The sequence below is a fragment of the Succinivibrio faecicola genome, assembly GCF_019448115.1.
Taxonomy (GTDB): domain Bacteria; phylum Pseudomonadota; class Gammaproteobacteria; order Enterobacterales; family Succinivibrionaceae; genus Succinivibrio; species Succinivibrio faecicola.
This window is the reverse complement of record NZ_JAGFNY010000004.1, coordinates 1-57,671: the sequence shown is the minus strand read 5'-3', so window position 1 is coordinate 57,671 and position 57,671 is coordinate 1. Positions and strand designations below refer to the sequence as shown.

The window sequence follows — 57,671 nt, the reverse complement described above, 5'->3', positions numbered from 1 at the left end:
CAGCTTGATGATTCAATAAGCTATGAGAATGTTTATGGTAACGAGATTGATCCTCTTACTGCTGCTATTGCCAGAATCAACTATGCTTTAAAATACGGTATAAGCGACAGAGAAATCCTAAAAGAGCATATAACAAATTATGATTTTCTCTTTGAAAAGACAGATAAGAAATTTGATTACATCATATCTAATCCACCTTGGGGATATCTGTTTAGTGAAAATCAAAAGCAAAAACTCAAAAATATATTTTTGTCTGCAAAGACAAAGAATATTGAGTCATATGACGTCTTTCTTGAAAAGGCTATTTCAAGCCTCAAAGATGACGGTGCTTTAAGCTTTGTTCTTGCAGAGGCTATTTTAAACGTTGCAACTCATAAAGCAATCCGACAGATAATCATAGATTCAGGATCAATTGACTATCTTGAATATCTTGCAAATGCATTTGATAATGTTCAGTGTCCTGCTGTTGTTATGCAGATTAGAAAAACTAACAGAAAACTTGATACTTCAGGTATGGTTGTCCGTTTGTCTCAAAAAGAAGAACCTTTTGTCATAAATACAAGTCGAGTTGTAAGCTCTGAATTCTTTTCATTTAACATTACTGATGAAGAATATGAGCTTATTAATAAACTAGAAAAATCTGACAACCGATATCTAAAAGACAATGCAGATTTTGCTTTAGGAATTGTTACAGGAAATAATGAGAAATATATTTCCTATTACAAGTTTGATGATAATGAAATGGTTTTAAGAGGTTCTGATATTTTCAAATACAGCGTAGCTAAAACTGAAAACTACATTACCTTTAAGCCAGAGCAATTCCAGCAGGTTGCAAAAACTGAGTTTTATAGAGCTAAAGAAAAGCTTCTGTACAGATTTATCTGCTCACAGCTTGTATTTGCCTATGACAATAAGCAAACCCTTTCATTAAACAGCTGTAATATTCTTATACCAAAGATCCCTGATCTGAGTATCAAGTACATAATGGCTATCCTTAATTCATCAATAATGCAGTTTTACTATCAGCTGAAGTTCAACTCTGTAAAGGTATTAAGAAACCACTTAGAGCAACTGCCTATTGTTTATTGTGACGATAAGACTCAAAAGACAATTGAAGATCTGACAGATAAGATAATTTCATCAGAATCAAATGATGAAAAACAAAAGACTTATGAAAAGATTAATGAAATTGTTGCTTCTTTATATGGTCTAACAGACAAAGAATTTGAGCTTGTTAAGAATAAGGCAATATCAAAAGTTCTTTTTTAAGCATTATCAGCAGTTAACTAAACTGCTGATATCTTAAGTCTTAATGAAGAGTATTCTGAATTTTTGCACTCTCTTGTCACAAACAGATCACCTAATCCTAAAATAATATCTTTATTGTTAACAGATCTAATCAAAGGATAAATGTCTCTATTCCAAACAGGAATACAAAACTCACCAAAAAGCTTTCCTATATCTCTTGAATGAGCTCTTTTCTCTGGATGAACAACGATTGATTTTGAGTAATTAAAATCTAGAACCACACTAGCAGATGTTATTTTTTCATTACTCATATCAACGTAAAGTTCATATGTATAGTCACCAAGCTTTATCTTTTCGCCAAGGGATAGAACATATTCTCCCTTTTGTGGCTTTTGTGTGTTTTTAACTACATAAAGCTTTTTCTTATATCTTTTTAAGAACAGATCATCTTCAAGTTTAACTAAAGCCAACTGATCGTTAGATATTCTGCAAAGATTTATAGCTTCAAGAACTGTATTTAGCTCAGGTGGCATTAAAGTATATTCGCTGATGAAAAGGCGCATAACATAAGTAATTAAAGATTCATCATCAAGATTTAATGTTGAAAAATCCAATGAGGCACTCTTTTCATCATATAGTGGCTTGAATATACTTGATGCATATCTTGCAGCAAGATCGTGCTCATATGCACACAGTTTCTGAGAACGTAAAATTGCATTATCAATTCCAGAAAAACGCTCCCTTAGTAAAGGTAAAACCTTAAGACGCATAAAGTTTCTTTCAAACTTCATATATGTATTTGAAATATCAAATACATAGTCAAAGCCAAGAGCATTGATAATTTCAATGATCTCATCCTTTGTTAAATGAAGAAGTGGTCTTACAATTGTTCCTCTTGAATCCCTTATGCAGTAGCGCATTCCTGATAAACCGTATGGACCAGAGCCTCTTTTTAAAGCTAAAAGAAAATTCTCTACCTGATCATCTGACTGATGGCCAAGCATGAGAATACCATCTTTAGATTCTTTTAATAAAGCTGAGTATCTTTCCTTTCTTGAGCTGTCCTCAGGAGAAACACCATTTCCATATACAATATGAAGTTTTGGTGTTGAAATCTCTATATCAAGTTTTTCACAAAGCAAAGTACAGTGATCAAACCAGATAGGATCATCTGCATCCAATCCATGCACACAATGAACTGCTTTAACAGAGAAATTTTTGTTGAGTTTTCTGATATGATGAGCTAATAAAAGAACTAAGGTGGAGTCTGCTCCACCTGAGAGGCCAACAACTAATTTTGTTGGACTGAAAGTATTTAAGAATTTAAAGGCCATTTCATCAAGAATGGCCTTTGCTTTTGAGATTAACAATATCCGTACTTCATTAAACGAGTGTATCGCTGCTCAATAAGTCTATCTGATGACAGTGTTGATAACTCGGCGATATCATCAAGTAGTCTCTTCTTTAAGTTCTCAGCCATCTCATCATAGTTTCTGTGTGCACCACCTAATGGCTCGGTTACAACATTATCGATTAGACCAAGATCTTTAATTCTGTTAGCAGTAATATTCATAGCTTCAGCAGCTAAAGGAGCCTTTTCAGCTGACTTCCAAAGAATTGAAGCACAACCTTCTGGTGAAATTACTGAATATGTTGAGTACTCAAGCATATTAACTCTATCACCAACACCGATAGCTAATGCACCACCAGAACCACCTTCGCCGATAACGGTACAGATTACTGGTACCTTTAAATCAGACATCAGTTTTAAGCTCTCAGCAATTGCGCCTGCCTGAGAACGCTCTTCAGCACCAACGCCAGGATATGCGCCTGGAGTATCAATAAAGGTAATTACTGGGATATTGAATCTTTCAGCAAGTTTCATCAGACGCATTGCTTTTCTGTAGCCTTCAGGACGTGGCATACCGAAATTACGCATTGTGCGGGCTTTAATATCTCTACCCTTCTGATGACCGATTACCATAACAGGACGACCATCTAAACGAGCTAAACCGCCGATAATAGCCTTATCATCAGCAAAAGCTCTGTCACCGGCCAACTCATGGAAATCAGTGAAAATACGGCTTACATAGTCTAATGTGTAAGGACGCATTGGATGACGTGACAGCTGTGAAATCTGCCAGTCAGTTAAAGATGAAAAGATCTTCTTTGTTAATTCAAGATTCTTTTTCTCGAGCTGATTTAATTCTGCAGTCAGATCAACACTTGAATTTGAATCTGCACTCAGACGCTTTAACTCTTCAATATGAGCTAACAAGTCTGCAATTGGTTGTTCAAAATCTAAATAATTAATGTTCATCATGTCGATTCAGCCTCATTGATCTGATATAAGTGGTGTGAATTTTACTACATTTTGACTATTGAAAAAAGTGCTTTATATAATTTGTCAGATATCACACCATCTTCGTATTGCTTCAACGAAAAAGTTTATAAAACAGTATGATCAGAAGAACTCATCAGTATCTTCTTGATTGGACTATAACTCTTTCTGTAAAAGTCTAGAATTGGAAGTGTTTTTAGTAATTCTAAGTGTCTAGCTGTTGGATACCCTTTGTGTTTAGCAAATTCATATTCTGGGTATTTTCTGTCAAGTTCATACATCTGTCTGTCGCGCTCTACCTTAGCAAGAATAGAAGCTGCAGCGATCTCTGCTACTCTAGCATCACCTTTTACAACAGCTTCCATTTTAATTGGAAGATCTTTTGGTGTCTTGTTTCCATCAACAAGCATAAGATGACAGTTACGATTCATATTTAAATATGCCCGTTTCATTGCTTCTAAGGACGCATTTAAAATATTTAGAGAATCGATTTCCTGAGGAGTACAGATTCCGATGCCGTAAGCTAGAGCTTTTTCCTTTATAACAGGCTCTAACAAATCACGTTTCTTTTCAGACAGTTTTTTAGAATCGTTCAATCCTTCTATTGGATTATTTCTATCGAGAATAACACAGGCAGCAACAACATTTCCCATAAGAGGACCCCTACCAGCCTCATCAACACCACAAATGCAGTAGTGATTAGGATCTATAGGGTATTCAAACGGAGGTAACTCTTTTTTCATGGTTGTTTTTTGTCAGCTTGTTGTTTTGAAGCATCTTGATTTACCTGAAGCTGTTTTTCCAAAAGCTCTTTTTCAGCCTGTTTTTTAGCATGATTCGAGATGACCTTGAATACTGCATCACAGGCAAGTTCATCTGAATTACAGCGCATGCACTGATGAATATCAGTAAACTGTTTTTTCATCAAAAGATTATCAGAGTTCAGAAGATTTACCATCTCATCAGACAGATTCTTTGATGTACATTTTTCCTGAATAAACTCTTTTACAACTCTGTTTTTAGCAATCAGATTAGGTAGAGAATATGTATCAATCTTTAGTAATCTTCTGGCTATCAAAGCTGATATAGCACTTACCTTGTATGCAACAGCAAAAGGAGTTTTTAAAAGCATTGTCTCAAGTGCGATTGTTCCACAGGTTAATAAAGCAGCATCTGCAGAAGCAATAACATCCTGAGTATTTCCGACAAAAACTGTTAAAGAAAGATCTGGAGCAACTTCAAGCCATAAATCTTTGACAAGTTCTGCTGTCTTGTATGAAGGTACAGTACATATGAATACTGTATTTGGCAATTTTTTCTTAACCAATCTAACAGTATGAGCATAGATTGGAAGCATTTTTGTAATGATACCTTTTCTTGAACCAGGAAGAATAGCCATAACCTTATCTTTAACAGGTTCAACTGAGCTTTTTTCAAGACTGATTCTTTCTCTAGCATTCTGCTGAGATACATGAAGAGGGATCATATTGGCAAGAGTATGACCTACATATGTACAGCTCATCTGATGTTTTGCATAAAACTCAGGTTCAAATGGCAACAGAGCTAAAATCTCATCACATGCAGCTTTTATCTTGGTGATTCGGCCTTCTCGCCAAGCCCAAACAGATGGGCTTACGTAGTGAACAGTAGGTATTTCCTCATTCTTAACCTTCTGTTCTACGTAAAGATTGAAGTCTGGAAGATCGATGCCAATATATACGCAAGGTTTTGCTTCGAGGATGTTCTTTACAAGACGAGTCCTGATTTTAAGTATCTTTGGTAACTTTAATAGAACTTCAGTGATTCCCATTACTGCAAGATCATCCATATTGGCACAAGAATGCAACCCCTGATGAATCATCTTAGGTCCACCAATGCCAATAAACTCAGCTAATGGATCACGTCTTTTTATAGCCATCATAAGGCCTGCACCTAAGGTGTCGCCTGATGGCTCTCCTGCAACTAATGCGTATAAATGAGGATTGGCAGACAATGGCATTAACGAACAATACCTCTTCCATTTGCCTTTAAGAAATCTACTAAAGGCTGAACTTCACTATGCTCTAAAGCTAGTTTTTCAATTTCAACAATAGCTTCATCAATGGTTAAATGCTTCTTATATAAGAATACATAAGCATTGAAGATTGCACTGATTGCCTCTTTAGAAAAACCTCTTCTCTGGAGCCCCACCTTATTGATGCCGAAAGGTTTTGCATAGTGGCCTGCTGCCATAACATATGGAGGAACATCCATATTAAGAGCAGCCATACCGCCTACCATTGCATGGCATCCTACTCTACCAAACTGATGAATTGCAGCTAAGCCGCCGAATACAACGTAATCGTCAATGGTAACATGACCTGCTAAAGTTGCATTATTTGAAAAAATACAGTGATTTCCAATAATACAGTCATGAGCTACATGAGTATTAACCATGAATAGGTTGTTTGAACCTACGGTTGTTGTGCCATTTCCCTGTACTGTTCCACGGTGCATTGTACAATGCTCACGAATAACATTGTTATCACCGATGGTTAATGTTGTAGGCTCACCAGCATACTTTAAATCCTGGCAACCTTCACCTATAGAGCAGAACTGATAAAAATGGTTGTTCTTACCGATAGTGGTAGGTCCTCTAACTATACAAAATGGCTCAAATATACAATCATCACCAATTGTTACCTTTCCTTCAATGATTACATTTTCACGGATGGTAACATTCTTGCCAAGCACAACCTCTGGACCAATGATTGCACTAGGACTGATATTTCCTGTCGCTTGAGTCAATTTATCCACCTTGAATAATTAGTGCTTTGCGCACATTAAGTCAGCCTGACAAACAACTTTGCCGTCTACACTTGCAACACCTCTGAAAGATGCGATGCCACGCTTTTCCTTGAAGTATTCAACATCTAAAACTAACTGGTCGCCAGGTACTACAGGACGCTTGAAACGAGCATTATCAATAGCAGCAAAATAATATAACTCGCCTGGATTTGGTTTACCAACCATAGTAAATGCAAGAATACCTGTTGCCTGAGCCATTGCCTCTAGGATAAGAACACCAGGAAGAATTGGCTTACCTGGGAAGTGCCCCTGGAAGAATGGTTCGTTGAAAGTAACATTCTTGATTGCACGTAATGTTTTGTGTTCCTCGGTAATTGAATAATCAAGGACACGATCAATCATTAAAAATGGATATCTGTGTGGCAACAGATCCATAATTTTTTCAACGTCTAATGTATGGGTGGTATCTACGGTATCAGTCATCGTTCACCTCTTAGTTGTTAATATTTTCTGAAAGCTTTTGAACCTGCTTTTCAAGTTCTGAAATCTTATGATACATCTCATTGATGTGCAATGTTCTTGCAGCGGTAATACGCCATTCCTTGTTAGTCTGTGCTGGAATACCTGATGAATAAACTCCTGGTTTATCAATAGATCTCATAACCATACACATTCCGCTAACAGTTACACCATCACAAATTGAGATATGTCCGTTGAATACGGATGTTCCGCCAATAATACAGTATTTACCAATTGTAACTGAGCCTGCGAAGGTTGTACCACCTGCAACAGCTGTACCATAACCAATATGAACATTATGTGCAATCTGACATAAATTGTCGATTATCACATTATCCTCAATTACTGTATCGTCGATTGCACCTCTATCAATACAAGTACATGCGCCGATTTCAACTCTGTTTCCAATTACAACTCGTCCAGTCTGTGGGATCTTGATCCACTCACCGCGCTCATTGGCATAACCAAAGCCGTCACCGCCTATTACGGTTCCAGACTGGATTAAGCATTTTTCGCCAATAACGCAATCATGATAAACACTAACATTTGGATATAACCTTGTACCGGCGCCTATCTTTGCATTAGGTCCAACAACAACATTTGCACCTAACTGAACATTATCACCAATTACAGAGCCTTTCTGAACATAGACATTAGGACCTAACGATACATTCTTTCCAATAACTGCACCATCTTCAACGACTGCTGAAGAATGAACATCACAAGCTATCTGAGGTGTTGTATCAAGTAACTGAGCTACTCTTGCAAATCCAACATATGGATCCTGCATTACCAATGCCTGAGTTTTTACATGCTCGACATCAGATTCCTTAACTATCACTGCTCCTGCCTTAGATAGAGATAAAACCTCACGATACTTTGGATCAGTCAAGAAGCTTATCTGATTTGACTTGGCTGTCTTGAGGTTTGCAACTGATACAATATCAATTGAACCGTCACCTACAAGCTTTGCGCCTAGTTTTTCAGCAATATCCTTTAATAGCATATTATCCTCGGCTATTGATTATTTCTTGTTAACTTCCTTTGAGCTCTTTAATTTAGAAGCACGTGCAATAACATCCTCTGAAATATCAACTGCAGGGGTTGCAAAAACAACAGTCTCACCACGTACAACTAAATCAATACCACGCTCTTTAGCGATTCTGTCGATAGCAGTCTGAACTAATCTACCTAACTTAACTTCGATCTCACGCTCTTTTTTCTGAGAATCTTCCTGTAAAGCCTGTGATTTTAATTCAAAATCAGCTTTCATCTGAGCAAGCTTTCTATTAATCTCGGTTACACGCTCACCCTTTGCAGTCTGTAACTCTTTCTCAAGTTTCTGACCTTCTTCCTGAATCTTTCTTAATTCTTCAGAACGTGGTCCAAATTCTTTCTGAAGTGCAATTGTTGCCTCTTTTGCCTGAGGTAACTCTGACATGATTAAACGAATATTTACAACTGCAACGCTAATCTTTGAAGCTGAAGACTGAGCCTTTGCTGCTTCTGCCTTTACTTCTTCGCATAATGCTGCATTTGAAAGAACGGCTAATGATAATGCTGATGCTAATGCTATTTTTTTTAACATTTATATACTCCTTAATTAAAAACTGCCACCAATATTGAAGCTAAACTGCTGTGTATTATCGCCATCGTACTTCTTAACTGCCTTTGCAACAGTGAATGAAAGAGGACCCATTGGGGACATCCATGTCACTGAAACACCTACTGATGTTCTATATTTGCCAGGATCTGAGTAATCCTTTGAATAACTACCAGATCTAGTATCCCATAGAGCACCAGCATCGAAGAATACAGATGTTCTAACACTACCCTTATAAGCTTCAGGAAGAAGTGGAGTTGGGACAATCACTTCAGCAGTGGTTGCCCAGAAAGCGTTACCACCTACTGAATCGCCAGACTCATAATAACCACTTCCATCTGGTGTAATATAAAGTGCCTTAGGGCCGACAGAACTCTTCTTAAAGCCTCTTAACCACTCTGAACCACCTAATGAGAAGTTATCAAAGAATGGTAGTCCTTCCTTTATTCCATTCTTCTCACGATAACCATTACCATAACCTACGCGACCTCTAAATGAAAGTACGTACTGATGATATGTATCGAGTGGATAGAAATGATAGGACTCAGCAGTTGCCTTATAATAATGCATATCTGAATTTGGTGTTGTTGCCATCAAAGACAGAATCTGCTTGTTACCATCTGTTGGGAAAACTCCTCTATTAAGTGTATTGTGAGTTAAATCAACACTTGCCTTATAGTTGGTAAAACTTGCAGATCTGTCTGAAATCTTACCGTACAGTGAGAAGAATCGATCTGACTGCTCAAATCTTGTTCCCCTGTTCTGAATTTTTGTCTTCTCAACACCAAGATTGTAATTAAGATACCATGTTTCAGCTAATGGATAACCAAGATTCATGTAAGCAGCTATAGTCTTGTTCTTGTAGTTTACAGCATCAGTGTCATCATCACCATCATACTTGTCAAGGAAAACTCGTCCACCTAAACTTACATTGTCAACTGTAAAGTAAGGATTGGTATAACCTACCTCAACATGCTTTGTATAGTCATTTTCATATGCACTGATATGACCGTGATTACCTGTACCGAACAGATTATTCTGAGAAATATTAGCCTGAATTGTCAGACCTGAATCAGTACCAATACCAACGCCACCTGCAATAGTTCCTGTAGGTTTTTCCTTTACGACGGTTGTCATATTTACAGTATCATCACCTGAACCTACATTTTCAGTATTGACTGCAACTGTCTCAAAGTAGCCAAGTCTGTTTAATCTTGCTTCAGATAACTCTACAGCCTCGGTTGATAACCATGAGCCATCCATCTGTCTCAACTCACGTCTGATTACAGTATCATCTGTTATATCGTTGCCTGTAATCATTACCTGTGAAACATGAACTCTCTTACCAGGGATAACATTAAACTGCAGTGAGACAGTCTTGTCTTTTTCGTTATATACAGGATAGGCTTTAACTTGTGAATTAGCATAACCATACTTACCTAATACAGAAGATAGTCTCTTCTCATTAGCAGTAATTCTTCTTTGGTTATAAATCTCGCCTTCTTCAATACTGATTGCATCTTTTAGCTCTTTTGCATACTTTAAGGTATCACCTCTTACGTCTGTAGAGCTAATTGTGTACTGATCACCTTCTTCAATATTGATTGTCAGGAAGATGCCCTTTCTATCAGGAGTCAGTTCAACAGCTGTTGATACAATCTTGAAGTTAACATAACCTCTATCCATATAGAATGAACGTAAAGCCTCAAGATCAGCTCTTAATTTCTGGCCATTGAAGCGCTGATTTGATAGGAAGTTCCACCATGGCACATCATCGCGTAATTCCATCTGAGCTAATAAAACTTCTTCATCGAATTTTGTATTACCAACAATATTAATCTGTTGAATTTCGGCAGCCTTACCTTCGGTAATTTCAATCTTGATATCAGCTCTGTTTCTTGGCAGCTTTGTAATAACAGTTTTCACTTTGGCCTGATACATACCAGAAGAATGGTAGAAATCTTCAAGTGATTTTTGAATCTGATTTAATGACTGTGTATTTAAAGCTTCACCAGATCTTACACCCTGCTGATTGATTATCTTTTCAAGATCTTCTTTCTTGATATTGCTGTTTCCAGAAAAGTCAATCGCACCGATTGTTGGTCTTTCCTTAACATTAACAATAAAGGTATTTCCATTTCTCGACAGCTTTACTTCATCAAAATCACCTGTTGCATATAACTGCTGCATTGCAAGTGCAATGTTTTCCTTTGTCATAAGGTCACCGTGACCGAATGGTAGTGCCAGCAGCACTGCACCCTTAGATACACGGTTTATACCCTGTACCTGAATCTCCTTGATTACATCGTCGTTTGTTGCAGCACTCAATCCTGCAGGCATGACAACTGCCATGACAGCCAGTGATAGGGTTGCTAGTTTTAGGTAATTTTTACGTCCCATTTTTATGCCTAAAATTGTAATTATTAAAAACCTTTTATATCATTGAATAATGCAAAAACTGTCAGCAATAACAGCAATAGCGCACCAATCGAAGTCAGCATCATCTGAATTCTTGGTCCAGGCTCTTTTTTGAATATTGCCTCATATGCAAGAAATACAAGATGACCACCGTCTAAAACAGGAACCGGTAATAAGTTCAGAATACCCAAGTTTACACTAATAGCACCAAGAAAACTCAAAAACATAATAAGACCGAAGCTTGCGCTTTCCTGAGCACCTTTAGCAATTGCTATAGGGCCTGATACATTGTCTGCAGATATGCTTCCTGTTATAAGTTTTCCTGCTGATACGATTATTACCCTGGCCATTGATACAGAATCACCAATAGCCTTTACGAATCCGTCAACTAGACCATAATATACTTTCTTTGTTAAACCTTCAATTTTTTCGACTTTTGCAGAGATTCCGACAAATGGTCTGTATTTATCAGTTCCCCTTATCTGCTTTTTCTCTGGAATCAAGCTGGTCTGATATATTTTTGAATCTCTTTGAACAACAAGAGTCAGCTCATCGAAAGAAGAATTTGCAATAGCATCACTGACTCTGTACCAGGTATCAGTACTGATGCCATTTACACTTAAAATTGTGTCACCGCTTTTAATAGATGCTCTCTGAGCTGGAGATCCTTCAATAACCTTATCAACAACGTTTAGAGCTTTTCCAAAACAAGGGCGAAGACCATTTTTCTCAAGTGGAGACTCGTTTCTCATGAGAACAGAATCTTCAAGAGACATAGAGATGGTTCTCTTTTCACCTTTACCTAAATCTGAACGAACAATAACATCAAACTTTCCAGATGATCCAATTTTCTCAACAAAAGAAATCATTACATCTGACCATGATTCAGTATTATTGCCGTTTACAGATACAATTTTATCAAAAGTTTTAAAACCTGAAAGCTCTGCTTTAGAGCCTGGAACTACATCTCCAACAATTGGAAGTGAATAGGAAATACCACTCATGTTTACAATAGTAAACAGAATGACAGAAAGAACTATATTAAAGAATGGACCTGCTGCAACAATAACAGCTCTTTTTGCAACGCTTTGAGCTTTAAAAGCTGTTTTACTTAGTAATGCTTTGTCATCACTTGAGGCATCTTCACCCTCCATCTTGACATATCCGCCAAGAGGAATAGCACTTATGGCATATTCACAACCGTCTTTACCTGTTCTTTTAACAAGAATGGGACCAAAACCGATTGAGAATCTCAATACCCTCACGCCACAGGCTCTAGCTGCAATGAAATGTCCTAGTTCATGAATAGAAACTAGAATTCCTAAAGCAAGAAGGAAATAGAAAATACCACCAAAAACGTTAACCATTAAGCTTTCCTATATAGTCAATAGCTCTCTTTCTTGCAGATTCATCAATTGATAATACTTCATCGATGCTATTTGGCTCTTTGCATGTATTAGAACAAAGAACTGTATCAACAACGCAGGAAATATCAGTAAATTTAATCTTAGACTCAAGAAAACTTGCTACAGCAACTTCATTTGCAGCATTTAATGCCGTTGTTGCACTCTGACCTGACTTACTTGCCTGCATTGCAAGCTTCAAGCATGGATAACGGGAAAAATCTGGCTCCATAAAAGTCAGAGAAGATAGCTTTGTAAAATCTAGTCTGTTCACTCCGCTTGAAATTCGCTCTGGGAAACCTAAAGCAACTGCAATAGGAGTTCTCATATCAGGATTGCCAAGTTGAGCCATTACAGCACCATCCTCATATGAAACCATTGAATGAATAACACTCTGAGGATGAATTACAACCTGTATATCACCATCATCTGCATTAAATAAATATCTTGCTTCAATAAATTCAAGACCTTTATTCATCATTGTTGCAGAATCAACAGAAATTTTTGGTCCCATAGACCAAACAGGATGAGCTATAGCAGTTTTTGCATCCACAAATTCTAGATCCTTAATTGGAGTATCTCTAAAAGGACCGCCAGAGCCTGTTAATAAGATCTTGTCTACATGTGCACTTTTCAAATTGCAAAAGCCAAGATTTTCCTGAACTTCAAAAGGAAGACTTTGGAAAATAGCTGAATGTTCGCTATCAACAGGAAGAACCCTTGCACCATATTTTTTTGCAGTCTCAAAAAAGATAGTACCAGACATCACAAGAGCTTCTTTGTTTGCAAGAGCAATAATACAGCCAGTTTTTGCAGCTGCTATAAGAGGCCTTAAACCTGCAGCGCCTACAATAGCACCGACTACAATATCGGCACTACCGTCACCAGCAAGAGTCTCAACACCGTCGTCACCAAAAAGGACTTCGCATGGAAGTTGTAACTCCTTAACCCTCTTTAGTACTTCTATTGCAGCTTTTTCAGAGCTCATTGCAACAACTTTAGGTTTGAATTCTCTTATACTATCAATCATTGCATCAATAGAAGTTGATGCCACAAGACCATATACGCTGAATAAATCAGGATGTCTTCTGATTACATCAAGAGTTGACTTACCTATAGAGCCTGTTGCACCAAGAACTGTTACGTATCTCATTAGAACAGAACTCCAGAGAAAATATAAAGACTTGTTAAAAATACAGGTATAGCTGCTAACTGAGAATCTATTCTGTCAAGCATTCCACCGTGTCCTGGGAAAATGGTTCCAGAATCTTTTATGTTAGCAAGACGCTTTAGCATGCTCTCTACAAGGTCGCCGATAACAGAGAAAACAATTGTCAGGATGCTTGCAGCATATAAAGCACCTTCATTTATTGCATATTGACCAAACCAGCCTAATTCTATAAAGATATAAAGACCGATGAGTGCTGTAACAATACCACCAATTAGACCTTCAAGAGTCTTTTTTGGACTTACGTTTGGTAACATTTTATGCTTACCAAAGAATCTTCCTGCAAAGTAGGCACCAGAATCAGCGCACCATACTAAAGCCATTACGCTTAAGACTAAAAAGCCACCAGCTTTAGGATCTGAACCATACTCACTGGCTCTTAATATCAAAAGTCCAATAATAAACGGAACCATCATCAAAAGAGCAATGATGGTATTAAAAACAATGTTCTTATGCCATGCTGTATTGTTTGGATACTTTAAAAGCAGTGGGATTGAACCTACCCAAACAATAAGACCTGCAGCTACGACATACTGAGCAAGTGGAGGAACACCAATGCCGATGAATGAGCCTGGTTCAACTAGAGCAAAGATAAGACTTAAGACTATAACAGCTACTGCTAAAAATGGTATTCTACTCTTATATCCTAATAGAGGTCCCATTTCATATGCACCAACAGCATAAATAAACAAAGCACCGATAGCAAAGATTTCAAAATTTGCAAAAAAAAGCCATGCTAAAGTGGCGCCAATTAATACAACTGCGGTTATAATTCTAGTTAGCATTATTTGTATCCTTAAGTTTTACCTGTTCGGAAGTCTGACCAAATCTTCTTTCTCGAGTATTATAGAATTCAACTGCTTTTATAAGCTCATTTTCATCAAAATCAGGCCATAATACATCTGTAAAATATAATTCAGCATATGCTGCCTGCCAAAGAAGAAAATTACTAATGCGTTTTTCGCCGCCTGTTCTGATCATTAAATCGACATTCTGAACTGTGCTCAGTCTTTGACTGAGTAAATCCTCATTAAGTTCATTTATATTAATCTTGGATTGAGCAATATCTGATACAAGAGATTTTGCTGCCTGTAAAATGTCCCATCTGCCACCATAATTTGCGGCGATATTCAATGTCATGACATTGCAGTCTTTTGTGAGTTCTTCAAGTTTTTGAATCTGGTTTTGAAGAATTGATGGAAAACGAGAAAGATCCCCTAGGATCTTTGTTTTTATTCCGTTTTCTAGCAAGGATTTGCTTTCTTTTTTAATTGCTTCAACAAACAAAGCCATTAAAGCATTAACCTCAATAGCAGGCCTTTTCCAGTTTTCACTTGAAAAAGCAAATAAGGTTAATTCTTTAACGCCTAATGCAACAGATTGTTTTATGACTCTTCTAACAGACTTTGCGCCTTCTTTGTGTCCAAAGACTCGCTGTTTACCACGAAGTTGAGCCCATCTGCCATTACCATCCATGATAACAGCTAAATGACGAGGAGCCTTCAAGCTCCCCGGAGAATTAGATGATATCTGCATAAAGTTAATTAAATTTCCATTAACTCTTTTTGTTTTGCAGCTAATAAATCATCTGCCTTTTTAATTGAAGAATCAGTAGCCTTCTGAATCTTTTCTTCTGCAGAACGCTGCTCATCCTCAGATATTTCCTTATTCTTCTGAAGATCTTTAATTTCAGCATTTGCATCACGGCGAACATTACGGATTTCAACCTTAGTCTGCTCTACTTCGCCCTTAACGATCTTAACAAGATCCTTTCTGCGCTCTTCTGTTAATGGAGGAAGAGGTACACGAATTTCTGTACCAGCAACAACTGGGTTTAAACCTAAATCTGACTGCTGAATAGCCTTTTCTACAGCCTTAATTGCATTTCTGTCGAAAACAGTAATCTTTAAGGTACGAGCATCTTCAACGTTGATCTGTGCAACCTGACGAAGAGGTGACATGCTGCCATAGTAATCAACCATAATGCCATCTAAAAGACCTGGCTGTGCACGACCAGTACGGATTTTGCTAAGACGAATATCTAATGAGTCTAAAGCTTTCTGCATACGGTCTTGAGCTTTCTGCTGGACATCGTTTAACATTTTCGGGGCTCCTTATTAACTTACGAGTGTACCTTCTGATTCGCCTTTTGCAGCTCTCATGAAAGCACCGTCTTTACCCATAGAAAATACTCTGATTGGCATGTGATGGTCTCTTGCTAAAGCAAAAGCTGTTAAATCCATCACTTCTAACTGCTTTTCTATAACTTCATCAAAGCTAAGAGTATCATATTTTTGAGCACTCTTGTCTTTAAATGGATCTGCAGTGTAAACGCCATCAACTTTTGTAGCTTTGAGAACCTCAGAGCACTGAAGTTCAACTGCTCTTAATACGGCAGCTGTATCAGTTGTGAAGAAAGGATTTCCTGTGCCTCCTGCGACAATCAGTGAAGATCCTGAATCTAAAATCTCACGGCCTAGTGTTGCTGAATACTGAGTTGAAATGGATGGAACTCCATAAGCACTCATAAGCACACACTTACCACCTTGAGCTTTTAATTCCTCACGCATTGCAAGACCGTTCATTATGGTTGCAAGCATACCCATCTGGTCACCGGTAACTCTGTCAAAGCCAGCTTTCTGTAAAGCTGCACCTCTAAAAATATTACCGCCACCGATAACTAGAACTGTTTGAACTCCTTCGTTCTGAACAGCTCTGATTGCCTTTGCTGTATTAGACAGAACAGATGGATCAATACCAAAACCATTGTCACCGCTTAAAGCTTCGCCAGAAATTTTAAGCAGAATTCTTCTTGTTTTGCATTTTAGCTCTGAGGACATGTTCATCTCCGCAAATTATTTCTGTGCGGCAGCTACTTGAGCCTGAACTTCAGCAGCGAAGTCAACAACAGCCTTCTCAATACCTTCACCTACTTCGTAGCGGATGAATGATACTGCGTCAGCATTGTGCTCCTTTAACATCTGACCTACAGAAATCTCTGGGTTCTTAACGAATGGCTGACCAGTTAAAGAAACTTCACCAGTGAACTTCTTCATACGGCCTTCAACCATCTTCTCAGCAATAGCCTGTGGCTTGCCTGACTTCATAGCGATTTCGATCTGAACCTGACGCTCGTGCTCAACAACTTCTGCTGATACGTCTTCTGGCTTTACGAAATCTGGCTTTGAAGCACAGATGTGCATTGCAACATCCTTAGCTACTGACTCATCGCCACCCTTGATAACAGCAGCAACACCAATGCGCTTGTTTGAGTGAACGTATAAACCTAAAGTCTCACCTTCCTTAGCTTCAACTAAAGCAACACGGCGTAACTGTAAGTTCTCACCAATCTTTGCAACAAGAGCTGTTAAAGCATCAGCAACAGTCTGACCATCTAACTGAGCAGCCTTTAAAGCCTCAACGTCAGAAATGCTTGATGCTAAAGCTAAATCAGCAACTTTCTGAGCATATGTTACGAACTCAGCGTTCTTAGCACAGAAGTCAGTCTCTGAGTTAACTTCTACTAAAGCAATCTTGTTAGCATTGCTTGCAACAGCAATGATGCCTTCAGCAGCTGTACGACCTGCCTTCTTAGCAGCCTTAGCAGCACCACTCTTACGCATTGCGTCGATAGCAGCCTGCATATTACCATCAGCAGCAACTAAAGCCTTTTTGCAGTCCATCATGCCTGCGCCAGTTGCATCACGTAATTCTTTAACCATAGCAGCGGTTACGGTAGCCATGTTTATATCCTCTTAATTTGTAAAAGGCCGGAATATACCGGCCTTTAATGTTTATAAAGATCTTTTACAAAAAAGCTGGCAAATTTATTTGCTTTGGCAAATATTATTCAGCCTTTGACTCTTCAGCCTTAGCTTCAGCAGCTAATGCTTCCTTGTCCTGACGAACTGCATCTGCGCGAGCAGCGTTGATTGTCTCAACAGCGCCCTTTAAATATAAATCAACAGCACGGATAGCATCATCGTTGCCAGGAATTACGTAGTCAACACCATCTGGGTTGGTATTGGTATCAACGACAGCAACAACAGGAATACCTAAGTTGTTAGCTTCCTTAATAGCAATGTGCTCAACTTCAGCGTCGATTACGAATAATACATCTGGTAGACCGCCCATGTCCTTGATACCGCCTAATGAACGGTTTAACTTCTCAAGCTCACGGGTACGTAATAAAGCTTCTTTCTTGGTTAACTTCTCTAAAGTACCATCCTGAGTCTGGGTCTCAAGCTCCTTTAAACGCTTGATTGACTGACGAACAGTCTTCCAGTTTGTTAACATACCACCTAACCAGCGGTGATCAACATAGTACTGGCCACACTCAGCAGCAGCTGAACCAACTCTATCGCTTGCAGCACGCTTAGTTCCAACGAATAGAACCTTACCCTTATGAGCAACAGTGTTGCTTAAGAAGTTTAATGCAGACTCATAGCACTCAACGGTCTTCTCTAGGTTGATAATATGAATACCGTTACGTGCACCGAAGATGTACTGTTTCATCTTAGGATTCCAGTAACGTGTCTGATGACCGAAGTGAACACCTGCCTGAAGCATGTCGCGCATAGTGATTGATGACATATTGAATTTCCTCAAAATTTAGGGTTAAGCCTCCACTGTTCTCCTCTGTTAACCAAAATGGCACCCAACACAAGGATTGGCTGAACAGTGTGCGTTTTCTTAAAAAATACAGATTGTATCGGTAGTTAACAGATACAATACCCCTTTATCCACATAAAAAGGCAAGATATTTTATCACGTTTCAAAAGGATTTATAAAATTTTCTAAAAAAAATATTCATCTTTTATTTCATCAGTTTTCTTCAATGCTGAATCTCTGCATTCAACACTAAAATCAGAACATTATTGCTCACTATTTTATAAAAAATAGCTCAAAAAAATATATAATCTTTGATAGTTGATAAATAAGGAATTAGCAAATGGATATTACATTAAAATCACCAAGTGAAATTGAAAAAATGAGAGTCGTTGGTGCTGCAACAGCCAGGGTACTTGAGATGATTGAACCTTACATAGTACCAGGCGTAACCACTGATGAATTAGATAAGATCATGAATGATTACATTGAGCAAAAAGAAAATGCAATCAGTGCTGATCTTGGCTATCAGGGTTATCCAAAGGCTACCTGCATTAGCATCAACGAGGTTGTCTGCCACGGTATTCCAGGGCCACACAAACTGCACAAGGGTGATATCGTTAATATCGATGTTACCGTATTAAAGGATAAATATCACGGCGACAGCTCAAGAATGTTCATTGTAGGTGAGACATCACCTCGTAATCAGCAGCTTTGTAAATGCGCTCAAGAAGCCATGTATGAAGCTATAAAAACAGTTCGTCCTGGTTCTAATCTAACAGAAATAGGTGCCGCTATCCAGAAAGTAGCTGATAAAGCAGGTTTCTCTATTGTTCGTGACTACTGCGGTCATGGTATCGGAAAAGGATTCCATGAGGAGCCATCTGTTCTTCATTACAAGAACAACTTCAACTGTATCCTTGAAGAGGGAATGTGCTTTACCATTGAACCTATGATTAACGCAGGAACCTATAAATGCAAGGTTAACAAAAAAGATGGATGGACTGTTACAACAGCAGACAAACAGCCATCAGCTCAGTATGAGCACACACTTTTAGTTATACCAAACGGTGTTGAAGTTCTAACTTTAAGAAAGGACGAAGACTTCCCAAGAATCATTGTCCATTAGGAATAATTTATGTTTGAGACAATCAGCGTTCCAAGAAAAGTTATAGAAACAAATGTTAATGATGCATTCCCTTTTGTTTCTAAAATTTCTGATGTTTCCGATATCAAGCAATACAGAGAACGTATAAGTGAGTATAAAGATTACAGAATACAATGCTTTGATAAAGGATTCAGAGTATCTGATCTGCTGAACTCTCAAACAAAAAGTCTAGATGATTTTTTGGCAAAGATTTTTGAAAAATATATCGCTCGTTTCAATTATATTGCTCTTGTCGCTGTTGGCGGATACGGAAGAAGGGAACAATTTCTTGAATCCGATATTGACCTTTTAATCGTCTCTGAACTTGATCCAATACCTGCTGAAGCAAAAGAGGCAATTGAATCATTCATTTCTTTTTTATGGGACTTAAAACTCGATCTTGGTACTTCTGTCAGAACCATTAAAGAGACCATTCTTGCATCAAGAGATGACATCACAATCATTACCAATCTTATTGAAACTCACTTTATTGCTGGAAATCAGACTTTATATGAAAATCTTATTCACAGCATTACAGAAGATGATTTTTGGGATGATGAAAAGTACTTTGATGCAAAAATAAAAGAGCAAAACGAAAGATATCATGCATTCAGAGATACCATCTACTCGTTAGAGCCTGATATTAAAAATAATCCTGGCGGTCTTAGGGATCTGCATATTATGCAGTGGCTTGCCCTTAAAATTTACCATTTAGGCAAATATGACAATCTGCATACCATAGGCCTTTTAACAAAAGAAGAATATGAAGAATATCTTGCATGCCGTGATTTTCTCTGGGACGTAAGATATGCTATTCACTGCAATTCAAATTCGAATATCCTTAGATTGGATTTTCAAAAATCCATTGCAAAAACGTTAGGCTATGGTGAAGAAGGAAATGCACCTGTCGAAGCTATGATGCGTGATTTGTACAGAATCTTCCATAGAGTTCTTGAACTGAACAATATGGTTCTGCAGCAGGTATCCATTGATATAAAAGGATATGTTGGTGACGAATTCTCAGAGCCTGTCTTTTTGAACAACGCATTTGTTCAAAGGGGGCAGTATATTGATGTAATCGATCATGAAATCTTCAAAAACGATCCTGAGAAAATGCTTGATCTTTTCCTGGCTATAGAAAGCCATCCTGAGATCAACAAGATCCATGTTAATTGCTTGAGAGCACTTAGAGAAGGAAGAAGAGAATTAAAGGATCATCTGATTACTATTCCTCAGTGCAGAAAGAAATTTAAACAGATCCTAACTAGCACAGACAGTCTTCCTTTGGTACTAAGGCTTATGCATGAAACCCATGTTCTGTCTAGCTATATGCCACAGTGGGGAAGAATTGAAGGTCTTGCACAGTTTGACAGATTCCATCTGTTCAGCGTTGATGAGCACACAATAAGAGTTCTTTCAAATCTAAATGAACTTGCAATAAAAAGAGAGCCCATTTATCAGCTTTTTAGAAATGTAAGAAGAAAAATTGCAGATCCAGAAATACTGTTCTGTGCCGCTTTATTGCATGACATTGCAAAAGGTAGAGGTGGCAATCATGCTGCTAAGGGTGCAAAAGAAGCAGAATCATTCTGTATTCTGCACGGATTTAATGAATATCAGACTAACCTCATTTCATGGCTAGTCGGTGCTCATCTGATGTTCAACACTACTGCAACTAGAAGAGATACCACTGATCTTGAAGTTATAAACAGTTTTGCAGATTTCGTTCAGGATGAAGAACATCTCAACCATCTGTACTGCCTGACTGTAGCTGATATATCAGCCACAAATGACAATGTTTGGAATTCATGGCAGGACAATATTTTCAGACAGCTTTATCAGGCAACAAAACTTGCTGTAACACAAAGTGAAGCAGATCTTGTTAAGAGCATGCATCTTCAAGCTAACGAAAAGAGAGAAAGAGCAATTGAAATAACGAAGGACTGCAAAAAAGACGATCTGCTTCGCTATATGAGACAGTTCCCTAATGACTATTTCATTCATTATTCTGTTGAAGATATATCCTGGCATGCAAGAAATATCCTTAGATACAGAAAAAATGATGAACCACTGATCCTATTTTCGCAGACTCCTAACGTAGGTACTGAATTATTGTTCTATTACAAGAGCACCTCCCCATCAATGTTCACAAACCTAGTAATTACAATGGCTGTGAAGCAAATGAACGTTTTTAGTGCACAAATATTTTTGACGCACGATTTTCATGCATTATGCACAATTATGTTCCAAAACAAAAAAGGACAACCTCTTGATCATGACCGACTAAACGGGCTAAGAAAGGCTATTCTGGCAGGTCTAAAAGAAGACAGCCAAGTGCTTAATTTATCTACAATTAATCACAAAATTTTCGAGGTTCCAACCACCATTTCTTACCTTGATTCTAAGTCAGAAAAACAGACAAAACTAGAAATATCTACGCTTGACAGACAGGGACTGTTAGCTAAAATCGGCATAACACTTGGTAATTTAGGATGTCTAATCAGAGCCGCTAGAATTACAACAACTGGCGAAAGAGCTGATGACTATTTTGCAATTACTGACAGTAATGGTCTTCCTTTAGATGCAAACAGAAAAGAAGAGTTAAGTGTTGCTCTGAAGAAGGCTCTAGATGAGTAAAAGTTATGATCCGCCTAGGAGTATTTTAAATGTCTGTTCAGAATTTACAGGGTATTATTGAGAACGCTTTTGAGAACCGTGCAAATATCAATTCAAAAACTGCTTCTGCTGAATTAAGAGATGCAATCAATCAGGTTATCGATGCACTTGATAGAGGTGAAATCAGAGTAGCAGAAAAAGTTAATGGTGACTGGGTTACAAACCAGTGGATTAAAAAAGCTGTTCTATTATCATTCAGAATTGAAGATAATTTCCTGACAGAAGTTCCAGGTGGTGCATTCTACGATAAGGTTCCATTAAAGTTTAATGGCTATACAGCTGAAAGATTTGCAAAGGAAGGCATCCGTGCAGTTCCAGGTTGCGTTGTAAGACGCGGTGCATTCCTCGAAAAAGACACTATTCTTCTTCCATCATTTGTTAACATTGGTGCACATGTTGGTTCTGGCACCATGGTAGATACATGGGCTACAGTAGGTTCTTGCGCTCAGGTTGGTAAGAATGTACATATTGCAGGCGGTGCAGGTATTGGTGGTGTTCTAGAGCCCGTTCAGGCAGGTCCTACCATCATTGAGGATAACTGCTTTATCGGTGCACGTTCAGAAGTTGTTGAAGGTGTTATCGTAGGCGAAGGCTCTGTTATTTCAATGGGCGTTTTCCTTGGCAAATCAACAAGAATCTATGATAGAACAACTGGTGAAATCAGCTATGGCAGAATTCCTCCTCATTCAGTTGTTGTTGCAGGTAACCTTCCATCAAAGGATGGCAAGTATTCACTTTATGCTGCAATTATCGTTAAGAAGGTTGATGAAAAGACCTTATCAAAGGTTGGCCTAAATGATCTTCTTCGTCAGGCTCAAGAAGAAGTTTCTCACATGTAATAATATGTAACAACAGATTTTTAAAGGAGGCTAACGCCTCCTTTTTTCATATACGTGCATTCAGATTCTGTTATCTTTATTATCACATAGGTACTATTATGTCCTCATCGATATCATCGTCGCTATTGTAGATATCATCTGGCTGGCCATCATTATCGTCATACTTATCCTGCTCAATGGTCATCTTTTCGTCTGTACCTTCTTTTTGCATATTCTGTGAAATATCTGGTAATTCTTCTCTTGAATATGCAAAATTCAGCATAGCATTAGTCTGAACAATTGAAGCAAGAGACTTGATAAAATCAGCTCTCCACAATGGAATAGTGTTTGAGCTAACCAGATCGTCAAGATAAAGTTCTAGTGCATGATAATACTCAAGGTAAAGGTTATTCAGTTCATTCAGACTGTTAGCATCATCTGCACTTACGTTACTGATTGAATCTAATCTGTAATTGAATTCTTTTGTATATGTAGAATAATATTTATTTGACTCATAACTGCAAATGTCAGAATCTCTACTTGATAGACATTCTCTGATCTGGAAATAATCACCAAATCCATATTCCCTAAACAAAGAGAGTATTATAAGTGTAAGATTTGCTCTTTTGTTCTCTCCAATTGCATCATCTAACGAATCATTGTAGAAAGGAGAGCTCATCCAAGCCTTTGCATAATTGTCCCATTTTATTTCGAGATCTTTGTACAAAGATGTGTTGTAAGGAGAGGTTCTCATTATATCTGCTACTGATTTTACACAATCAGATGATGCATAGAAGAACTGCTCTCCATTTGAACCTTCAAATAACGAACACTGCTTTTCAAGGTTTTCGTCAGTTATAGTCTTTCCATTAGTTCCATGTCTGAACATATTTTTTGAATAGAATTTTACTCCATTAGGTCTTCCTGCAAGATTCCATATTCTCATTAGCATGGACTTGTAGATAATCGGTCTTACTGCCTGTGCGTGATGAATATTAGGCAGCATCTGAGTTAACTGACGATAAAAATCAGACCATAATTTCAAAGTCTTTGTGACTGAGTTTTTTGATTTTATTGAAGAATTCATCCTTCTGTACAGAACAGATGAATACTTTAAAAGCTCCATCTCATATCTGTTGTCTATATCGTATACTAATGTAGTCGGATCACCTTTGTGATTATTTATTGCATAGAAACTGTTAGGAAATTCCCTGATATGTCTGTTTCCGACTAATGAATACAATAGAAGATACCAGTCATTGAGCTCATATCGGTTCATATCTTCTGCAACTACAGGAGAGAGAGCAACGGTCTCCTTCCAGCTTTGTTCATATTTCTTATATGCAGAATTTGGACTGTTAAATAGTTGATATACGAAAGATAAAGGACCTACACCTTCATTGTTATAGAATCTGTCTAACTTTGCTTTACATTTTTTTGTCAGATTGAATCTATATACATCAGGTCTTGTCTGCTTGGTACACAAATCATCTATTTGTTCATACTCTAGACTATTGAAAGAATTTACTGGCCATAGAATTGATGATAGAAGAGATTTATTACATGAAAATCCGTTATTAAGACATAAAGCAGTACATTGAGATGAAACATTCTTTAATGCAAGCTCTGCACCTTTCATGCTTACATCTAGTATTTTTGGCAATCCAAGATATTCAGCATCTTCTGAATTAAATTCTAACTGAAGTTTTGCACTATATGGAATTGCAAGAAGAAGACTTTCATCCACCTGAAAATCAATGCTATTTCCAGAAACCTCAGCATACTGCTCTACCTCAGAATCATCTGTATATACCTTAACTTTGATAACAGAATCAGATAGAACTTTTTTTGGAAGTAGTAATGTAAAACGATAATTATCAATTGATTTTTTACTGCACAAAACTACCTGAAGCTGTGTATTTTCCTTAGTATTTACAAAAGCAGAAATTTCAGTCGATCCGTTCTTATATGTAAGCTCTCCTGCTTCCCATATATTCGACAGACAGGCTGATGATTTAATGAATACGAAAAGTAAAAGAAACCTGAAAACAAGCTTCATTTTTATTATCCCGGTAGTATCTTACGCATGCTTAGTATATTACCAATTTACTATGATGATTATATTATGAAAAAAATTTTTTATTTTGCTTCTTTATGACACATCTAACGTTATGAAATAAGTTATTTGTCTTGCTTTGTGGGGGGTATGGAGTTAAAACTCTTTGCAAAAGTAATAATATAAATTATTGGATATGTGTACTTATATACCTTTGAGCTATTGTATTGTGTGTACACAAATAGACAAAAGGGACTGAAGAATCAGTCCCCTTTGCAATTTAGCTCTTAATTAGCCACCAAAGTTATCGAAGAGGATGTTCTCATCTTCAACACCTAATGAGTGGAGCATATCAACAGCTGACTTAGACATCATTGGAGGACCACACATGTAGTACTCAACGTCTTCTGGGTTCTTGTGGTCACGCAGATACTGCTCGTAAAGAACATTTGCGATGAAACCAGTTAAACCAGTCCAGTTATCTTCAGGCTGTGGATCAGATAATGCTAAGTGCCATGAGAAGTTTGGATGCTCCTTAGCTAACTGATCGAACTCATCGGCATAGAATACTTCTGCTAATGAACGTGCACCGTACCAGAAAGAAATCTTGCGCTTTGAATCAAGTCTCTTTAACTGATCGAAGATGTGTGAACGCATTGGAGCCATACCAGCACCACCACCAATGAATACCATTTCATTGTCGGTATCGCGAGCGAAGAACTCGCCGAATGGACCTGAAATAGTTACCTTATCACCAGGCTTTAAGCTCCAAATATATGAAGACATGATTCCTGGAGGAGCTGATGGATTACCGAATGGAGGTGTAGCAATACGTACATTCAGCATGATTAAGCCCTTTTCACCAGGGTAGTTAGCCATGGAGTATGCTCTGATGGTTGGAGTATCAACCTTTGATACTAACTTGTCAAAGCCAAAGTGCTTGAATGCGCCCTGATACTGTGGCTCGATATCGAAGTCTGCATACTTAACAGTATGTGCAGGAGCTTCAATCTGAATATAACCACCAGCGCGGAATGGAACTTCCTCGCCCTCAGGAATGCGTAAACGTAACTCTTTAATGAATGTAGCAACGTTGTGGTTAGAAATAACCTCACATTCCCACTTCTTAACACCGAATACCTCTGGAGGTAATTCGATTTCACAGTCATTCTTAACAGTTACCTGACAAGCTAATCTCCATCCTTCTCTGATTTCACGCTTTGAGAAGTGTGAATATTCGATAGGTAGAACGTTACCGCCGCCCTGAGTAACCTTAACTTTACACTGACCGCAAGCACCACGACCACCGCAAGCTGATGATACGAAAATACCCTTCTCAGATAAATCGTTTAACAGCTTACCGCCAGCTGGGCACTTCATTGCCTTTTCTGGATCACCGTTAACGCCGATAGTAATATCACCAGACTGTACAAGGAACTTTCTTGCAACAAGAATAAGTGCTACTAGTACTACGACGATAGCAACGAACATTAAAACACCAGATACAATAGTAAACATGTATCCCCCTTATAACTGAATACCAGAGAAGGACATGAAGGCAACTGCCATCAGACCTGCTGTGATAAAGGTTAAAGGTAAACCACGGAGACCTGCAGGTGCACTAGCATACTTTAACTTCTCGTTAATAGCTGCTAAGAGTACTAAAGCAAGTGCCCATGATGAGCCAGAGCCTAATGCATATACTACAGACTCACTGAAGGTATACTCACGCTGTACCATAAATGAAACACCTGCGAAGATAACGCAGTTTACGGTAATAAGTGGTAAGAAAATACCAAGAGCTGCATACAGTGAAGGTACATACTTATCAAGGAAGATCTCAAGGATCTGAACTAAAGCTGCAATAACACCGATATAGGTGATGAAGCTTAGGAATGATAAGTCTAAACCAACAACTAAAGCATCAGGCTTTAAAATATAGGTATTGATTAAGTTGTTAACAGGAACTGCTAATAACTGAACCATGATAACTGCTGCGCCTAAACCTGCAGAGGTTGTAACCTTCTTAGAAACAGCTAAGAAAGTACACATACCTAAGAAGAAGGCTAAAGCCATGTTCTCAATGAAAACACTCTTAATAAAGAGGGATAAATAATGCTCTAACATTATTAATAATCCTCCCTGTGGGTATCGTACTCAAGAGGTTCCTGTAAATCCTTACGGAAGGTTTTAACAACCCAAATCAGTAAGCCTACTAGGAAGAATGCACATGGTGGCATTACTAATAAGCCACATGGTACATACCAGCCACCGTTGTTTACAGTCTCGAATACAGTCATGCCGAACCATGAACCTGAACCGAAGATCTCACGGATAGATGCTACAACGCAAAGAACAAGCATATAGCCTAAACCGTTGCCTAAACCATCAAGGAATGAAGCAAGTGGTTTTGACTTTAATGCAAAGCCTTCAGTTCTACCCATAACGATACAGTTAGTAATAATAAGACCAACATACACTGATAACTGCTTTGACAGATCATAGGCAAATGCCTTTAAAACCTGGTCAACTAAGATTACTAGTGATGCAATAACTGTCATCTGAGCAATAATACGTACAGAGTTAGGGATTAAGCTACGTACTGTTGAAATTGCAAGGTTTGCAATAGAACATACGAAGATAACTGACAGACCCATAACAAATGCAGTCTTCATGCTTGAAGTAACAGCTAAGGAAGAACAGATACCTAATACCTGAATCATTACAGGGTTATTTGCAATGATAGGTGTCAGGAAAGTTTCCTTTAAGCTAGGACCCTTGTTACTCATTTACAATGATCTCCCCTTTGCTTAAATTCTCTAAGAATGGTCTGTAAGCATCACCTAACCAGTACTTAGCAGTGTTATCAACACCAACTGAAGTTAAGGTTGCACCAGACAGAGCATCGATATCGAAATCATGCTCAGAAGCATTCTTCTTGATACAGAACTTATAGTCGCCGTTCTCGTCGGTAAGTTTCTTGTTAACCCATAGAGCCTGCCAGCGAGGATTGTCGATTTCGCCACCTAAACCTGGAGTTTCACCGTGTGAGTAGAAGGTAACACCTAAAATGGTATTAGCATCTAAAGGTGATAAAGCAACGTAACCGAAAACAGTTGACCATAATGCCTGACCGTAGAAAGGAAGAATTACACGTACTACTTTGCCGTTGTCATCTTTTGCAAAATATACAGGCATGTACTTAGAACGTGAAATAATTTTTGCTACGTCACGGGCCTTCTCAATCTTAACTGATGAAGCAGGCTTTTTAGCTAATGATGCAAAGTTGTAGCCTTCAATTTCATTTGCAGGAACAGCATCATCTGCAAGACGGCCGGTTGCTACATCGATAAGATGTGACTCAATATGTGCTTTAAAGGTCTTTGATACTGAATCATTAACTTCAAAACCAGAAACCTTAAGAATGTTTACCTGACGGTCATTCTCAACAGCAGCCTTCTTGAATGGATCAAGAGCAACTACAGCTGATGAAACAAGCACTGAGCATACTAAACAGAAGGTAACAATAATAATTAATGTACCTAATGCGGAATCTTTATTAAGCTTGGACACGAGCAAGTCTCCTCTTAATATTGCGCTTAGCAGCTAGGTAGTCGAATAAAGGAGCCCAGCAGTTAGCGAACAGAATTGCCAACATCATGCCTTCTGGATATGCAGGATTTACAGTACGAATCATGATTACCATGATACCGATTAAGATACCAAATGCCCACTTACCTTTTGATGTAAATGAACTTGATACAGGATCGGTTGCCATAAAGACAGCACCAAAAGCAAAACCACCTAGTACTGCGTGCCACTCAAATGGCATTGAGAACATTGGATTTGTTGCTGAACCGATATAATTGAATAAGGTAGCAGTTAAGAATGCACCGATAAGGATACCTAACATGATACGAAGTGATGCAACACCTGTTAACAGGATGATAGCAGCACCAACTAAAATCATAGCTGTTGAACCTTCACCGATTGAACCTGGGATGTTACCTAAGAAAGCATCCATCCAGTTAATCTGGTGACCTAATGCATCCTTAAGACCGTCTGCACCTTCTGCAGCCCACTGTGCAAGTGGAGTTGCGCCTGAGTAACCGTCTACTGGAACCCAGCACTGAGTACCTGAAATTGAAGCAGGATATGCAAAGAATAAGAATGCACGACCGCATAATGCAGGGTTTACGAAGTTTCTGCCTGTACCACCGAATACTTCCTTACCGATTACAACACCGAAGCTGATACCTAAAGCAGCCTGCCATAATGGCATGGTTGGAGGCACAATCAGTGCAAATAGGATAGAAGTTACGAAGAAACCTTCGTTGATTTCGTGGTGACGAAGTAAGCAGAATAAAACTTCCCAGAAAGCACCAACAGCAAATACTACGATGTAAATAGGCAAGAAATAAACTGCACCTAATAACATCTTTGAGTATACGCTAGCATCAGCACTTAATGAACCGCCAAGTAACTGTGCTAAAGCATAGTGCCAGTCAGCTGAAAGAAGGCTGTAATACTCAGAAACGATTTCCTGAGAATTTGGCAGTGAAGCAATAGAAGTTACAATCTGATTACCTACGTTATACCAGCCCCAGAACATTGCAGGGAACACAGCAGCCCAAACGATGATCATGATACGCTTTAAATCAACGAAATCACGAACATGAGTTCTGCCGGTTGTTACACGTCCTGAACTGTATAAAAATGTAAATGTACCCTCATATAAAGGATAGAACCAATGTAGTAGTCCGCCTTTAGTGAAGAGTAAGGAGAATTTCTTCATTACGTCTAGTAACACTTATTAACCCTCCACCTCAATCTTAGTTAAGCTTCTGCGTAATAATGGACCGAAGTCATTCTTACCTGGGCAAACATAAGTTGCAAGTGCAATATCATCTTCAGAAAGCTCAAGGATACCTAATAACTTAGCCTGATCAACATCATTGATGTCAATAGCACGAAGTAACATTGTAGCCTCAACCTCATATGGAGCTAATACCTTGTCATAGCAACCGATTGGCAGAATGGCACGAGGACCACCATTTAATGCGGTGTTGAAGGTATATTTAGATGGTCTTAAGAAGTTTGCAAGGAATGCTCTGGTTGCTGAATGACGGTGTAAACCTAAGCCCATCCAGTTTCCTAAGAAGAATTCGTTACAGTTACCTTCCTCAAGCAATGCAACTGCCTGGTGATAACGGCCAAGGTATGCAAATACACCAGTAGCGATGTTACCATTTAGAACAGTACCAGAAATAACACGTACACCCTGTGAAGACTTCACAATCTCGTTTGCAGTTAATTCTGCAACGCTTGCGCCTAATAATGTCTTTACAAGACGTGGTTTCTTTGCATTTGGACCTGCAATTGAAATAACGCGCTCATTGAATAGCTCGCCTTCAACAAACAGATGACCGATAGCAATAACATCCTGATAACCGATGTGCCATACAGTCTTGTTCTCAGAAACTGGATCAAGATGATGGATATGAACACCAGCTAAACCTGCAGGATGGTGACCCTTGAATGACTCGTAACGGATGTTGTCAGCTGTTACAAGTGGTACGTCATAGTCGCCCTTACATACATAAACCTGTACACCGATGCGGCTTAAAACCTTAACACCGTTTGCAAAAGCTTCTGCCTGAGCTGAGATAACTACCTTAGGATCAGCAGCTAAAGGATTTGTATCAATAGCAGTAATGAAAATTGAGTGAGGAAGAGAACCGATTGCAGGCACCTTGTCAAATGGACGGGTACGTAATGCAGTCCACATACCAGATGCAACCAATTCATCAACTACTTCCTTTGATGAAAGACTTAATAGTCTGTCTGTTGAAGTCTTTTTGAATTCAACACTTTCACCGTTAGGATCTACTTCAATTACTAAAGACTGGAAGCAACGTCTCTCACCTCTATTGATAGCTACTACAGTACCAGCAGCAGGGGCAGTGAAACATGTTCCAGGATTTTTCTTATCTTCAAAGAGAACCTGACCTTTCTTGACTTTCTGGCCAGCTTCAACAGCCATTGATGGACGAAGACCAACGTAGTCTGTACCTAATAAAGCTACATGACTTACTGCAGGGCTTTCACTCACCGACTGTTCAGGCTTGCCGCCAATTGGCAGATCCAATCCTTTTTTGATATTAATCATAGACGGTTCCAATTAAATAAAAATAAGGAAAAATTTCCCGATTACCTCCCCGCCCTCACATATAAATCTGAAACAAAAACCAATGTCACAAATATAGCGGGCAGGATTTTTCAATGTGAAATTTTATCATTAAAACTTATTAAATTCTAATGAAATCAAACCTAAATCTAAAATGTTAGATAAACATCAAAAACAAATAAATTTTTAATTTATTTTTGTAAAAAAAGTTTGATGAATTGGACAGATTTAAACATAAGAGTGCATTTACTGCACTCTTTTGATTATGAAGGATTTTTATCTTCGTTTTTTTCAAAGTATGGAGCTACCTTGAAAAGAAGAAGCATTCCGGGAACTGCAAGAACAGTGCAGATATAAAAGAAGTTTTCCCAACCGCAGAACTCGACAATATAACCAGTTGTTGCATTACAGAAGGTTCTTGGCACCGCACTTAATGATGTGAGCAGGGCAAACTGTGTCGCAGCATAGGCTTTACTTGTTTTTGCTGAAATAAATGATACAAATGCAGCAGTACCAAGTCCTGCGCCAAGATATTCAAATATTAGCACAATGGCTAGATACCAAACAGAAGGAGCAGTTTCTCTTCCTGCACCTATATGTGCTAAAAATGCAAATCCAAGGATGGTTACAAGCTGACCGAAACCGAAAATCCAAAGTGCTTTATTAATGCCGATTTTCAGCATAATAATTCCACCTAGGATTCCACCGATTATCATGGACCATATACCGCAGTTCTTTGCAACAAGGCCTATAGTCAGCAAGTCATACTTCAGATCGATATAAAAAGGAGTTGCCAGCGCAGTAGCCATTGAATCGCCAAGTTTGTAACAGAAAACAAACAGGATGATTAATAGCATTGACTTTAAACCTGCTCTGTTAACAAACTCTCTGAATGGTTCAATAATAGCCTGATGCAGATTCTTAGCACAGACAATAGTTTCTGGCTCTTTTAAAAATACCGATAAAAGAAGACAAGGAAGCATGAATGCCGCAGTTATGAAGAAAACAGCCTGCCAGGAAATAAAATCTGCAAGAATTAAAGAAAGGCCTGCAGGGATAAGACTTGATGCTCGTGAAGATGCAATAAATAAAGATGTTCCAAGTCCAAGTTCATTATCCTCAAGAATTTCTCGTCTGTAAGCATCAATCACGATATCCTGTGTTGCAGATGAGAATGACAGGATCAGCGTTATTATAGCTATAACAATTGTACATGACTGAGCGTTGAACTGACCTACAAAGAATATAGATAAAAAGACTGCTATCTGGGAGAGAATTATCCAGCCACGTCTTCTACCTAGTTTAAATGGGTTGTATCTGTCTACTAAAGGAGCCCAGAGAAATTTCCAGGTGTATGGGAAAGATGCCAGAGAAAATAGGCCGATTTCTTTTAGGTTAACACCTTCTTTTCGAAGATATGCACTTATTAGTGTAAGAACAACAAAAAGAGGCATGCCTGATGCAAAGCCAAGGCACAGGCATATAAACATCTTTTTTGAAAAGATCTGTTTTATCAGATCTTTTCTTGATTTTCTTTCAGGTGATTCAGGCATATGCAAACCTTAATCTCTGAAGTTTTCGTACTGTAATGGTTGCTCTATCTTTGATGAACGAACCAGAGCAATAACAGCCTGAAGATCGTCTCTTTTCTTGCCTGTTACTCGAATAATATCGTCGTTGATCTTAGCATCAACTTTGATTTTTGAATCTTTGATAATTTTAATGATTTTCTTTGCAAGTTCCTTATCAATACCTTCTTTGAATGAAACTACCTGTATTGATTTTTTACCAGAACGTGTAATTTCCTTAAACTCAGCAGCTGTTGCCTCGATATTACGCTTAATCAGTTTCTGTCTTAGAATATCGTCCATCTGCTGAATCTGAAATTCTTCTGAAGCTTCTAATTTCACTTCGTTTGAAGCCTTATCAAAATTAAAAGATGCCTCAACGCCTCTAAAATCATATCTTGTCTGAAGTTCGCGATTTGCATTATCAACAGCGTTTAATACTTCATCTTTCTTTAACTTTGAAACTATATCAAATGAAGGCATTTTTACTCCTTGTACATTTTTATAAGATTTTCTATGCTTTTAGCATCTAATTTTTCATCTTCTAGCAATTCTGACCTCTTACCTTCCATAACGAATTGATCAGAGATTCCAAGATTTATAACCTTTACATCATTTCTAATGCTATGAGCTACAGACATAACCTCCTGTCCGATGCCCCCCATTACAACCCCTTCTTCAAGAGTAATCACAGTATCGTGATTCATAACAACACCTTTAATGCACTCTTCATCAAGTGGTTTTATAAATCTCATGTCTATTAAAGTTGTATTATTTCTCTTGCAAACATCTTTTACTGAACTCAGTAAAGAGCCAAAACAGAGAATTGCAACCTTTGATCCAGTCATTACTGTTTTTGCTTTTCCTATCTGAACTGTATCATCAAGACTCAGCTCGTTTAAAGCAACATCATCACCATCTCTTGAATATCGGATTAAAGCAGGTTTATTTAGCTTATATGCTGTATTTAAAAGAAGATACTGCTCTTTGCTGTCCGATGGACACATGATTGTCAGATTTGGAATGCATCTTGAAAATGCAATATCAAATATTCCCTGATGAGTAGGACCATCAGGACCTACAATTCCAGCTCTGTCAACAGCCACAACAATAGGAAGATCCTGAATTGCCATGTCATGAATCAATCCATCATACGCTCTTTGAAGGAATGATGAGTATATACCTACAACAGGATGCAATCCTCCAGCAGCAAGACCAGATGCAAATATCATCGAATGCTGCTCTGCAATACCAACATCAAAAAATCTGTCAGGATAAGCCTTCTCAAACTCGCACATACCTGAGCCTACAGGCATTGCAGGAGTTATGGCAACCAGTTTTTCATCCGCTTTGCCCATATCACAAAGCCATTTACCAAAAACATCTGAATATGACTTGATTGAATCGACTTTTTCATCATCGCTGATACCTACAGCAGGATCAAATGTTGGAACTCCGTGATATTTTGTTGGGTTCTGTTCAGCTGGGATATAGCCCTTACCTTTCTTTGTCACAACATGGACAAACTGTAAACCGCCAATCTGTTTTACATTATTTAAAATAGAAACCAATGATGGGAGATCATGACCATCAATAGGTCCGATATAGTTAAATCCAAGCTCTTCAAATAAAGTTCCCGGGAGCAGCATTCCTTTTGCATGTTCCTGAGCTTTCTCTGCAAGTGACTTGATTGCAGGAAGTTTTTCTAGAACCTTCTTTCCACCTTCAACAAATTTTACATAATATGGGCTAGCAAGAATTGATGCTAAATACTGAGAAACTGAACCTACATTCTCAGAAATACTCATCTCGTTGTCGTTAAGGATAACTATAAGATCAAGATCCTTTGTGCCACCTGCGCAATTTAATGCCTCATATGCAGCACCACCTGACAAGGCACCATCGCCTATAACAGCAACAACTTTATTCTTTGTTTTTAAATTTCTTTCACATACTGCAAGACCTAATGCAGAGCCAATTGATGTTGAAGCATGACCTGTTGATAAAAGATCATACTCAGTCTCTCCACGCCAGACAAAAGCGTGTAGTCCGCCTTTTTTACGAATGGTTTGAAGCTCTTCTTTATGACCAGTAAGAACTTTGTGTGGATATGCCTGATGGCCTACATCAAAAATAATCTTGTCATCAGGGGTATTAAATACATAATGAAGGGCTGTTGTAAGTTCAACAACTGCAAGGCCTGAAGCTAGATGACCTGATGTTTTACTTACAGAATTGATTATATATTCTCTCAGTTCCTGACAAACAAATTTTAATTCATCTACAGGAAGTTTTCTTAGATCTTTTGGAGACTTGATGCTGTCAAGTAACGGTGTATTTAATTCTTGCACTTACTAATGATCTCTGCTGATAGTAAAACGTGCGAACTGAGCTAAAACCGATGTATCAATATCAAGTTTTTTCAACTCGTTTACTGCATTTTCAACACACTCATAAGCAAGTTTTTTAGCATTATCAAGACCTAAAAGGCTGACATAAGTGCTCTTATCAAGGCTGATATCTGAACCTTGAGTCTTGCCCATAACAGAGGTGTCTCCAATAACATCCAATATATCATCCCATATCTGGAATGCAAGACCAGTATACTTTGCATACTCGTCTAATATCAAAAGCACAGATTCTGTCACATTCTCAGAGGCTACTGCACCCATAAGTACTGCAGCTCTAATAAGTGCACCTGTCTTTTTAGAATGAAGAAGTCTTAATTTTTCTAAAGGGATCTTCTTTCCCTCAGAATCAAGATCCATAGCCTGTCCGCCGCACATACCTGTATATCCTGCTTTTGAAGACAGTATTTTTACAAGATTTGCAACAGCTTTATCAGATAGACCAGATTTGCTATCAGACAGAATTTCAAACGCCATTGTCTGTAGAGAATCTCCTGCTAACAAAGCAATGGTTTGAGAGAACTTCACATGAACAGTTTCATGTCCTCTGCGGAGTTTGTCATTATCCATTTCTGGCATATCATCATGAATCAGTGAATATGCATGAATACATTCAATTGCAGCGGCTGGATAATCGAGTTTTTCAAAAGAAGAACCTAAAGCAAGTCCTGTAGCATAAACAAGCAGAGGACGAGCTCTTTTACCACCTAGAAGCAGGCCATAGCTCATAGCCTCCTTAAGATCTGGTGCAGCATCATCAAAATTATCAATATAATTCTTCATGAATGCATTGATTCTTTCAGATACTGTCTGAGCAAATTCCTTAAGTTCCATTATTTCTCCAACCGCAAAAAAATAGTAAAGGGTACAGTTAAGGCTCTTTATTCAATACTTTCTGAGCATTCTCTCGAACGACTTCGATTTTTCCAGAAAGTTCTTCAAGACTCTTCTTGCATGATACAGCAAGCTCCATACCCTTTGAATACAGTTCAATAGCCTGATCAATAGGTAACTGACCATCTTCTAGTTTTTTTGTTAGATCTTCAAGAGCAGCTAAGCGCTGTTCCAAAGAGGTCATATTATTATCAACCATGGCTATATCTCCTATATTAAGAACGCAGAGTTGCGTTGAATTTTTCCTTTGCAGCTTCAACAAACTTGGTTGCTAATGCTTCAATCTCAGATTCTTCAAGTGTACGATCCACATCCTGAGCAATAATTGCAATTGCTACAGAACGCTTGTCACCTAAAGACTCATCCTCAAATACGTCAAATACAAAGGCATCGCTTACAATCTTACCACCAAGTTCATATGCTAAAGCTGTTAAATCATAAGCATTTACGTTCTTATCAACAACAAATGCAAAGTCTCTTCTAACAGATGGGAACTTTGAAATTGGGTTGTATGATGGAATATTACGTACTGATACAGCAGAACGAGCAATCTCAAACACACCAACTTTCTGCTTGAAGCCTAAAGCTTTTGCAGTTGTTGGATGAAGCATACCAACATAGCCAACTTTCTGACCATTCTTAAGAATATCAGCACTCTGGCCTGGGTGAAGCATAGGCTCATTGCTTCTTACAAAAGTAAATACATCGCTGTTTGCTGTTACACCAAGTAAAGCTTCAACGTCACCCTTGATATCAAAGAAATCAACTGCTCTGCTCTTAGCATGCCAGCCTTCTTCCTCAATGTCGCCTGCTGAAATACCAGCAACCATAGGTTCCTGTCTTACACCATTTTCAGCATTCTGATCGATAATATAAATCAGTCCCTGCTCAAATAGTCTTACCTTCTTCTGCTGACGATTTAAATTGTATTTAGCAACAATTGAAAGACCTGCAAGAAGACTTGTACGCATTGCAGAAAGTTCTGGTGAAATAGGAGTAGTAAGCATTAATGGCTTAATTGAGCTAAACTCCTTTAAAACCTTTGGATCAGTAAATGAGTATGTAATTGCCTCATTGTAACCGCTGTCAGTCAAAGCTTGTCTGATATCTCTATCAGCAACCACTTCTTCCTTTTCGTGAACCATATAAAGCTCACTTACTGGAGTTACGTTAGGAATGTTGTCATATCCATAGATTCTTGCAACTTCCTCGATGATATCTTCTTCAATTTCAATATCAAAACGGAAGCTTGGTGAAACTACTGAATAGCCACCATCAATCTTCTGAGGATCAAGTTCTAGATTGTGAAGAATTGTGTATACAGTATCGTCATCAATCTCTTTACCTAGGACCTTAGCAATCTTTGCTAAACGAACATTGATGCGCTCGTGCTTTGGAAGATCATCCTCACTTACAGCTTCTGTTACAGGACCTGCACTTCCACCAGCAATTTCAATTAAAAGTTCAGTTGCACGCTCAATTGCTCTGCGCTGATTGTCGTGATCTACACCACGCTCAAATCTATGAGATGCATCTGTGTCTAAACCATACTGACGAGCACGGCCTTTGATAGCATCTGGATGGAAGAATGCTGACTCTAAAAGAACGTCTGTTGTATTATCATCAATACCTGAATTTAAGCCACCAAAAATACCAGCTAAACCAACTGCACCCTTTGAATCTGCAATAACCAATGTATTTGGCTTTAATGAAATCTCTTCACCTGATAAAACAGTCAGTTTCTCACCTTGTGCAGCCTGTCTTACAACAATCTTGTCGTTAAGCTTGTTTAAATCAAATGAATGTAATGGCTGGCTGTACTCAAGCATTACATAATTGGTAACATCTACGATAGGTGAAACAGCACGAATACCACAACGGCGCAGTCTTTCTACCATCCATAACGGAGACTTAGCTTTCTGATTAACACCCTTGATGATACGGCACAGATAGCGAGGACATGCTTTCTTGTCTACAACTTCAACAGGGAAAACATCGTCAATCTTGTTCTCTACAGAGAAAACCTTGTTTGCCTTAAACTCACGACCTAAAAGAACTGATACTTCACGGGCGATACCAACAATACCAAGACAGTCAGGGCGGTTAGATGTCAGATCAACATCGATGATCTTGTCATTTAACTCAAAATACTCTCTGATATCCATTCCTATAGGAGCATCATCAGGTAATTCAATAATACCGTTTGATTCATCTGACATGCCTAATTCCTTGTAGGAACATAACATACCATATGACTCCACACCACGAAGTTTTGCCTTCTTAATATCAATACCATTTACATGAGCGCCAATCAGAGCAACACAGACTGTAAGTCCTTCTCTGCAGTTAGGAGCACCACATACGATCTGAAGATTTTCGCCAGTACCTGCATCAATCTTTGTAACATGCATATGGTCTGAATCAGGATGCTCTACGCACTCTAATACCTTACCAATTACAACATGGCTGAAGTTATCAGCAACATCGCTAATTGAATCTACTTCAAGGCCTGCCATTGTGATCTTATCAGCAAGCTGCTCAGCACTCAGGTCGTTTTCAACCCACTCATCAATCCACTGTTTATTGAAAATCATTTTTTCTATCCAACCTAACTAAGCAAACTGTTTTAAGAAACGTAAGTCATTCTCAAAGAACGCTCTTAAATCATTAACGCCATATCTGAGCATGGTTAATCTTTCTACACCCATACCAAAGGCATAACCTACATATTTATCTGTATCAATGCCTACGTTCTTTAAAACATTTGGATGAACCATACCGCAACCTAACACTTCAAGCCACTTTCCGCCTTTTCTGCGTAAGTCAACTTCAGCTGATGGCTCTGTAAATGGGAAGAATGAAGGACGGAAACGAACCTCAAGCTCTTCTTCAAAGAACTTTAGTAAGAACTCATTTAATACACCCTTTAATTCAGCAAACGAGGTGTGTTCTTCAACAAGAAGACCTTCAACCTGATGGAACATTGGGGTATGTGTCATATCATAGTCATTACGATATACACGACCTGGAGCGATAATTCTGATAGGTGGTTTTTGAGTTTCCATTGTACGCACCTGAACAGAAGATGTCTGTGATCTTAACAGAAGACCGTTCTCAACTGAGAATGTATCCTGTGAAGAACGAGCTGGATGATTTGGAGGAAGATTTAAAGCATCAAAATTATGATAATCATCCTCAATTTCAGGACCACCTACAACTGAGAAGCCCATTGAACCGAAGATTTCTTTGATACGCTCTATAGTTCTGCTGATAGGATGAATGTTGCCATATTCTCTATGGCGGCCAGGAAGAGAAATATCAACGGTTTCCTTAGATAATTTCTCCTGTAAAGCAGCATTCTCAATGCTTGCTCTGCGCTCTTCAACAGCAGCAACTACAGCCTGCTTTGCCTGGTTGATTAGTGCACCACGTTCTGGACGCTCCTGTGCAGATAACTTTGATAGTTCCTGCATAAAGGAGGCAAAAATACCTTTCTTACCTAACAGATTTACACGAACAGCATCTAACTCCTGTAAATTCTTTGCGTTATTTGCTGCCTCAATACCGTCTAATCTGGCTTGTTCTAACTTATCCATTGATATTTACCAATATTTTGACATTTGACGATTAAAAAAAATTAATACTGCGATTATCTCATTTTTTAGGGATAAATGCCAATTTTTAAGAGGTAAACAAGAATAGATTCTAGTATTATAAAAACGAAGACACCCGGATAAACCGGGTGCCAAATAAAGATTATATTCGTAAAAAGAATTAATTGATCTTCTCGCGAATACGTGCTGACTTACCTGAACGGTCACGTAAGTAGTATAACTTAGCACGGCGAACGTCACCACGACGTGTTACCTTAACTGAAGCGATCATTGGTGAGTTTGTCTGGAAAACACGCTCAACACCTTCACCTGATGAAATCTTACGAACGGTGAAAGATGAGTTTAAGCCACGGTTACGCTTAGCAATAACGTTACCCTCAAAAGCCTGTAAACGGGTCTTATCACCTTCAACAACCTTAACCTCAACACGTACGGTGTCACCTGGGTTGAACTCAGGGATGTCTGTACGGATTTGCTCTTTCTCAAGCTGATCAATAATTGGGTTGCTTGCCATTTTGAAATACCTACCATTAAGTAAAAACAAAAAACTTATTCTAAACCATGCTCTTTTTTATACTCAGCAAGAAGTTTAATTTCTTCCTTAGTAAGAGTACGGTTTTCAAGCAGATCAGGACGCCTTTGCAAGGTTCTTCCCAAACACTGCTTTAAACGCCAAGAACGAATCTTTTCATGATGTCCACTCATCAGTACCTCAGGAACCTTAAGACCATTGATTTCCTCTGGTCTAGTATACTGAGGAAAATGAAGAAGACCTTTTGCAAAAGTATCCTCATTGGCATTCTGAATGTTTCCTAAAACACCAGGAACCATTCTTGAAACTGAATCGATGATACACATGGCAGGAAGTTCACCCCCTGACAGGACATAGTCACCGACCGAAACCTCCAGATCGACTTCAGTCTGAAGGACGCGTTCATCAATACCCTCATAGCGTCCTGCTATAAGAATAATTGAGCCCCAACTGTGGAATTTGGTGACCAGAGAGTGATTTAGCTGCACTCCTTGAGGAGACATGCAGACAACTTTTGTTCCATCCGGTGCTTGAGCTTTTGCTGCTTTGATAGCATCTGACAGTGGCTGAACCTGCATAAGCATACCAGGTCCACCGCCATATGGCTTATCATCAACATTACCAAATTTATCTAAGGTATAATCGCGAGGATTTGTGCAATTGACTGTAATCAGTCCATTTTCACAAGCTCTGCGAGTAACCCCGTATTTGGTCACTGCATCAAACATCTCAGGAAAGAGTGTAATTACGCCGAAATACATCTTAGTAATCAACACCCCACTCAACCTCAACTGTCATAGCTTCGAGATCAACTGCTTTGACAATTGGGCCCACGACATAAGGAATTAGAAAATCTTCATTTCTTTCCTTAGCCAGGTGGTCAGAGGGAGACACTACCATAATTGGAGCAGCTCCATAATCCCTAATTCCCGACACTTTGCCGAGCATTACACCTTCAAGACCATATACTGTACATCCAACAAGATCTGCAAGATATATGGTACCTTCAGGTACAGGTGGCAGGCTTGAACGCCTGATCCCTATCTCAGCTCCAGCATAAGCTTTAGCCTCCTCTGGAGTTGAGGCCACATCTAACTTAACGATAAAACCGTTACCATGTGGTCTATATTCTTCAACCTGAACCTCGCGCCATTCCATCCCGCGCTGACGTATAAACCATGGCGAGTAGTCAAAAAGGTTCTCAGGTTGGCTCGTAAAAGATCGAACTTTCATCCAACCTTTTACTCCAAATGAAGAGCCTAAGGCTCCCATTTGACGCGGAGTATCTGCCATATTTAGCAGTTATTAAGCCTGTTCAGCCTGTGCAGCTTCAGCTTCAGCCTTAGCTTTAGCCTCTGCAGCAGCCTTACGAGCAGCAACTGCTTTAGCGTGCTTCTCTTCCTTAGCTTTTAAAACAGCCTCTTCACCCTGCTCAGCTTCCCATAAAAGACGCTTTACACGATCTGATGGCTGTGCACCCTTTGCAATCCATGCATTGATGCTTTCTAAATCTAAACGTAGACGGATTTCTTTACCGTTTGCAACAGGGTTGAAAATACCAACCTGCTCAATGAAACGGCCAGATGTTGCAAAACGACTGTCTGCAACAATAACGTGATAGAAAGGACGTTTTTTAGCGCCTAAACGACGTAAACGAATGACTACCATTTCGCTAGTACCTATATAAAAATAAAAATCATGACAATTGTGACAATTGTCACCTTACAAAAAACAGTTGCCATATTTTACACTTAATTTCAAAAAAATCAAGTTCTCAAATAAAGAGAGTAAAAAAAATAGCAACCTAGAGTTAATCTGACAGAATTTCTGCCAGAAAAAATTTACCTTCTAAACAGGTTATTCATTGCGCCCATGCCTCCCATGGCACCCATCATACCGCGCATTGCACCTGCCATTTTACGAATACCACCCTTACCCATTTTCTTCATCATCTTCTGGGTCATTTCAAACTGACGTAAAAGAACATTTACCTCATGTACCTCAACGCCAGCACCCATTGCTATTCTCTTCTTTCTAGAACCTTTAATGATTTCAGGATGAATTCGTTCCTTTTTAGTCATTGAGTTGATAATTGCTTCCATATGAGCAATACTCTTATCATTGACTTTATCTTTAATCTGCTCAGAAATATTACCCATTCCTGGCAGTTTATCTAGCAATCCAGTCATACCGCCCATCTTCTTCATCTGAGCAATCTGATCTTTGAAATCCTCGAATGTAAAGCCTTCACCTGACTTTAGCTTTTCAGCCATCTTTTTGGCTTTTTCAACATCAGTATTTCGCTGAAGATCTTCAATTAAGGAGAGAATATCTCCCATATTGAGAATACGGGATGCAATTCTGTCAGGGTGGAAAGGTTCAAGGGCAACAACCTTCTCTCCCATACCGATAAATTTGATTGGCTTGCCGGTAATTTCTCTTACTGACAAGGCGGCGCCACCTCTTGCATCACCATCTGCCTTGGTTAATATCACACCAGTCAGTGCTAAAGCATCATTAAATGCTTTTGCTGTATTAGCTGCATCCTGACCTGTCATTGCATCAACAACAAACAGTGTTTCTACAGGATCAGTAAGTGCATGAAGTCTCTTGACCTCATCCATCATCTCTTCATCTACTGCAAGACGACCTGCAGTATCAACAATAAGAACATCATATGCTCTTAACTTAGCTTCTTGAAGAGCTGCTTTTGCAATATCTTCTGGTTTGTCTTTTGGTGAAGAAGGATAACAGTCAACATTTACCTCTAAAGATAAAGTCTTTAACTGATCCATAGCTGCAGGTCTGTAAGTATCCACCGATACCATTAAAACCTTTTTCTTGAGACGTTCTTTTAAATATAAGGCAAGCTTTGCTGCAGATGTTGTCTTACCAGCACCCTGAAGACCTGCTAACAGTATTACTGCAGGAGGCTGATGGGCAAGGTTAATCTCTTGTGTTGTACCACCCATTGTTTCGACAAGTTCAGCATGAACAGCCTTAATGAATTCCTGACCAGGTGTAAGACTTAAAGCAACCTCTGTACCTAAAGTACGCTCTTTAACTCTCTGAGTGAATGATTTTACAACTGGAAGTGCAACGTCTGCCTCAAGCAAGGCAACACGAACTTCTCGAAGAGTATCTTTAATGTTGTCTTCTGTAATACGACCTTTACCGCTTATGTTTTTAAGAGTGCGGTTAAGGCGCTCTGTTAGATTGTCAAACATTAGTAATCCTTAAAAAATTTCTGATAGTTATCAGCATTATAACAGATTATTGTTTTTTCAAAAAACAATGCCTGGATTTGGTCCAGGCATGCAGTATCTTTTCTGTTTTTTATATATCAGGCTCAAAAGCCTCATTTCTTGCAATTACATTCGGAGGTAAGAATTTTTTAAGCTGTGACTCTAAATAAATCTTCTTCATCTGAGAGTATTCATCTTCATACTGGCTGTGGTAAAGCCATGCATAAGCCTCTTCATACAAGGATGGAGAGCCATATCCTCTGATAAGCATATCAGCCCAATTAAGGCGTGCTGTTTTTGAACCTAATGCAGCAGCTGTGTGCATATACTGTTCTGAAAGGGAGAAACTCTTGTGCATAAAAGTTCCCTTTTCAAAATATTCCGCCATCTGAACCATAGCAGGAGCATAACCATCATCAGCAGCTCTTCTTATGTATCCGAGTGCAAGGTCACGCTCTGCCCTAACACATATTCCCTTAAGGAGCATCTGCCCCCAGGCATACATAAAAACAGGACTCTTAACTAGTCTTGCTCTATCTTCAATATCTGCAGTGAACTGGCATCGGTCCTGCTTTAAAACAATATATTCAAGTTTATTGTTTTCAATGATTGCGTTCATGATATCAGGCGTGTACATATCTGTACTTGCATCTTTAGCCTTATTTGTCATGGACGACATGTCAAAAGACTGCAAAGCATCCCTGGCAACCATTGCTTTTGTACTGGTCACCATATCATATTTTGCTGCATGTGAAGTTAAAGGTGCTGAGAAGCAAGCTAAATTAATAGCAATTGCTATAGCACTGAGCTTAAACAATTTACTCATAGCTTCTCCTCTATTTTCTGTAACATTAATTATAGTACAACTATACGGTAATTTGTTTTTTCCAAAATTGCCACTTGGTATTTTATTAACGGCTTAGCAGTAAAAAAGTTTAATTAGGAATGAAAAAAATTTTTTTGAAAACAGAATTTTTTGATTTGCCACATTTTTTCATATATTTGAAGATCTATCGACATATTATTGAGAAGATTTATCTATTGAATAACGTATTATTAACAATCATAAGTTAGCTCATATTTTCTGTGTGTTACAATTAGTGTGTTTGTATTTAATCTAGAAATAATATGTTTTCATACTTAACCTTTAAAATTGCACTCCAGTACATATTTAGGAGCAAAACTCTTAAATTCGCAAAGTTCGTTGCCTTTATTTCTGTAGCAGGCATTGCTCTTGGCGTGGCAGCACTTATTGTAGATACTGCAATAATGCAGGGATTGCACAGTAATCTTAAGAGCAGAATACTCAGTATCACACCACATATAATTGCAGATAACTTTAAGTCTTCTGATAAGCTTCTTGAATTTGATGATGTTCTTGCTGTATCACCATTCATTCAGGAGCAGGCACTGCTGCAAACTCCAGGTGGGCTTTCATTAGTATATGTTCAGGGCATCGATGAAAATAATTTAAAACTGAAAAATGGAATTTTTAAAAGCGATCTTGATCTTGTAAGAATTCCTAAAAAAGGATCTTATCAGCTCAACGCCATGGCTAGTGTCTATCTTGATAACAACATAAGACTGAACACTCAGGCAAGACTCATCAGCACTATCAACTCAAGATATACGCCTCTTGGTATTACTCCATCTCAGAGAATTTTCACTTTGAAATATTATTTTCCTTCAACAAACACAAACAACAGTATCGCAACTGTAATAGGAAACATTGATGATGTCAGAAGGCTGTTTAGACTTAGAGAAAACAGTTTAAAGCTGAGAATATATACAAAAGACGCATTTAAAATTGACAAGGTAAAACAATACCTTGATAAGAATAATGTTTCATATAATCTCTGGAGTGACTATCAGGGAGATTTTTTCAAGGCAATAGCTCTTGAAAAGGTAACAATGACCATAATGCTTGCTCTCATAATTATTGTTGCAGCTTTTAATATCCTGTCTGCACTATCTATGATGGTTACATCCCGTTTGAATGAAATTGCTATTTTAAAAACAATCGGTTTATCTGACACAAAAATAAAAGGAATATTTATTCTGATGGGGCTTATCGTAGGTGTTCTTGGTACTTTTATAGGTGTAATCATCGGAATACCACTAACATATGCTGTTGTTTCCTACATGAATTCTATGGGAACAATGTCAGCTGTCAGCGCAAGTATCGATATGACAAACCTAATTTATGTTGCAATTGGCTCTATACTGATGAGCCTCATTTTTACTCTGTATCCTGCCTCAAGAGCGGCAAAGGCAGATCCTGTATTGAACTTAAACAGAGGATAAATAATGAACAATCCTTTACTACAAGCTAAAAATATCATAAAAACCTACAATGAAGACAAAATCAGAACAAATGTTCTAAAAGGTGTAAATATTGATATTTATTCAAATGAACTGACAGCAATTGTAGGAAAGTCAGGATCTGGAAAATCTACTTTACTGCATATTCTAGGTACATTAGATAAGGCTGACAGCGGAGAGATTATCTATAAAGGTGAAGAGCTCTTAAAACTTTCTGACAAAAAGAAAGCGGCATTTAGAAATATTCATCTTGGTTTTGTTTACCAGTTTCATCATCTGCTAAGTGATTTTTCTGCACTTGAAAATGTAATGATGCCTATGCTTATTGCAGGTATTAACAAGAATGATGCAAAACAAAGAGCACTTGAGTTACTTGAAAAAGTTGCTTTATCAGAAAAAGCAGATTCAAGACCGTCTGAACTATCTGGTGGACAAAGACAGCGTGTTGCAATAGCAAGAGCTCTTGCAAACAATCCAGAACTAATTCTTGCTGATGAACCAACAGGTAATCTTGATGAAAAGAATGCACAGATGGTTTTTTCATTATTTGAAAAACTTGTAAAGGAAGACAAAATTGCCGTTGTCATCGTAACTCATGACAATTCTCTTAGCGAAAAGTGCGACAGAGTTTATACCATGAAGGATGGTATCATCCATGAGTAAGCTAACCTTTAAATTGGCACTTGGATTTTTAAAATCCAAAAAATACGGGCCTCTTGCAAGGTTTATGTCACTTGCATCTACTTTAGGTATCAGTATTGGTGTATGCTCTCTTATTCTTGGTCTGTCAGCAATGAACGGTTTTGAAAGAGAGCTTAAAAACCGAGTCTTAGAACTGGTGCCTTCAATCACTCTAACATCATATGAACCTGAAGGTTATACAAATATCAAAAATATTGTTTCAACCATAAAACAAACAAAACATGTGGTTTCGGTAAATGAAAGTATTGTACTTAAAGGTGCAATAACAGATAGCAGAAGCTTCGTTCCTGCAATGATTATCGGTGTAAATTCTGATGAAAAGCAAAGAGTAATCAACTTTGAAAAATTCACTAAAGAATTCTCTGATGATATTTTATCTAAGCCAAAACAGATAATTCTTGGAAATGGAATTGCAAAAAAACTAAATGTAAAAAAAGGCGATACAATTAAGGTAGCTTGTATTGATAAAGCTGATAATGCTGCTGAATTATCAGCTTTTAATATGCAGGATTTTACTGTTGCTGGTGTATTTAAAACAGCAGGTCAGATAGATAACAATTTTGCTTTTATTTCACTTGATGCAGCATTAGAAATATCAAACAGGGAGTATCCAAATACTATACATATCAAAACAGATGATATGCTGATTGTTAATAATGTAGCTTATGATATTGCTAGAGTAATACCTCAAGAAAGTGAAATTACAACATGGCTTGATACTCATGGAAAACTATACAAAGATATCAATATGATAAGAGGTATTATGTATCTTGCTATGATATTGGTGATTTGTGTAGCTTGCTTTAATATCATCTCCAATCTTGTTATGACAGTAAACGAAAAAAGAAAAGAAATCGCAATTCTCATGACAATGGGAGCTGATAAAAAATTCATTATAAAAACATTTACTCTGATGGGACTACTTAGCAGTTTTAAAGGCTGTACATATGGAATAATTGCAGGAACACTAATATCTCTGTTTACACCATATGTTACTGCAAATTTCGAAAAATGGACTTCAATTCAGCTTCTAAATGAAGATGTCTATTTTATTAACTTTGTTCCTACAGTAATACACATTACAGACATTGCAACAGTAGGATTCTGTGCATTGATAATGGGAACGTTAGCTGCACTCTACCCAGCTGTAAAAGCAGCCAATACAAACATTGTCGAAGAAATTAACAGTAACTGACAAGCTACATTTTACTGTAACAAAAAAGGTGCAATTTACAGTGGTCAGTACAATTACACCTTTTTCTATGTAGCTTACTTAATGTAGTTATTTAGCAGGACGCCAAACCTTTACGTTATGATAGCCCTTTTCTTTTAACTGCTTTGCCTGCATAGTACTCATAACCCCCTGATCGCAGAACAGAGCATAGGTTTTCATGTTATCAAGCTTATTGAATTCTGAAGCAATCTTATAAAAAGGAAGTACAATTACCTCATTTTCAAGATCTTTTAATGGAGCTTTTTCAACATCATCTGGAGCTCTTACATCAATAACCACATCAGATTTCAGAAGATTTTCTACAACCTCAATCTCCGTTTTAAGTTTAGATGTATTTGTTGGAATATCAGTAATATCAACTACCTTCATATTCTCAACAGCCTGCTGTACTAGGCCTTCATCCATTTTTGCCTCTTCTTCTTCAACAAAAGAAGCTGTTGGGCAGACATTTGGATGATCAGATATTACACCACAGTACTCCGGCATGCTTTCAGCAAAGCCTATTGTTCCAATTTCTCTTGATTTATCAATAATATCCTGTTTATCAGCTGTAATTAAAGGTCTTATCAGCAGAACATCACATACGTCATCAATATGAGTTAGATTGCGAAGTGTCTGCGATGATACCTGACCTAATGACTCGCCAGTTACTAGGGCTTCAGCATCAAATTTCTTTGCAACAAGAGAGCCTACTCTCATCATCATGCGCTTTAGGATTACACCTCTTACTCCATGATGAGTTCTCTCTAAAATCTGGCCTACTATTGGTTCAAAAGGAATAGTTACAAACTTTACTCGGTGTGATGAAGCATATCTGTCCCAGATAAAATAGCTTTCTTGTTTTACACCGATTTCATGTGCTGTTCCGCCCATGTTGAAGAACAGATAATTAACTCTGCAACCTCTATGAAGAACATCATAAGTTGAAACACCTGAGTCAAAACCACCTGAAATTAATGAGAAAACCTCGCCTTGTGAACCTACAGGATAACCACCAATACCTAGATGCTTTTCACCTGAAAGGTATGCAGTCTGGTGCTCAATCTCAATATGAATGAGAACATCTGGATCTGAAAGGCTTACACCTTTGTTTTCAAATGCCGCCTTGAATTTACCACCGATAACACGTTCTGCCATCTGTGAATTGAATTCATGCTGACCTTTTCTCTTTATTCTAACTGCAAAGGTTTTGCCTATAATTGAAGGGCCAACTTCATCCTTGATAGTCTCAAACAGATCATCAAGAGTTGTAAATGGATATTCATTTACTTCCATAAAAGAATGAATACCAGGAATTCTAGATAACTCAGTGATTGCTCTATCTTTTGATACAGGAGCATCTTCAGTACCAAATACAGCAACTATCTTGTCCCACTGAGCAAATGCATTTACAGCAATATTATGGTGCTTACACACATTTACAATATTCTGTCTAACCAGTCTTATTAATCGATTACGAACTGGCTTACTCTTGATTGAGATTTCGGGAAAAAGTCTGATAATAAATTTCATAATAAAAATACCAAAAAGGCTCCACACAAGGAGCCTGTATTATAAATCATTTTTATAATTAGTGGTGATGCTTGCCACAGCAGCAGTGATGTTCGCCTTCTTCGTCATGATGATGGTGTTTACCACAGCACTTGTGTTCATCATTCTCATGGTGATGACCGCCACAACACTCATGATCATCGTCCTCATGATGATGACCGCAACAGCACTCATGATCACCGTCTTCGTGGTGATTGTGCTTGTCACCGCAGCCGCAGTGATGTTCGTCTTCTTCGTCATGATGATGACCGCAACGGCACTCATGATCGCTGTCTTCGTGGTGATTGTGCTTGCCACCGCAGCAGCAGCGGTGATGCTCTGATGGACAATGACCGTCTGCATGGGCATGTCCATGTTTTAACTCTTCTTCTGTTGCTTCTCTAACATCATCCACAACAACTAGGAAATTTAAAGTCATGCCCGCTAGTGGATGATTTCCATCTACAACAACCTTATCATCAGTAATTTCTTTGATTACAACAGCCATAGGACCGTTTGAGCTGTCTGCTTCAAAAACATTGCCAACAGCTATATCAAAATCACCGAATAATTTTCTATCGATAGTCTGAATCAGGTTCTTATCAATTTCACCATATGAGTCTTTAGGCTCTAAGGTAAAAGCAAACTCATCACCCTTTTGATGATCTAGTAATGCCTGCTCAAGACCTTTAATTAAAAAGCCATGACCGATAAGAACGCATACAGGGGCATCAGCTTCTGTTCTGCCTACGACCTGTCCATCAGTCTTAGTAACTGTATAGCTGATGGTTGCAACTGTATCCTTGGTAATTTTCATATTAGTTTTCTCTTATTGTATTCAACTGTTGCCAAATACCTTATTTCATTAAAAGGATTATGTTATAAATAATAAACAAATTCAATACACCAGAAGATGTATAGAAAAACTATTTATAGATATAAAAAAAATTATCTTTTTGAAAGATTACGTACCATTGGTGACAGCCCTGAAGGAGCTGCATGACCATCTTGATTATCCGTATCCCTGATGATTTTAAATTTACCTTTTGCTTTTTTCAGTTCAGTCAGAGCTTGCTTATCGAAGTTTCCATCAGAATCAACTATTTTGATTTCTCCATTTGAATCTGACTCAAAATTTTCAAGCTCATTCTTGCTATCTTCATTTGCAACAAATGCAATTTTATAACCATCTGCTGATGCATCAAGATTCAATGAATAATATGGCTTTAAAGAATCAGACAACTCGACTACACAGTTGTCAAATCCTCTGTCTAAGGTTCCGCATGTCTGCAGATATTCAACATCAAAAGTAAATTCTTCTAATGCTAATGTTCTTATCTGTTTATAGTCATGCTCAATTGCAGGCAAAACAGTCTCTTGCTGTACAGATTCTAAAACCTTTGATCTCTGTACAGTCTTCTTGTCATTGTCTACCATGCAGCCACAGATTAGACATCCGAATGCTACTGATAGGCACAGTACACGGAAGTAACTAATTTTTCCGTCTGCGTTATAAACAGGATTAAACATTCTTTAATGCATTTTCCTTATTTTTTACTGGAGCAGCATACATTGCCTTGATGAGCTCACGTAAATGCTCTGGATACTGATTGATTCTCTGAAGAAACTTTTCTTTCTCTTGTGATGATACACCAACATCAGTACCAGAACTCAATAGTGAACTTGGATATAGCTCATAATTTGACCAAATAAATTTGTCAATTATAGCTGCAAGCTCTTCTACAGTTTCAAAACCATCCTTAATAGGCTCACCTGCAACAAGCTTTACTCTACCTTTATACTCACGAATACCTCGAGCAATGGTATCAATATCCTCAAACTGATCTTTCTTGTACTCGCCGTTTGCTTTTTTCTGATAAAGCTCATTTGCCTTATTCAGATCGTTAGGATCATATTCGTATGTAATTGAAACAGGGATGATATTAAGTGATTTCATGTATGAAGCAAAATCCATTTTTTTCTGACGTCCATAAAGGCCAATCATTTTTAAAACGGCTTCTTCAGTCTTGTCGTTACCATCTTTTGCTCTACCCTCACGCTGTGCAATCCATACAGAGTTGCCCTCTTCAATAGATAAGCCAATATATGAGGATAGCTGGTTGAATGCCTTAAGTTTTTCACGAGGAGCCTCTATTGATCGCTTTACAATGAAACTCTTGTTAAGTCTCATAAGTGAGGTTGCAGCAGGCATTCTCAAGAGATTATCACCAATTGCAATTCTTACAGTATCTAACTTAGATTCAAACAGTGCATAGTCAATATAAGCAGGATCTAACGAAATATCTCTGTGATTTGAGATAAAAAGATAACCTTTGTTCTTCTCGAGGCGATCAAAACCGACAAGCTCAACGCCGTCAGTTGTTTTTTCAGACATATTCTTAACAAAATCAGCTACGATTAACTGAAAATCGCGAATTGTCTTGATATTCTTAATCTTTTTAGACAGATATGCTTTAACAAGAGGCTTTAAGATAAATGAGAATGGCTTGTATGCAACAGGATATCTGAACTTTAGAATACTGTTCAGTACAAGATCATCTGAAACAATCTTCTTCAGCTCGCTTTGAACCTCATCATCACGACATGGTCTGATGTCATCAAAAACAGGATCGTTACTTGTTAATTTAATCTGATCGTTGCTCATATTTATTAATCCATACAATTTAATATGTGAGCTATTCTATCAAAAAAACGAATAAATTGTGTTAATTGATTCCGCTTAATATCTTGTATTCTGATTCTGCAAAGGTATCTGTCATACCAGATATATAATCCACAATAAGACGTATACGCAGATAAATTTCACTGAATTTACCAAGTTCAAGACTCTTAAGATATGTTTCCTTATGACGTCTTGAAATTCTTGATGCTATGCGCATACAGAAAGGATCTCCACCTTGGGCTAACAATTCTTTTACAAATACTTCATGTCTTTCAAAAAGCAATGACTCATAATGTTTTAAAAGACCTTTAATATAGCTTGATCCTGACAGGTCAAGTGTCTGAACTTCAAAGTGGTTATATACCTTCTGATATTCAAAACTCTTAAGCATTTTCAAAACCGTGATACCAGGATAGTATTCGGTTGAAAAATCAGGCTCTCCAGTCTGAATAAAGTAATCTAAATTTGATGCAACAGCTTTTGCAAAATCTCTTATTACATAATATGACACAACATCTCTTAGATAGAATAGAGCCTGAGTTTTACCTTTATTGAACAATTTTTCTATTCTTTCAGGTCCTAAAACATCATGCATTAAAGACAATTCAGGATATGTCAGCAGCTGTTTTGATAAAGAAATGATTGTATGAGGATTTATCAAACCTCTGTCAAAAGCATCTTCAAGATCTGCAAGAACATATGCCAGATCATCTGAATACTCAATTATTGTTGCAAAAGGATGTCTTAAATCCCTGTGGCACTGTTCTCTTATTGCATCTAAAAGATCTTTTTCAGATAGGAATACACCTGCATTTGCATATGACCAGCTAAAATAATCAGATTCAATGCCGTTTGCACTAAACCCCTTTCCATGACCTAAAAGAAGTTCATTTATCGTATTTGGAACCTTTATAACAGATGCATACTGACCTAAAGTCAGGTTAAGATCCTGAATGGTATGACTTAATCTTAAGCCCTGAGCATTTCCATTAAAGGTCTGTAAATCGTCTTTTTCTGCTTTTGTCAGCTCTGCTCCTACTGATTGATCATTCACTGTTTTTTTTAGCCATGTTCTTAACAGAGATTCACCAAAATGACCAAAAGGTGGATTTCCAAGATCATGAAGCATAGAGGAATTATTAAGGCAGTTTAGCATTGACCTTAATATTGGCGACTAATCGACTTCTTTTACTGCATCTACAATTGCAAAGGCAATAAGGCGTGAATATTCTGATACTTCAAGAGAATGAGTCAGACGATTTCTTGAAGCTGCCTTTACATCTAGCGGGAAGACCTGAGTTTTCTGCTGAAGTCTGCGCAACGGTGCGCACATTGAAATCTTTAGGCGGTCCTGTTCTGAACCGAAAGTATAAAGAGGATCAGAATTTAAAAAATTTAAAGTCTGATCCTTGCTCAATACATCTGCTCTAATGCGACTTGCACAAAAGAGCTTTTTGGAAATTTCATCTATTTTCATTAAGTTATATTTAGTAAGACGGCATTGCTACCGGAGCTTTGTAGTTATCAAAATCCTCAAACAATTCTGGTTCTGTCTGGCGGAGTTTTGCAAGCATAGCACGCGTTACTAATGTAACACCACCTTCAGAACGATAGAATCGCCTTGAATCAGCATTATAATCCTCTCCGATAATCATTCCACGAGGTATCTCACATCCTCTATCCATAACTACCTTAGTCAGTCGACAGGCTCTGTGGATGATACAGAATGGCATAATTACAGATTCTGATAAGAAACAGTTAGAATGAACTCTACATGAATTAAACAGCAGGGTCTGGTTTATTGATGAGCCAGAGATAATGCAACCTGCTGAAGCTACAGAATTACGCAGAATTGATGATGATCCGCTGATATCCTGAACCATCTTTGCAGGTGGAAGCTGAATCTGATTTGTCCAGATTGGCCAGTTAAAATCATAAACGTCCAACTGAGGCTGAATGGATGCAATATCCATGTTTGCCTCCCAGTAGGCATCTACTGTTCCGACATCTCTCCAGAAAACAATATCTGTATTGCCTCTGTTTCTGATACAAGATTTTGTAAAATCGTGGGCATGTACCATTCTCTGCTGAACTAGAGGTGGAATAATGTCCATACCAAAATCATGGTGGGAATCTCTGTTGCCAGCATCCCTTGATAGAATCTCATACAGGAATTCAGCATCAAAAACGTAAATACCCATTGAGGCTAATGACATATAAGGATTTGATGGCATTGTAGGAGGATCAAGAGGCTTTTCAACGAAATCTGTTACAAGCCAGTCCTGATCAACATTCATGACACCAAAACCGCGAGCCTGATCTTTTGGAACAGGAATACATGCAACTGTTAGAGGTGAGCCCATTTTAATATGATCGAGAATCATAGCAGCATAGTCCATCTTATAAATATGGTCACCTGCTAAAATCAGCACATACTTTGGTTTATGATCCTTGATAATATCTATATTCTGATAGATTGCATCAGCAGTACCCTGATACCAGTGCTCCTCATCTGTTCTTTGTGATGCAGGAAGGAAATCTATATACTCATTCATCTGGTTTCTGAAAAATGACCAACCAGCCTGAAGGTGTCTTAAAAGACTGTGGGACTTATACTGAGTAACTACACCAATTCCAGTAATTCCAGAATTTACACAATTTGATAAAGCAAAATCAATAATTCTGTATTTACCGCCAAAGTAAACTGAAGGTTTAGCTCTTGTATCTGTCAAAGCCTTCAATCTGCTGCCTCGACCACCTGCAAGAACCAGAGCCATAGTCTGTCTTACGACGTCACGTGCTGACTGCATAAAATGAGTTACTCCCTATATGTTCTTTATTATTCTCGCTAACAGTATAATATTGTAGATGAATATTCTATTTATGAGAGACTTATCTCCACTTTTTGCGATCATTACACATAAAAAAAGAGCATAAATTTAGTATTTTTTTTATGCTTTGCAAAAAGTATGGAAATGTGCATAAAAAATTTCTATTTATATCACAAAGAACAATATCTTATCTTAATTATCAAAAAGTTAGCTATTATTAATGAATTTTTTTTGCATAAGGATATTTGCAGTTTTGTAACAAGCAAAACATTTTTTACTGAAAATTCATTTTTTTATTTTTAATTTTAAAAAAGATTCTTTATCCTATTTATCTAAAAAAAATTACTTAGATCATACAAACAGAAAATGAAGACAATAAGCAATAAAGAATATTCCGGAGAAAGACCTCTTTTTGGGAAAAGCAATATTAAACTCAGTAACATAAGAATTATTGATGGTGAATCAGCTTTAAAAGAGGGGCACGAGATCAGTGCTGAAAAATCATATTTCAATGGAAAGTACCCTTTCTGGCACATTCAGGATCTTTCTATAGATACCTGCGCTTTTGACACAATGGCTAGAGCTGCTATTTGGTATTCTCAGAAAATTAATATGTCTAATTGCGATGTGGTCGCACCTAAAATGTTCAGAAAATGCTCGGATATTAGTGTTTATCAGACTATTTTCTCTGATGCAAAAGAAACATTCTGGGACTGCAAAGGTATAAAAATTGATAACTGCTCTATGAATAATGCAGATTATCTTTTTTTAAATTCTTCTAATATAGAAATCAATAAACTAAAATTAAATGGTAATTATGCATTTCAGAATGCATCTGGCATAAAGATTGTCGACAGTATAATCAACTCAAAAGATGCATTTTGGGAAGCTCAGGATGTCACAGTCATAAACTCTATTATCAATAGTGAATACTTAGCTTGGCATTCAAAAAATGTAACTTTGATAAACTGCACAATAACAGGCAAACAGCCTATGTGCTATGCCGAAAACCTAAGACTTGTTGACTGTATTCTTGCAGATAGCACTGAATTTGCTTTTGAATACTCATCTGTATTTGCTACAATAAAAAGCCATATCGAAAGTGTAAGAAATCCTCTTTCAGGCCATATTCGTGCAACTTCAATCGGAAAAATAATCATCGATGAACACAAAAAAGCTCCAGCTACTTGTGTAATTGAGGAAAACTACTTTGGCTAAGTACAATTTTGATGAAATCATAGACAGACACAATACATATTCTGATAAATGGGATATCGTAAAAGATAAGGATGTTCTGCCTCTTTGGGTAGCAGATATGGATTTTAAGGTGGCACCACCAATCCAGAAAGCAGTTGAAGATCTTGCAAAACACGGTATATATGGATATGGCATTGTACCTGATGAATATTACAAGGCTATCTGTAGCTTTCACAAAAGACACTACAACTGCGAAATAAGTGAAGATTCCATTATTCCAACTCCTTGTATGGTTGGTGCTATAAGTGCTATTTTACAGGGACTGTCTCAGTGTGCAGATGAAGTTATTGTTCAGACTCCAGCTTATAACAACTTTTTCTCCTGCATAAAAAACAGTGGTTGCCAGATAGTAGAAAACGAAATTTTATATTCCGATGGCGTATTCTCTTTAGATTTTGAATCTTTAGAAAAACAGGCCCAATCAGAGAAGGCAAAATTTCTATTACTCTGTAATCCACACAATCCAACAGGAAGATTGTGGACAAGACAGGAATTAGAAAGAATACTTGCAATCTGTAAAAAGCATAATCTCATCGTAATTGCAGATGAAGTGCACTGCGATATCAGACCCAATGGTACTGTATTCACGTCTTTCCTAAATATTGATAAAAGTTACAACGATAGAATTATTCTCATAAGATCTGCAAGCAAGACATTCAATACTGCAGGATTAAAGAATGCATATATTGTCTGTCAGAATAAAGAATTCTTAAAAAGAATTGATAGACAGGTGAATATAAATGAAATCTGCGATGTAACATCTTTTGGTGTTGCAGCAACAATAGCAGCTTATACTCAATGCGATGATTGGATTATTGAGCTTAATGACTACATTCAGGAAAATTACAAAATTCTTTGTACTTTCATCAAAGATAATTATCCTAATTTTAAAGTAGCGAAACTTGAAAGCACCTATTTAGCTTGGGTCGACATGTCAAAACTGAATATGAGTTCAGATATGATAAAAAAAGTCCTACTAGAAAAGGCAAAAGTTTTTATAAATGACGGAGATATGTACAGGTCACCCAATGAAGGATTTATAAGAATAAACCTTGGCTGTACACATGCTACTTTAAAAGAAGCTTTAAACAGATTTAAAAATGCTATATAAAAAACATCAGACTTTTGCCTGATGTCATTATACAGAAACAGATTCTAATCTTTTTGAAGCTCCTATTTCTTCAAGAACTCCAAAACCATCTCCAGTTTCTTTAATTCTTTCGTACTTAAGAGCAAGACCTGCATTCTGCTGTCTTATCTTTTCCTGTTTTAAAGGTGTAAGCTGAGAAAAAACTTCTGGAGAATAAGTTCTTTCGAATGGAACAAGTGGTTCCCCTTGAATGCACTGTAATAAAAAGACCTGTCTGAAACTATCCTTGTTTATAATTTGAGCCATATCAGATGATCTTTCAAAATCGTCTTGCTGGGCATATTTTCTCTGTTCTTTTGGTAAAGAAAACTTTGCTCTTAAATCTTCTTCTTTAGCACTCTCAACTTTATCATGATGCAAAGGATGATCGGTCATATCATGAGATAACATCGCGAGCATAAGATTAAAATCAGCATGGTTCTGTGACTGAATATCATTATTCAGTCTCTGACCTAACTGAAGCTCATCTACTAGCATCTGACTGCGGATCTGCTCGGTTAACATATATACCTCAATATCATACCTATTTAGGTAACGGCAGAACCTGTTTTTTCTTTAACCAATTATCTTAAATTAAAAAAATATTTACGGTGACCAAATGAAACGGACTTTGATCACAGTTTAACCAAGGTTGTAATTCACTTACAATCTGCTTTTTAAAA

The 57,671-nt window shown here is 37.8% G+C and carries 53 protein-coding genes and 1 pseudogene (1 of these 54 running past the window's edge); 9 read left to right on the top strand and 45 right to left on the bottom strand.

Translation table 11 applies throughout. The features are described from left to right. Window positions 1–1,269, top strand: partial view of a TaqI-like C-terminal specificity domain-containing protein gene (locus J5V48_RS02495; protein ID WP_219936754.1) — the 3' portion only. The gene continues 729 nt to the left of window position 1, outside the view; 1,269 of the gene's 1,998 nt are visible here — the last part of the coding sequence; its start codon lies beyond the left edge, outside the window; its stop codon occupies window positions 1,267–1,269. Between the two features lie 17 nt (window positions 1,270–1,286). On the opposite strand, the gene tilS is transcribed toward J5V48_RS02495, so the two are convergent. The 17 genes from tilS to rpsB form a co-directional block, all read right to left on the bottom strand. Continuing rightward, window positions 1,287–2,618, bottom strand: a complete 1,332-nt coding sequence (tilS, locus tag J5V48_RS02490; RefSeq protein WP_219936751.1) for a tRNA lysidine(34) synthetase TilS — start codon at window positions 2,616–2,618, stop codon at window positions 1,287–1,289. After that, window positions 2,612–3,568, bottom strand: a complete 957-nt coding sequence (accA, locus tag J5V48_RS02485) for an acetyl-CoA carboxylase carboxyl transferase subunit alpha (RefSeq protein ID WP_219936809.1) — start codon at window positions 3,566–3,568, stop codon at window positions 2,612–2,614. Before accA ends, tilS begins: the two co-directional genes overlap by 7 nt. Window positions 3,569–3,696: 128 nt before the next feature. Further along, the gene (gene rnhB / locus J5V48_RS02480) at window positions 3,697–4,332 is read right to left on the bottom strand and encodes a ribonuclease HII (RefSeq protein ID WP_219936748.1); all 636 of its coding nucleotides are present in this window, start codon (window positions 4,330–4,332) and stop codon (window positions 3,697–3,699) included. Beyond that, entirely contained in the window at window positions 4,329–5,588 is a 1,260-nt protein-coding gene (gene lpxB / locus J5V48_RS02475; RefSeq protein ID WP_219936746.1) for a lipid-A-disaccharide synthase, read from the bottom strand. The genes rnhB and lpxB overlap by 4 nt, the downstream gene beginning before the upstream one ends. Beyond that, window positions 5,588–6,376 carry an acyl-ACP--UDP-N-acetylglucosamine O-acyltransferase gene (lpxA, locus tag J5V48_RS02470; RefSeq protein WP_219936744.1) on the bottom strand — a complete coding sequence of 263 codons (789 nt, stop codon included), beginning with the start codon at window positions 6,374–6,376 and terminating at the stop codon, window positions 5,588–5,590. Before lpxA ends, lpxB begins: the two co-directional genes overlap by 1 nt. Window positions 6,377–6,394: 18 nt before the next feature. Continuing rightward, window positions 6,395–6,859: a 3-hydroxyacyl-ACP dehydratase FabZ gene (fabZ, locus tag J5V48_RS02465; RefSeq protein ID WP_219936742.1), complete on the bottom strand. Its 465-nt coding sequence runs from the start codon at window positions 6,857–6,859 to the stop codon at window positions 6,395–6,397. A gap of 10 nt (window positions 6,860–6,869) precedes the next feature. Then, on the bottom strand, window positions 6,870–7,901 hold the full coding sequence (lpxD, locus tag J5V48_RS02460) for a UDP-3-O-(3-hydroxymyristoyl)glucosamine N-acyltransferase (RefSeq protein ID WP_219936739.1): 1,032 nt from the start codon (window positions 7,899–7,901) through the stop codon (window positions 6,870–6,872). 18 nt (window positions 7,902–7,919) lie between these two features. Next, window positions 7,920–8,483, bottom strand: a complete 564-nt coding sequence (locus J5V48_RS02455) for an OmpH/Skp family outer membrane protein (RefSeq protein ID WP_219936736.1) — start codon at window positions 8,481–8,483, stop codon at window positions 7,920–7,922. Window positions 8,484–8,498: 15 nt separating this feature from the next. Next, window positions 8,499–10,898, bottom strand: a complete 2,400-nt coding sequence (gene bamA / locus J5V48_RS02450) for an outer membrane protein assembly factor BamA (protein WP_219936734.1) — start codon at window positions 10,896–10,898, stop codon at window positions 8,499–8,501. A 23-nt stretch (window positions 10,899–10,921) separates the two neighbouring features. After that, window positions 10,922–12,283: an RIP metalloprotease RseP gene (gene rseP, locus J5V48_RS02445; RefSeq protein WP_219936732.1), complete on the bottom strand. Its 1,362-nt coding sequence runs from the start codon at window positions 12,281–12,283 to the stop codon at window positions 10,922–10,924. Then, window positions 12,276–13,472: a 1-deoxy-D-xylulose-5-phosphate reductoisomerase gene (ispC, locus tag J5V48_RS02440; protein ID WP_219936730.1), complete on the bottom strand. Its 1,197-nt coding sequence runs from the start codon at window positions 13,470–13,472 to the stop codon at window positions 12,276–12,278. The genes rseP and ispC overlap by 8 nt, the downstream gene beginning before the upstream one ends. Then, window positions 13,472–14,332, bottom strand: a complete 861-nt coding sequence (locus J5V48_RS02435) for a phosphatidate cytidylyltransferase (RefSeq protein ID WP_219936729.1) — start codon at window positions 14,330–14,332, stop codon at window positions 13,472–13,474. The genes ispC and J5V48_RS02435 overlap by 1 nt, the downstream gene beginning before the upstream one ends. Next, window positions 14,322–15,083 (bottom strand): polyprenyl diphosphate synthase, encoded by a 762-nt coding sequence (gene uppS, locus J5V48_RS02430; protein WP_219936727.1) that lies wholly within the window; start codon window positions 15,081–15,083, stop codon window positions 14,322–14,324. The genes J5V48_RS02435 and uppS overlap by 11 nt, the downstream gene beginning before the upstream one ends. Window positions 15,084–15,091: 8 nt before the next feature. Beyond that, complete coding sequence (gene frr / locus J5V48_RS02425; RefSeq protein ID WP_219936725.1) at window positions 15,092–15,649, bottom strand: ribosome recycling factor; 558 nt, start codon at window positions 15,647–15,649, stop codon at window positions 15,092–15,094. Between the two features lie 15 nt (window positions 15,650–15,664). Next, window positions 15,665–16,387 (bottom strand): UMP kinase, encoded by a 723-nt coding sequence (pyrH, locus tag J5V48_RS02420; protein WP_219936723.1) that lies wholly within the window; start codon window positions 16,385–16,387, stop codon window positions 15,665–15,667. Between the two features lie 15 nt (window positions 16,388–16,402). Further along, entirely contained in the window at window positions 16,403–17,290 is an 888-nt protein-coding gene (gene tsf, locus J5V48_RS02415; protein WP_219936721.1) for a translation elongation factor Ts, read from the bottom strand. 103 nt (window positions 17,291–17,393) lie between these two features. Then, a complete protein-coding gene (gene rpsB / locus J5V48_RS02410; protein WP_219936720.1) occupies window positions 17,394–18,140 on the bottom strand; it encodes a 30S ribosomal protein S2 in 747 nt (248 codons plus the stop codon). Window positions 18,141–18,498: 358 nt separating this feature from the next. On the opposite strand from rpsB, the gene map reads away from it, so the two are divergent. Genes map through dapD form a run of 3 tightly spaced genes read left to right on the top strand, consistent with a single transcriptional unit; the run spans window position 18,499 to window position 22,817 of the window. Beyond that, complete coding sequence (gene map / locus J5V48_RS02405; protein WP_219936719.1) at window positions 18,499–19,284, top strand: type I methionyl aminopeptidase; 786 nt, start codon at window positions 18,499–18,501, stop codon at window positions 19,282–19,284. Window positions 19,285–19,293: 9 nt separating this feature from the next. Then, window positions 19,294–21,939 (top strand): [protein-PII] uridylyltransferase, encoded by a 2,646-nt coding sequence (gene glnD, locus J5V48_RS02400; RefSeq protein ID WP_219936717.1) that lies wholly within the window; start codon window positions 19,294–19,296, stop codon window positions 21,937–21,939. Window positions 21,940–21,968: 29 nt separating this feature from the next. Then, window positions 21,969–22,817, top strand: coding sequence for a 2,3,4,5-tetrahydropyridine-2,6-dicarboxylate N-succinyltransferase (gene dapD / locus J5V48_RS02395; protein WP_219936715.1), 849 nt, complete (start codon window positions 21,969–21,971; stop codon window positions 22,815–22,817). 82 nt (window positions 22,818–22,899) lie between these two features. Here the strand turns inward: dapD and J5V48_RS02390 are convergent, their stop codons facing one another. The 20 genes and pseudogenes from J5V48_RS02390 to J5V48_RS02295 form a co-directional block, all read right to left on the bottom strand. Further along, entirely contained in the window at window positions 22,900–24,855 is a 1,956-nt protein-coding gene (locus J5V48_RS02390; protein ID WP_219936713.1) for a hypothetical protein, read from the bottom strand. Window positions 24,856–25,143: 288 nt separating this feature from the next. Continuing rightward, the gene (gene nqrF, locus J5V48_RS02385) at window positions 25,144–26,370 is read right to left on the bottom strand and encodes an NADH:ubiquinone reductase (Na(+)-transporting) subunit F (RefSeq protein ID WP_219936710.1); all 1,227 of its coding nucleotides are present in this window, start codon (window positions 26,368–26,370) and stop codon (window positions 25,144–25,146) included. Between the two features lie 9 nt (window positions 26,371–26,379). Then, window positions 26,380–26,979, bottom strand: coding sequence for an NADH:ubiquinone reductase (Na(+)-transporting) subunit E (nqrE, locus tag J5V48_RS02380; RefSeq protein ID WP_219936708.1), 600 nt, complete (start codon window positions 26,977–26,979; stop codon window positions 26,380–26,382). Between the two features lie 2 nt (window positions 26,980–26,981). After that, window positions 26,982–27,641 carry an NADH:ubiquinone reductase (Na(+)-transporting) subunit D gene (locus tag J5V48_RS02375; protein ID WP_219936706.1) on the bottom strand — a complete coding sequence of 220 codons (660 nt, stop codon included), beginning with the start codon at window positions 27,639–27,641 and terminating at the stop codon, window positions 26,982–26,984. Beyond that, window positions 27,634–28,425, bottom strand: coding sequence for a Na(+)-translocating NADH-quinone reductase subunit C (locus J5V48_RS02370; RefSeq protein ID WP_219936704.1), 792 nt, complete (start codon window positions 28,423–28,425; stop codon window positions 27,634–27,636). The genes J5V48_RS02375 and J5V48_RS02370 overlap by 8 nt, the downstream gene beginning before the upstream one ends. After that, window positions 28,412–29,647, bottom strand: a complete 1,236-nt coding sequence (locus J5V48_RS02365) for an NADH:ubiquinone reductase (Na(+)-transporting) subunit B (RefSeq protein ID WP_219936808.1) — start codon at window positions 29,645–29,647, stop codon at window positions 28,412–28,414. The genes J5V48_RS02370 and J5V48_RS02365 overlap by 14 nt, the downstream gene beginning before the upstream one ends. Before the next feature lie 18 nt (window positions 29,648–29,665). Beyond that, a complete protein-coding gene (locus J5V48_RS02360) occupies window positions 29,666–31,021 on the bottom strand; it encodes a Na(+)-translocating NADH-quinone reductase subunit A (RefSeq protein ID WP_219936702.1) in 1,356 nt (451 codons plus the stop codon). Between the two features lie 281 nt (window positions 31,022–31,302). Next, window positions 31,303–32,592, bottom strand: a complete 1,290-nt coding sequence (locus J5V48_RS02355) for an AmpG family muropeptide MFS transporter (RefSeq protein ID WP_219936700.1) — start codon at window positions 32,590–32,592, stop codon at window positions 31,303–31,305. A 9-nt stretch (window positions 32,593–32,601) separates the two neighbouring features. Then, on the bottom strand, window positions 32,602–33,090 hold the full coding sequence (locus J5V48_RS02350) for a YajQ family cyclic di-GMP-binding protein (RefSeq protein ID WP_219936698.1): 489 nt from the start codon (window positions 33,088–33,090) through the stop codon (window positions 32,602–32,604). A 2-nt stretch (window positions 33,091–33,092) separates the two neighbouring features. Beyond that, window positions 33,093–34,958 carry a 1-deoxy-D-xylulose-5-phosphate synthase gene (gene dxs, locus J5V48_RS02345; RefSeq protein WP_219936696.1) on the bottom strand — a complete coding sequence of 622 codons (1,866 nt, stop codon included), beginning with the start codon at window positions 34,956–34,958 and terminating at the stop codon, window positions 33,093–33,095. Between the two features lie 3 nt (window positions 34,959–34,961). After that, complete coding sequence (ispA, locus tag J5V48_RS02340; RefSeq protein WP_219936694.1) at window positions 34,962–35,849, bottom strand: (2E,6E)-farnesyl diphosphate synthase; 888 nt, start codon at window positions 35,847–35,849, stop codon at window positions 34,962–34,964. A gap of 37 nt (window positions 35,850–35,886) precedes the next feature. Then, a complete protein-coding gene (gene xseB, locus J5V48_RS02335) occupies window positions 35,887–36,108 on the bottom strand; it encodes an exodeoxyribonuclease VII small subunit (RefSeq protein ID WP_219936692.1) in 222 nt (73 codons plus the stop codon). A 16-nt stretch (window positions 36,109–36,124) separates the two neighbouring features. Next, the gene (gene pheT / locus J5V48_RS02330; RefSeq protein WP_219936690.1) at window positions 36,125–38,503 is read right to left on the bottom strand and encodes a phenylalanine--tRNA ligase subunit beta; all 2,379 of its coding nucleotides are present in this window, start codon (window positions 38,501–38,503) and stop codon (window positions 36,125–36,127) included. A gap of 18 nt (window positions 38,504–38,521) precedes the next feature. After that, complete coding sequence (gene pheS, locus J5V48_RS02325; RefSeq protein ID WP_219936687.1) at window positions 38,522–39,505, bottom strand: phenylalanine--tRNA ligase subunit alpha; 984 nt, start codon at window positions 39,503–39,505, stop codon at window positions 38,522–38,524. 178 nt (window positions 39,506–39,683) lie between these two features. Further along, on the bottom strand, window positions 39,684–40,037 hold the full coding sequence (gene rplS / locus J5V48_RS02320) for a 50S ribosomal protein L19 (protein ID WP_219936684.1): 354 nt from the start codon (window positions 40,035–40,037) through the stop codon (window positions 39,684–39,686). 35 nt (window positions 40,038–40,072) lie between these two features. Continuing rightward, on the bottom strand, window positions 40,073–40,816 hold the full coding sequence (gene trmD, locus J5V48_RS02315) for a tRNA (guanosine(37)-N1)-methyltransferase TrmD (RefSeq protein ID WP_219936682.1): 744 nt from the start codon (window positions 40,814–40,816) through the stop codon (window positions 40,073–40,075). Window position 40,817: 1 nt separating this feature from the next. After that, entirely contained in the window at window positions 40,818–41,327 is a 510-nt protein-coding gene (gene rimM / locus J5V48_RS02310; RefSeq protein ID WP_255557679.1) for a ribosome maturation factor RimM, read from the bottom strand. A gap of 162 nt (window positions 41,328–41,489) precedes the next feature. After that, window positions 41,490–41,723: pseudogene (rpsP, locus tag J5V48_RS02305) on the bottom strand (30S ribosomal protein S16); the annotation flags it as partial. 173 nt (window positions 41,724–41,896) lie between these two features. After that, window positions 41,897–43,282 (bottom strand): signal recognition particle protein, encoded by a 1,386-nt coding sequence (gene ffh, locus J5V48_RS02300; RefSeq protein ID WP_219936674.1) that lies wholly within the window; start codon window positions 43,280–43,282, stop codon window positions 41,897–41,899. A 109-nt stretch (window positions 43,283–43,391) separates the two neighbouring features. After that, complete coding sequence (locus J5V48_RS02295) at window positions 43,392–44,126, bottom strand: tetratricopeptide repeat protein (protein WP_219936671.1); 735 nt, start codon at window positions 44,124–44,126, stop codon at window positions 43,392–43,394. Between the two features lie 302 nt (window positions 44,127–44,428). Between J5V48_RS02295 and J5V48_RS02290 the strand changes: the two genes are divergently transcribed. From J5V48_RS02290 to J5V48_RS02280, 3 genes are read left to right on the top strand one after another with little or no spacing between them, the layout of a single operon-like run. Beyond that, a complete protein-coding gene (locus tag J5V48_RS02290; protein WP_219936668.1) occupies window positions 44,429–45,604 on the top strand; it encodes an FtsX-like permease family protein in 1,176 nt (391 codons plus the stop codon). 3 nt (window positions 45,605–45,607) lie between these two features. Then, on the top strand, window positions 45,608–46,285 hold the full coding sequence (lolD, locus tag J5V48_RS02285) for a lipoprotein-releasing ABC transporter ATP-binding protein LolD (protein ID WP_219936665.1): 678 nt from the start codon (window positions 45,608–45,610) through the stop codon (window positions 46,283–46,285). Next, entirely contained in the window at window positions 46,278–47,519 is a 1,242-nt protein-coding gene (locus tag J5V48_RS02280; protein WP_219936662.1) for an ABC transporter permease, read from the top strand. Before lolD ends, J5V48_RS02280 begins: the two co-directional genes overlap by 8 nt. An 87-nt stretch (window positions 47,520–47,606) precedes the next feature. Here the strand turns inward: J5V48_RS02280 and thiI are convergent, their stop codons facing one another. The 7 genes from thiI to glgC form a co-directional block, all read right to left on the bottom strand. Next, complete coding sequence (gene thiI, locus J5V48_RS02275) at window positions 47,607–49,070, bottom strand: tRNA uracil 4-sulfurtransferase ThiI (protein WP_219936660.1); 1,464 nt, start codon at window positions 49,068–49,070, stop codon at window positions 47,607–47,609. Between the two features lie 58 nt (window positions 49,071–49,128). Continuing rightward, a complete protein-coding gene (locus J5V48_RS02270) occupies window positions 49,129–49,905 on the bottom strand; it encodes an FKBP-type peptidyl-prolyl cis-trans isomerase (protein ID WP_219936659.1) in 777 nt (258 codons plus the stop codon). A gap of 131 nt (window positions 49,906–50,036) precedes the next feature. Continuing rightward, on the bottom strand, window positions 50,037–50,618 hold the full coding sequence (locus J5V48_RS02265; protein WP_219936657.1) for a hypothetical protein: 582 nt from the start codon (window positions 50,616–50,618) through the stop codon (window positions 50,037–50,039). Next, the gene (locus J5V48_RS02260) at window positions 50,611–51,753 is read right to left on the bottom strand and encodes a 1-acyl-sn-glycerol-3-phosphate acyltransferase (protein ID WP_219936655.1); all 1,143 of its coding nucleotides are present in this window, start codon (window positions 51,751–51,753) and stop codon (window positions 50,611–50,613) included. Before J5V48_RS02260 ends, J5V48_RS02265 begins: the two co-directional genes overlap by 8 nt. 61 nt (window positions 51,754–51,814) lie before the next feature. Continuing rightward, window positions 51,815–52,927: a dGTP triphosphohydrolase gene (dgt, locus tag J5V48_RS02255; RefSeq protein ID WP_219936653.1), complete on the bottom strand. Its 1,113-nt coding sequence runs from the start codon at window positions 52,925–52,927 to the stop codon at window positions 51,815–51,817. Window positions 52,928–52,945: 18 nt separating this feature from the next. Then, entirely contained in the window at window positions 52,946–53,188 is a 243-nt protein-coding gene (locus J5V48_RS02250) for a hypothetical protein (protein ID WP_219936651.1), read from the bottom strand. A 70-nt stretch (window positions 53,189–53,258) separates the two neighbouring features. Further along, window positions 53,259–54,581, bottom strand: a complete 1,323-nt coding sequence (gene glgC, locus J5V48_RS02245; protein ID WP_219936649.1) for a glucose-1-phosphate adenylyltransferase — start codon at window positions 54,579–54,581, stop codon at window positions 53,259–53,261. A 387-nt stretch (window positions 54,582–54,968) separates the two neighbouring features. On the opposite strand from glgC, the gene J5V48_RS02240 reads away from it, so the two are divergent. Both J5V48_RS02240 and J5V48_RS02235 read left to right on the top strand, forming a co-directional pair. Next, window positions 54,969–55,820: a DUF3737 family protein gene (locus tag J5V48_RS02240; protein ID WP_219936647.1), complete on the top strand. Its 852-nt coding sequence runs from the start codon at window positions 54,969–54,971 to the stop codon at window positions 55,818–55,820. Next, window positions 55,813–56,970, top strand: a complete 1,158-nt coding sequence (locus J5V48_RS02235; RefSeq protein WP_219936645.1) for a MalY/PatB family protein — start codon at window positions 55,813–55,815, stop codon at window positions 56,968–56,970. Before J5V48_RS02240 ends, J5V48_RS02235 begins: the two co-directional genes overlap by 8 nt. A 27-nt stretch (window positions 56,971–56,997) precedes the next feature. On the opposite strand, the gene J5V48_RS02230 is transcribed toward J5V48_RS02235, so the two are convergent. Further along, window positions 56,998–57,513, bottom strand: coding sequence for a VC2046/SO_2500 family protein (locus tag J5V48_RS02230; protein ID WP_219936643.1), 516 nt, complete (start codon window positions 57,511–57,513; stop codon window positions 56,998–57,000). Between the last annotated feature and the right edge of the window lie 158 nt (window positions 57,514–57,671).

What these genes read in the sequence shown, in the direction of transcription:
- accA (WP_219936809.1), bottom strand. Translation starts at nt 3,568, where the DNA reads ATGAACATTAATTATTTAGATTTTGAACAACCAATTGCAGACTTGTTA.
- rnhB (WP_219936748.1), bottom strand. Translation starts at nt 4,332, where the DNA reads ATGAAAAAAGAGTTACCTCCGTTTGAATACCCTATAGATCCTAATCAC.
- lpxB (WP_219936746.1), bottom strand. Translation starts at nt 5,588, where the DNA reads ATGCCATTGTCTGCCAATCCTCATTTATACGCATTAGTTGCAGGAGAG.
- fabZ (WP_219936742.1), bottom strand. Translation starts at nt 6,859, where the DNA reads ATGACTGATACCGTAGATACCACCCATACATTAGACGTTGAAAAAATT.
- lpxD (WP_219936739.1), bottom strand. Translation starts at nt 7,901, where the DNA reads ATGCTATTAAAGGATATTGCTGAAAAACTAGGCGCAAAGCTTGTAGGT.
- J5V48_RS02455 (WP_219936736.1), bottom strand. Translation starts at nt 8,483, where the DNA reads ATGTTAAAAAAAATAGCATTAGCATCAGCATTATCATTAGCCGTTCTT.
- bamA (WP_219936734.1), bottom strand. Translation starts at nt 10,898, where the DNA reads ATGGGACGTAAAAATTACCTAAAACTAGCAACCCTATCACTGGCTGTC.
- rseP (WP_219936732.1), bottom strand. Translation starts at nt 12,283, where the DNA reads ATGGTTAACGTTTTTGGTGGTATTTTCTATTTCCTTCTTGCTTTAGGA.
- ispC (WP_219936730.1), bottom strand. Translation starts at nt 13,472, where the DNA reads ATGAGATACGTAACAGTTCTTGGTGCAACAGGCTCTATAGGTAAGTCA.
- J5V48_RS02435 (WP_219936729.1), bottom strand. Translation starts at nt 14,332, where the DNA reads ATGCTAACTAGAATTATAACCGCAGTTGTATTAATTGGCGCCACTTTA.
- uppS (WP_219936727.1), bottom strand. Translation starts at nt 15,083, where the DNA reads ATGCAGATATCATCTAATTCTCCGGGGAGCTTGAAGGCTCCTCGTCAT.
- frr (WP_219936725.1), bottom strand. Translation starts at nt 15,649, where the DNA reads ATGTTAAACGATGTCCAGCAGAAAGCTCAAGACCGTATGCAGAAAGCT.
- pyrH (WP_219936723.1), bottom strand. Translation starts at nt 16,387, where the DNA reads ATGTCCTCAGAGCTAAAATGCAAAACAAGAAGAATTCTGCTTAAAATT.
- tsf (WP_219936721.1), bottom strand. Translation starts at nt 17,290, where the DNA reads ATGGCTACCGTAACCGCTGCTATGGTTAAAGAATTACGTGATGCAACT.
- rpsB (WP_219936720.1), bottom strand. Translation starts at nt 18,140, where the DNA reads ATGTCATCAATCACTATGCGCGACATGCTTCAGGCAGGTGTTCACTTC.
- map (WP_219936719.1), top strand. Translation starts at nt 18,499, where the DNA reads ATGGATATTACATTAAAATCACCAAGTGAAATTGAAAAAATGAGAGTC.
- glnD (WP_219936717.1), top strand. Translation starts at nt 19,294, where the DNA reads ATGTTTGAGACAATCAGCGTTCCAAGAAAAGTTATAGAAACAAATGTT.
- dapD (WP_219936715.1), top strand. Translation starts at nt 21,969, where the DNA reads ATGTCTGTTCAGAATTTACAGGGTATTATTGAGAACGCTTTTGAGAAC.
- J5V48_RS02390 (WP_219936713.1), bottom strand. Translation starts at nt 24,855, where the DNA reads ATGAAGCTTGTTTTCAGGTTTCTTTTACTTTTCGTATTCATTAAATCA.
- nqrF (WP_219936710.1), bottom strand. Translation starts at nt 26,370, where the DNA reads ATGTTTACTATTGTATCTGGTGTTTTAATGTTCGTTGCTATCGTCGTA.
- nqrE (WP_219936708.1), bottom strand. Translation starts at nt 26,979, where the DNA reads ATGTTAGAGCATTATTTATCCCTCTTTATTAAGAGTGTTTTCATTGAG.
- J5V48_RS02375 (WP_219936706.1), bottom strand. Translation starts at nt 27,641, where the DNA reads ATGAGTAACAAGGGTCCTAGCTTAAAGGAAACTTTCCTGACACCTATC.
- J5V48_RS02365 (WP_219936808.1), bottom strand. Translation starts at nt 29,647, where the DNA reads ATGAAGAAATTCTCCTTACTCTTCACTAAAGGCGGACTACTACATTGG.
- J5V48_RS02360 (WP_219936702.1), bottom strand. Translation starts at nt 31,021, where the DNA reads ATGATTAATATCAAAAAAGGATTGGATCTGCCAATTGGCGGCAAGCCT.
- J5V48_RS02355 (WP_219936700.1), bottom strand. Translation starts at nt 32,592, where the DNA reads ATGCCTGAATCACCTGAAAGAAAATCAAGAAAAGATCTGATAAAACAG.
- J5V48_RS02350 (WP_219936698.1), bottom strand. Translation starts at nt 33,090, where the DNA reads ATGCCTTCATTTGATATAGTTTCAAAGTTAAAGAAAGATGAAGTATTA.
- ispA (WP_219936694.1), bottom strand. Translation starts at nt 35,849, where the DNA reads ATGGAACTTAAGGAATTTGCTCAGACAGTATCTGAAAGAATCAATGCA.
- xseB (WP_219936692.1), bottom strand. Translation starts at nt 36,108, where the DNA reads ATGGTTGATAATAATATGACCTCTTTGGAACAGCGCTTAGCTGCTCTT.
- pheT (WP_219936690.1), bottom strand. Translation starts at nt 38,503, where the DNA reads ATGATTTTCAATAAACAGTGGATTGATGAGTGGGTTGAAAACGACCTG.
- pheS (WP_219936687.1), bottom strand. Translation starts at nt 39,505, where the DNA reads ATGGATAAGTTAGAACAAGCCAGATTAGACGGTATTGAGGCAGCAAAT.
- rplS (WP_219936684.1), bottom strand. Translation starts at nt 40,037, where the DNA reads ATGGCAAGCAACCCAATTATTGATCAGCTTGAGAAAGAGCAAATCCGT.
- trmD (WP_219936682.1), bottom strand. Translation starts at nt 40,816, where the DNA reads ATGTATTTCGGCGTAATTACACTCTTTCCTGAGATGTTTGATGCAGTG.
- rimM (WP_255557679.1), bottom strand. Translation starts at nt 41,327, where the DNA reads ATGGGAGCCTTAGGCTCTTCATTTGGAGTAAAAGGTTGGATGAAAGTT.
- ffh (WP_219936674.1), bottom strand. Translation starts at nt 43,282, where the DNA reads ATGTTTGACAATCTAACAGAGCGCCTTAACCGCACTCTTAAAAACATA.
- J5V48_RS02295 (WP_219936671.1), bottom strand. Translation starts at nt 44,126, where the DNA reads ATGAGTAAATTGTTTAAGCTCAGTGCTATAGCAATTGCTATTAATTTA.
- J5V48_RS02290 (WP_219936668.1), top strand. Translation starts at nt 44,429, where the DNA reads ATGTTTTCATACTTAACCTTTAAAATTGCACTCCAGTACATATTTAGG.
- lolD (WP_219936665.1), top strand. Translation starts at nt 45,608, where the DNA reads ATGAACAATCCTTTACTACAAGCTAAAAATATCATAAAAACCTACAAT.
- J5V48_RS02280 (WP_219936662.1), top strand. Translation starts at nt 46,278, where the DNA reads ATGAGTAAGCTAACCTTTAAATTGGCACTTGGATTTTTAAAATCCAAA.
- thiI (WP_219936660.1), bottom strand. Translation starts at nt 49,070, where the DNA reads ATGAAATTTATTATCAGACTTTTTCCCGAAATCTCAATCAAGAGTAAG.
- J5V48_RS02270 (WP_219936659.1), bottom strand. Translation starts at nt 49,905, where the DNA reads ATGAAAATTACCAAGGATACAGTTGCAACCATCAGCTATACAGTTACT.
- J5V48_RS02265 (WP_219936657.1), bottom strand. Translation starts at nt 50,618, where the DNA reads ATGTTTAATCCTGTTTATAACGCAGACGGAAAAATTAGTTACTTCCGT.
- J5V48_RS02260 (WP_219936655.1), bottom strand. Translation starts at nt 51,753, where the DNA reads ATGAGCAACGATCAGATTAAATTAACAAGTAACGATCCTGTTTTTGAT.
- dgt (WP_219936653.1), bottom strand. Translation starts at nt 52,927, where the DNA reads ATGCTAAACTGCCTTAATAATTCCTCTATGCTTCATGATCTTGGAAAT.
- glgC (WP_219936649.1), bottom strand. Translation starts at nt 54,581, where the DNA reads ATGCAGTCAGCACGTGACGTCGTAAGACAGACTATGGCTCTGGTTCTT.
- J5V48_RS02240 (WP_219936647.1), top strand. Translation starts at nt 54,969, where the DNA reads ATGAAGACAATAAGCAATAAAGAATATTCCGGAGAAAGACCTCTTTTT.
- J5V48_RS02230 (WP_219936643.1), bottom strand. Translation starts at nt 57,513, where the DNA reads ATGTTAACCGAGCAGATCCGCAGTCAGATGCTAGTAGATGAGCTTCAG.